At 67.6% G+C, this 47,611-nt stretch carries 47 protein-coding genes; 26 read left to right on the top strand and 21 right to left on the bottom strand.

Annotated elements, in window-relative coordinates; genetic code table 11:
- Window positions 1-62 precede the first annotated feature (62 nt).
- Entirely contained in the window at window positions 63-806 is a 744-nt protein-coding gene (locus tag AC5P8F_RS19635) for an SDR family oxidoreductase (protein WP_262225072.1), read from the bottom strand.
- A gap of 106 nt (window positions 807-912) precedes the next feature.
- Here AC5P8F_RS19635 and AC5P8F_RS19640 point away from each other — a divergent pair, with 106 nt between their 5' ends.
- On the top strand, window positions 913-1,866 hold the full coding sequence (locus AC5P8F_RS19640; RefSeq protein WP_111206316.1) for a LysR family transcriptional regulator: 954 nt from the start codon (window positions 913-915) through the stop codon (window positions 1,864-1,866).
- Between the two features lie 19 nt (window positions 1,867-1,885).
- Here AC5P8F_RS19640 and AC5P8F_RS19645 read toward each other — a convergent pair whose 3' ends face one another.
- From AC5P8F_RS19645 to dkgB, 4 genes are read right to left on the bottom strand one after another with little or no spacing between them, the layout of a single operon-like run.
- Entirely contained in the window at window positions 1,886-2,209 is a 324-nt protein-coding gene (locus AC5P8F_RS19645) for a MoaF-related domain-containing protein (protein WP_142234818.1), read from the bottom strand.
- Window positions 2,206-3,144 (bottom strand): cyclase family protein, encoded by a 939-nt coding sequence (locus AC5P8F_RS19650; protein WP_126412369.1) that lies wholly within the window; start codon window positions 3,142-3,144, stop codon window positions 2,206-2,208. The genes AC5P8F_RS19645 and AC5P8F_RS19650 overlap by 4 nt, the downstream gene beginning before the upstream one ends.
- Window positions 3,145-3,163: 19 nt before the next feature.
- On the bottom strand, window positions 3,164-4,138 hold the full coding sequence (locus AC5P8F_RS19655; RefSeq protein ID WP_495228829.1) for a TIGR03571 family LLM class oxidoreductase: 975 nt from the start codon (window positions 4,136-4,138) through the stop codon (window positions 3,164-3,166).
- An 11-nt stretch (window positions 4,139-4,149) separates the two neighbouring features.
- A complete protein-coding gene (gene dkgB / locus AC5P8F_RS19660) occupies window positions 4,150-4,953 on the bottom strand; it encodes a 2,5-didehydrogluconate reductase DkgB (RefSeq protein ID WP_241886902.1) in 804 nt (267 codons plus the stop codon).
- Between the two features lie 118 nt (window positions 4,954-5,071).
- Here dkgB and AC5P8F_RS19665 point away from each other — a divergent pair, with 118 nt between their 5' ends.
- Window positions 5,072-5,974 carry a LysR family transcriptional regulator gene (locus tag AC5P8F_RS19665; protein WP_111206306.1) on the top strand — a complete coding sequence of 301 codons (903 nt, stop codon included), beginning with the start codon at window positions 5,072-5,074 and terminating at the stop codon, window positions 5,972-5,974.
- 269 nt (window positions 5,975-6,243) lie between these two features.
- On the opposite strand, the gene AC5P8F_RS19670 is transcribed toward AC5P8F_RS19665, so the two are convergent.
- On the bottom strand, window positions 6,244-6,720 hold the full coding sequence (locus AC5P8F_RS19670; RefSeq protein ID WP_134808932.1) for a MerC domain-containing protein: 477 nt from the start codon (window positions 6,718-6,720) through the stop codon (window positions 6,244-6,246).
- Between the two features lie 32 nt (window positions 6,721-6,752).
- Here AC5P8F_RS19670 and AC5P8F_RS19675 point away from each other — a divergent pair, with 32 nt between their 5' ends.
- From AC5P8F_RS19675 to AC5P8F_RS19710, 8 genes are all read left to right on the top strand, one after another.
- Window positions 6,753-7,286 carry a ZrgA family zinc uptake protein gene (locus AC5P8F_RS19675; RefSeq protein ID WP_046430878.1) on the top strand — a complete coding sequence of 178 codons (534 nt, stop codon included), beginning with the start codon at window positions 6,753-6,755 and terminating at the stop codon, window positions 7,284-7,286.
- The gene (locus tag AC5P8F_RS19680; protein ID WP_032962640.1) at window positions 7,283-7,978 is read left to right on the top strand and encodes an ABC transporter ATP-binding protein; all 696 of its coding nucleotides are present in this window, start codon (window positions 7,283-7,285) and stop codon (window positions 7,976-7,978) included. Before AC5P8F_RS19675 ends, AC5P8F_RS19680 begins: the two co-directional genes overlap by 4 nt.
- The gene (locus AC5P8F_RS19685) at window positions 7,971-9,224 is read left to right on the top strand and encodes an ABC transporter permease (RefSeq protein WP_495228831.1); all 1,254 of its coding nucleotides are present in this window, start codon (window positions 7,971-7,973) and stop codon (window positions 9,222-9,224) included. The genes AC5P8F_RS19680 and AC5P8F_RS19685 overlap by 8 nt, the downstream gene beginning before the upstream one ends.
- A 2-nt stretch (window positions 9,225-9,226) precedes the next feature.
- Window positions 9,227-9,778, top strand: a complete 552-nt coding sequence (locus AC5P8F_RS19690; RefSeq protein ID WP_495228833.1) for a DUF3299 domain-containing protein — start codon at window positions 9,227-9,229, stop codon at window positions 9,776-9,778.
- Window positions 9,768-10,385, top strand: a complete 618-nt coding sequence (locus AC5P8F_RS19695; RefSeq protein WP_046430871.1) for a DUF3299 domain-containing protein — start codon at window positions 9,768-9,770, stop codon at window positions 10,383-10,385. Before AC5P8F_RS19690 ends, AC5P8F_RS19695 begins: the two co-directional genes overlap by 11 nt.
- Complete coding sequence (locus tag AC5P8F_RS19700; RefSeq protein WP_495228835.1) at window positions 10,385-11,131, top strand: hypothetical protein; 747 nt, start codon at window positions 10,385-10,387, stop codon at window positions 11,129-11,131. Before AC5P8F_RS19695 ends, AC5P8F_RS19700 begins: the two co-directional genes overlap by 1 nt.
- Window positions 11,132-11,281: 150 nt before the next feature.
- Window positions 11,282-12,814, top strand: a complete 1,533-nt coding sequence (locus AC5P8F_RS19705) for an MFS transporter (protein WP_495228837.1) — start codon at window positions 11,282-11,284, stop codon at window positions 12,812-12,814.
- Between the two features lie 4 nt (window positions 12,815-12,818).
- On the top strand, window positions 12,819-13,376 hold the full coding sequence (locus tag AC5P8F_RS19710) for a TetR/AcrR family transcriptional regulator (RefSeq protein WP_111206296.1): 558 nt from the start codon (window positions 12,819-12,821) through the stop codon (window positions 13,374-13,376).
- Between the two features lie 316 nt (window positions 13,377-13,692).
- On the opposite strand, the gene AC5P8F_RS19715 is transcribed toward AC5P8F_RS19710, so the two are convergent.
- Window positions 13,693-14,574 (bottom strand): AraC family transcriptional regulator, encoded by an 882-nt coding sequence (locus AC5P8F_RS19715; RefSeq protein WP_481443048.1) that lies wholly within the window; start codon window positions 14,572-14,574, stop codon window positions 13,693-13,695.
- A gap of 106 nt (window positions 14,575-14,680) precedes the next feature.
- Between AC5P8F_RS19715 and AC5P8F_RS19720 the strand changes: the two genes are divergently transcribed.
- The gene (locus AC5P8F_RS19720; RefSeq protein ID WP_049439559.1) at window positions 14,681-15,217 is read left to right on the top strand and encodes a carboxymuconolactone decarboxylase family protein; all 537 of its coding nucleotides are present in this window, start codon (window positions 14,681-14,683) and stop codon (window positions 15,215-15,217) included.
- 39 nt (window positions 15,218-15,256) lie between these two features.
- On the opposite strand, the gene fdhD is transcribed toward AC5P8F_RS19720, so the two are convergent.
- Entirely contained in the window at window positions 15,257-16,105 is an 849-nt protein-coding gene (fdhD, locus tag AC5P8F_RS19725) for a formate dehydrogenase accessory sulfurtransferase FdhD (protein WP_014647308.1), read from the bottom strand.
- A 244-nt stretch (window positions 16,106-16,349) separates the two neighbouring features.
- On the opposite strand from fdhD, the gene AC5P8F_RS19730 reads away from it, so the two are divergent.
- On the top strand, window positions 16,350-18,635 hold the full coding sequence (locus AC5P8F_RS19730; RefSeq protein WP_495228841.1) for an FdhF/YdeP family oxidoreductase: 2,286 nt from the start codon (window positions 16,350-16,352) through the stop codon (window positions 18,633-18,635).
- A gap of 481 nt (window positions 18,636-19,116) precedes the next feature.
- A complete protein-coding gene (locus tag AC5P8F_RS19735) occupies window positions 19,117-19,656 on the top strand; it encodes a DUF411 domain-containing protein (RefSeq protein ID WP_014647305.1) in 540 nt (179 codons plus the stop codon).
- Between the two features lie 116 nt (window positions 19,657-19,772).
- On the opposite strand, the gene blaL1 is transcribed toward AC5P8F_RS19735, so the two are convergent.
- The gene (gene blaL1 / locus AC5P8F_RS19740) at window positions 19,773-20,642 is read right to left on the bottom strand and encodes a L1 family subclass B3 metallo-beta-lactamase (RefSeq protein WP_100450128.1); all 870 of its coding nucleotides are present in this window, start codon (window positions 20,640-20,642) and stop codon (window positions 19,773-19,775) included.
- 203 nt (window positions 20,643-20,845) lie between these two features.
- Here blaL1 and AC5P8F_RS19745 point away from each other — a divergent pair, with 203 nt between their 5' ends.
- Both AC5P8F_RS19745 and AC5P8F_RS19750 read left to right on the top strand, forming a co-directional pair.
- A complete protein-coding gene (locus AC5P8F_RS19745) occupies window positions 20,846-21,112 on the top strand; it encodes a hypothetical protein (protein ID WP_126412345.1) in 267 nt (88 codons plus the stop codon).
- A gap of 9 nt (window positions 21,113-21,121) precedes the next feature.
- On the top strand, window positions 21,122-22,300 hold the full coding sequence (locus AC5P8F_RS19750; RefSeq protein WP_046430856.1) for a low temperature requirement protein A: 1,179 nt from the start codon (window positions 21,122-21,124) through the stop codon (window positions 22,298-22,300).
- On the opposite strand, the gene AC5P8F_RS19755 is transcribed toward AC5P8F_RS19750, so the two are convergent.
- Genes AC5P8F_RS19755 through AC5P8F_RS19765 form a run of 3 tightly spaced genes read right to left on the bottom strand, consistent with a single transcriptional unit; the run spans window position 22,297 to window position 26,426 of the window.
- Window positions 22,297-23,712 (bottom strand): coiled-coil domain-containing protein, encoded by a 1,416-nt coding sequence (locus AC5P8F_RS19755; RefSeq protein WP_495228844.1) that lies wholly within the window; start codon window positions 23,710-23,712, stop codon window positions 22,297-22,299. The genes AC5P8F_RS19750 and AC5P8F_RS19755 overlap by 4 nt on opposite strands.
- A gap of 16 nt (window positions 23,713-23,728) precedes the next feature.
- Complete coding sequence (locus tag AC5P8F_RS19760) at window positions 23,729-25,216, bottom strand: DUF6384 family protein (RefSeq protein ID WP_495228847.1); 1,488 nt, start codon at window positions 25,214-25,216, stop codon at window positions 23,729-23,731.
- A gap of 13 nt (window positions 25,217-25,229) precedes the next feature.
- Window positions 25,230-26,426, bottom strand: coding sequence for a cell surface protein (locus AC5P8F_RS19765; RefSeq protein WP_495228849.1), 1,197 nt, complete (start codon window positions 26,424-26,426; stop codon window positions 25,230-25,232).
- Between the two features lie 302 nt (window positions 26,427-26,728).
- On the opposite strand from AC5P8F_RS19765, the gene AC5P8F_RS19770 reads away from it, so the two are divergent.
- On the top strand, window positions 26,729-27,163 hold the full coding sequence (locus AC5P8F_RS19770; RefSeq protein ID WP_495228850.1) for an EamA family transporter: 435 nt from the start codon (window positions 26,729-26,731) through the stop codon (window positions 27,161-27,163).
- A gap of 31 nt (window positions 27,164-27,194) precedes the next feature.
- The gene (locus tag AC5P8F_RS19775; protein WP_049439574.1) at window positions 27,195-27,587 is read left to right on the top strand and encodes a DUF3224 domain-containing protein; all 393 of its coding nucleotides are present in this window, start codon (window positions 27,195-27,197) and stop codon (window positions 27,585-27,587) included.
- On the opposite strand, the gene AC5P8F_RS19780 is transcribed toward AC5P8F_RS19775, so the two are convergent.
- From AC5P8F_RS19780 to AC5P8F_RS19810, 7 genes are all read right to left on the bottom strand, one after another.
- Window positions 27,584-28,099: a DUF1697 domain-containing protein gene (locus tag AC5P8F_RS19780; protein WP_049439575.1), complete on the bottom strand. Its 516-nt coding sequence runs from the start codon at window positions 28,097-28,099 to the stop codon at window positions 27,584-27,586. The two genes, AC5P8F_RS19775 and AC5P8F_RS19780, sit on opposite strands and share 4 nt — an antisense overlap.
- Complete coding sequence (locus AC5P8F_RS19785) at window positions 28,096-28,737, bottom strand: response regulator transcription factor (RefSeq protein ID WP_014647295.1); 642 nt, start codon at window positions 28,735-28,737, stop codon at window positions 28,096-28,098. The genes AC5P8F_RS19780 and AC5P8F_RS19785 overlap by 4 nt, the downstream gene beginning before the upstream one ends.
- The gene (locus tag AC5P8F_RS19790; protein WP_049439907.1) at window positions 28,730-29,785 is read right to left on the bottom strand and encodes a sensor histidine kinase; all 1,056 of its coding nucleotides are present in this window, start codon (window positions 29,783-29,785) and stop codon (window positions 28,730-28,732) included. Before AC5P8F_RS19790 ends, AC5P8F_RS19785 begins: the two co-directional genes overlap by 8 nt.
- A gap of 294 nt (window positions 29,786-30,079) precedes the next feature.
- Entirely contained in the window at window positions 30,080-30,817 is a 738-nt protein-coding gene (locus tag AC5P8F_RS19795; protein WP_495228854.1) for an MgtC/SapB family protein, read from the bottom strand.
- 30 nt (window positions 30,818-30,847) lie between these two features.
- Entirely contained in the window at window positions 30,848-33,607 is a 2,760-nt protein-coding gene (mgtA, locus tag AC5P8F_RS19800) for a magnesium-translocating P-type ATPase (protein WP_111206284.1), read from the bottom strand.
- 63 nt (window positions 33,608-33,670) lie between these two features.
- The gene (locus AC5P8F_RS19805) at window positions 33,671-33,970 is read right to left on the bottom strand and encodes a hypothetical protein (protein WP_111206282.1); all 300 of its coding nucleotides are present in this window, start codon (window positions 33,968-33,970) and stop codon (window positions 33,671-33,673) included.
- A gap of 293 nt (window positions 33,971-34,263) precedes the next feature.
- Complete coding sequence (locus tag AC5P8F_RS19810) at window positions 34,264-34,563, bottom strand: EF-hand domain-containing protein (RefSeq protein ID WP_049439579.1); 300 nt, start codon at window positions 34,561-34,563, stop codon at window positions 34,264-34,266.
- Window positions 34,564-34,918: 355 nt separating this feature from the next.
- On the opposite strand from AC5P8F_RS19810, the gene AC5P8F_RS19815 reads away from it, so the two are divergent.
- The 5 genes from AC5P8F_RS19815 to AC5P8F_RS19835 all read left to right on the top strand — a co-directional run bounded on the left by AC5P8F_RS19815 (window position 34,919) and on the right by AC5P8F_RS19835 (window position 40,057).
- Window positions 34,919-35,653: a CS1 fimbrial subunit B flags: Precursor gene (locus tag AC5P8F_RS19815; RefSeq protein WP_495228856.1), complete on the top strand. Its 735-nt coding sequence runs from the start codon at window positions 34,919-34,921 to the stop codon at window positions 35,651-35,653.
- Window positions 35,654-35,778: 125 nt separating this feature from the next.
- Complete coding sequence (locus AC5P8F_RS19820; protein WP_014647290.1) at window positions 35,779-36,279, top strand: CS1 type fimbrial major subunit; 501 nt, start codon at window positions 35,779-35,781, stop codon at window positions 36,277-36,279.
- Between the two features lie 58 nt (window positions 36,280-36,337).
- On the top strand, window positions 36,338-38,695 hold the full coding sequence (locus AC5P8F_RS19825) for a TcfC E-set like domain-containing protein (protein WP_495228858.1): 2,358 nt from the start codon (window positions 36,338-36,340) through the stop codon (window positions 38,693-38,695).
- Window positions 38,592-38,858, top strand: coding sequence for a CS1-pili formation C-terminal domain-containing protein (locus AC5P8F_RS19830; protein WP_495228860.1), 267 nt, complete (start codon window positions 38,592-38,594; stop codon window positions 38,856-38,858). Before AC5P8F_RS19825 ends, AC5P8F_RS19830 begins: the two co-directional genes overlap by 104 nt.
- A complete protein-coding gene (locus tag AC5P8F_RS19835) occupies window positions 38,855-40,057 on the top strand; it encodes a hypothetical protein (RefSeq protein ID WP_136191788.1) in 1,203 nt (400 codons plus the stop codon). Before AC5P8F_RS19830 ends, AC5P8F_RS19835 begins: the two co-directional genes overlap by 4 nt.
- 57 nt (window positions 40,058-40,114) lie before the next feature.
- Here the strand turns inward: AC5P8F_RS19835 and pip are convergent, their stop codons facing one another.
- Window positions 40,115-41,062, bottom strand: a complete 948-nt coding sequence (gene pip, locus AC5P8F_RS19840) for a prolyl aminopeptidase (protein WP_495228862.1) — start codon at window positions 41,060-41,062, stop codon at window positions 40,115-40,117.
- A gap of 114 nt (window positions 41,063-41,176) precedes the next feature.
- On the opposite strand from pip, the gene AC5P8F_RS19845 reads away from it, so the two are divergent.
- Both AC5P8F_RS19845 and AC5P8F_RS19850 read left to right on the top strand, forming a co-directional pair.
- Complete coding sequence (locus AC5P8F_RS19845) at window positions 41,177-41,842, top strand: TraX family protein (protein WP_227863723.1); 666 nt, start codon at window positions 41,177-41,179, stop codon at window positions 41,840-41,842.
- 463 nt (window positions 41,843-42,305) lie between these two features.
- On the top strand, window positions 42,306-42,662 hold the full coding sequence (locus tag AC5P8F_RS19850; protein WP_014647285.1) for a hypothetical protein: 357 nt from the start codon (window positions 42,306-42,308) through the stop codon (window positions 42,660-42,662).
- A 131-nt stretch (window positions 42,663-42,793) separates the two neighbouring features.
- On the opposite strand, the gene AC5P8F_RS19855 is transcribed toward AC5P8F_RS19850, so the two are convergent.
- On the bottom strand, window positions 42,794-44,989 hold the full coding sequence (locus AC5P8F_RS19855) for a TonB-dependent receptor (protein WP_495228864.1): 2,196 nt from the start codon (window positions 44,987-44,989) through the stop codon (window positions 42,794-42,796).
- A 259-nt stretch (window positions 44,990-45,248) separates the two neighbouring features.
- Between AC5P8F_RS19855 and AC5P8F_RS19860 the strand changes: the two genes are divergently transcribed.
- Both AC5P8F_RS19860 and AC5P8F_RS19865 read left to right on the top strand, forming a co-directional pair.
- Entirely contained in the window at window positions 45,249-45,833 is a 585-nt protein-coding gene (locus tag AC5P8F_RS19860) for a TetR/AcrR family transcriptional regulator (protein WP_014647283.1), read from the top strand.
- A 104-nt stretch (window positions 45,834-45,937) separates the two neighbouring features.
- On the top strand, window positions 45,938-47,026 hold the full coding sequence (locus AC5P8F_RS19865; RefSeq protein WP_049406620.1) for a DNA glycosylase AlkZ-like family protein: 1,089 nt from the start codon (window positions 45,938-45,940) through the stop codon (window positions 47,024-47,026).
- The last annotated feature ends 585 nt before the right edge of the window (window positions 47,027-47,611 follow it).

Raw genomic sequence — 47,611 nt, forward strand, 5'->3', positions numbered from 1 at the left:
AGCCGAGCATGGGCTCGGCTCTACAAGGGCGTCGCGCCATGCGTGGATGCCACCTGTGCGATCTACACCATTCCGCCGTTGGCGCGCAGCACCTGGCCGTTGATCCATCCGCCATCGGCACCTGCCAGGAACCCCACCGCGACGGCGATGTCCTCCGGCGTACCCAGCCGCTCCAGGGGGTTCATCTTCGCCAGCCGCTCGATCAGCTCGGGCGATTTTCCATCCAGGAACAGATCGGTGGCGGTCGGTCCGGGCGCCACGGCGTTCACGGTGATGTTGCGCCCGCGCAGCTCCTTGCTGAGGATTGCGCCCATCGTCTCCACCGCCGCCTTGCTGGCCGCATACACGCTGTAGTTCTCCAGCCGGATGCCGACCACGCTGGTGGACAGGGTGATCAGCCGGCCACCGTCGCGCACCCGTCGCGCGCTTTCGCGCAGCACGTTGAAGGCGCCCCTGAGGTTGATGCCGATCACCCGCTCGAACAGGGCGTCGTCGGTATCGGCCAGTGGTGCCAGCTGCAGCACCCCGGCGCTGTTGACCACCACGTCGATGCCGCCGAAACGGGCTTCGATGGCGTCGAAGAGCTGGCGCACCGCCTGCGGATCGGACACATCGGCCTGCAGCGCGATGGCCTGCGCGCCGGCGGCGTTCAGTTCGGCCGCCAAGGCTTCGGCGTCGTCGCGGCGGCCCGCATAGTTGATCGCGACCGCGTGGCCATCGGCGGCGAGCCGACGCGAGATGGCGGCACCGATGCCACGGGATCCGCCGGTGACCAGGGCGACAGAGCGGGCGGGGGAGAGGGTCATGGTGACTTCCACGGGGACACGCCGAAGTGGCGCAGCGCCATCTTCGCGAAATCGCGCTTTCGGATAATCCTGCATAATCCGCCAACATCATCCGGATAGCCGAACAATGGACCGCTTCACGGCCATGCGCGCCTTCGTCCGTATCGTCGAGCGCCGCAGCTTCACCCGGGCCTCCGAGGACCTGGGCCTGCCGCGGGCCACGGTGACCGACGCGATCAAGGCGCTGGAACAGCGGCTGGGCGTGCGCCTGCTGCATCGGACCACGCGGCTGGTGGTGCCGACGCTGGAAGGCGAGGCCTTCTATGGCCGTTGTCTGCGCCTGATCGCCGACATGGACGACGCCGAGGCCGCCTTCCGTGACGCGCCGCCGCGCGGCCCCTTGCGCATTGAGGTGCATGGCACGCTGGGCCGGCACCTGCTGTTTCCCCACCTGCCGGAGTTCCTGCAGCGCTACCCGGAGATCGAACTGGAGGTCAGCGAAGGCGACCGCTATGTCGATCTGCTGCGCGAAGGCGTGGATGCGGCGCTGCGGGTGGGCACGCTGGCCGACAGCGATCTGGCGGCGCGCCGGTTGGCGATGCTGCGCGAAGTCACGGTGGCCGCGCCGGGCTACCTGCAGGCCAAGGGCGTGCCAGGCAGCATCGAGTCCCTGCTGGGCGGCCATGAAATGGTGGGCTATCGCTCCAGCGCCACCGGCCAGCTGATTCCGCTGGAGTTCCAGCAGGGCGGGCAGGTGCGCTACGTGCCGCTGCCGGTGCGGGTGCGTGTGTCCGGTGCGGATGCGTTCCTCGGCGCCGCGCTGGCGGGCCTGGGCATCATCCAGGCTCCGCGCTACCGGATGGACCCGTATATCGCGCGCGGGCAGCTGGTGGAGCTGTTGCCGGACGCGCCGCCGACCCCAAGCCCGTTGAGCCTGGTCTACCCGCGCAACCGCACGCCGTCCCCACGCTTGCGGGTGTTCATCGACTGGGTGGCCGGGGTGTTCGAGCAGGCCGGGGGTGCCGGCCAGCGGCCGGCACTACCGGAGCGGCACGCGAAGCTGTCCGACCGCAGGGGGTAGTGCCGGCCGCTGGCCCGCATCACAGCGCGTGCAGCGGCCCCTGCATGCGATGGAAACTGCCATCGGTGGCGGTGAACCAGGCCAGCGAATGCCCGCCCGCGAAGTCATCGACATGCACGACCGTGGCGCCATCGGCTTCCTGCCACGAAATGGCATAGACCCCGTCGCTGATCCGCTGCCATTCACAGGCGGCTTCGCCCCGCGCACCGGCATAGGCGCCGGAGACGATGGCGTACTGCACGTGGCGGCCATCGGCGCTGTAGACATTGTCGGCGGCCAGGCCGTCATAGCTGACGCGGAAGCGGCGGCCGGCGAACAACGGCAAGGCGGGGGCAGTGTTCATCGGATCGCCACCGGGTTGATGTTGACCTGGGTCGAACCGACGTACAGCGGCTGGCCGAGTACGAACAGGAATTCCCAGGCCTTGTCGCGCACCAGGGCACGGCTGTCGATCAGCTCCAGGTTGTAGATGCCACGCTTGGCCAGCATGTACTGGTTGATCGGGAACTCCTCGGCACCGTTCGGGTTCGGGTAGACCTCCGAGGCCCAGGTGTCGCCACCGAAGGCGACGATGCCCTGGTCGGCCAGCCACTTCGCCGCCTCCATGCCGATACCCGGTTCCACTTCCAGGAACTGTTTGTCGTCCTTGCCGATCAGTTCCAGCCAGCCGGTGTTGAACAGCACCACGTCGCCCTTGCGCAGGCGCAGCCCCTGCTTCTTCAGCACGGCCTGGATGTCGGCCACGGTGAACTCGGTGCCGCCGGGCACGATCGCCTTGCCGTAGTACGTGGTCATGTCCAGCACGACGCCACGGGTGACCATCGGCGGCACCTTCTCGACGCCGAGCTTGCGCACCCCGTCCACGGTGACGAAGTCGGCGGCCTTGTTGCCGTTGTAGTAGACGTTGTCGATGCCGATATGGCCGATGCCGTTGAGCTGGGTACCAACGCCGGTCCAGGCGTTCACCAGTTCATCGTTGAAGGTGAACTTGTTGGGGCCCAGCGACTTGCCAGCCTGCTGGCCGACCTGCACGTTGTACAGGCGGAAGCTGCGGTGGCGGAACGCGGGCAGGTTCTTGTCCACCGGCACCGCCAGCGGATAGGTCTTGCCGGTCCTGACCAGCGAGACCGCGTGCTTGACCACGTCGGCGGTCAGCAGGTTGGCCGCGCCGATCTCGTCGTTGGCGCCGTAGGCAGAGGGGTACCAGTCCTCGGCAGTGGCCTGGAAGGACAGCGGCAGGGTAGCCAGCGCTAGCGCGGCCAGGGTCTTCATCTTCATGGCAAAGCTCCGGTAACTGTCAGGCCGTCGCGGGGGCGGCAAGCGGGGCATGCGGCGCAGCGGCGCCGGCGTGGGCCGGGAAGTGCGGCAGCACGTACTCGGCGATTTCGTGGAAGGTTTCGGCCAACGGCCGTTCGTTGCGGCGGAACTGCAGGCCGATGTGGTCGACACCGGCCGCCCGCATGGCGTGCAGCTCGGCCAGCAGGGCGTTGCGGCCGCCGCGCAGGCCGAAGCGCCAGCGCTGCAGAGGAGCATCGGCATCGGCCACCAGGTCCAGGTGGATGAAGCTGGCATAGGGCTTGTTACCGGCCACGGCGCGCCAGGCCGCCACGCGTTGTACATGGTCCTGCGGCGTGCCCGGGTAGGCCAGGCAGCCATCCATGTGCTGGCCGATCCACGCCGGTTGCTGCTGGGCCAGGCCTGCCACGAACAGCGGCGGGGCCGGGCCATCCGCGGGCAGCACGTCCAGGCCCTGCGGCAGGTGCGCGGCGGCGCCTTCGCGCAGCAGTGCGATCTGCTCGCGGAAGCGGCTGCCACGCCTGTCGAAGTCGCGGCCGAACAGCGGGTACTCCACCGGGCGGTCGCCACTGGCCACGCCCAGCAGCAGGCGGTCACCGCTCAGCCGCTGCACGCTGCGTGCCGACTTCAGGGTCAGCAACGGCTCGCGGATCGGCAGCACCACCGCGCCGGTACCCAGCAGGATGTGCTCGGTGATGCCGGCCAGGTAGCCGAGGTAACTGAACACCTCGAACACCTGTGCGGCATCGCCGAAGGCCGGGTCGTACACGGGCACGTCGCGTACCCACAGCGCACGGAAGCCAAGGCGGTCGGCCAGCCGTGCCAGCTCCGCATGGCGCTGCAGGTCCGGTTCGCCGGGCAGGCGTCGCGCGGCGCGTCGTGCCTGTTCGCCCAGCGGCGTCCAGTCATTGTCCAGCGGTGCTTCGATGCCGATGCTGAAACCACCGGCCTGCAGCCGCGTCAACGCACTGCCCATGGCGAGGCTCCTCAGTCCCAGGCCGGGGCCAGGCCGGGCGGATCGACTTCGCGGCCGTTGCGGTCAAGCGCGGCGATCGCGGCCATGTCATCGGCATCCAGGTGCAGGTCCTGGGCAAGCAGGTTGCTGGCCAGGTTCTCGCGCTTGGTCGAGGACGGGATGACCGAGTAACCCCGCTGCAGCGCCCACGCCAGCGCGACCTGGGCGACGGTGGCCTGGTGCTTGTCGGCGATGGCGGCCAGCACCGGGTCCTTCAGCACCTTGCCGTAGGCCAGGGTCATGTAGGAGGTGACGATGATGCCTTGTTCCTGCAGGAAGGCAGTCAATGCAGGGTTCTGCAGGTAGGGGCTCAGTTCGATCTGGTTGGTGGCGATCTCGCCGGCGCCGACCACCTCGATGGCCTGCCGGGTCAGTTCGATGTTGAAGTTGGACACACCGATCTGACGGGTCAGGCCCAGCGATTTGGCTTCGGCCAGCGCGGTCATGTACTCGCGCAGTTCAACGCCATTGCCCGGCGCCGGCCAGTGGATCAGCAGCAGGTCGACGTACCCGGTGCGCAGCTTGGCCAGGCTGTCGCGCAGGCTCGGGATCAGCTTGTCTGCGGCGTAGTTGTCCACCCAGATCTTGGTGGTCAGGAACAGCTCGTCGCGCGGGACGCCGGATTCGGCGATGGCCTGGCCGACGTCGGCTTCGTTGCCGTAGATCTGCGCGGTATCGACCGCACGGTAGCCGACGTCGAGGGCGTTGCGCACCGAATCGATGACGGTCTGGCCGGTCAGGCGGAAGGTGCCGACGCCAAAGGAAGGAACGCTCATGATGGACTCCAGGGACTTCGTTGAGAGCCGGTGGGCTCGGGACAGGGCGAAGTGTGGGCGCTTTACATTTGTTTATTAAGCTGTGTATATGGGAAATGCTTTTGCGCCGAGGTAAAAAATGAAAACCACCCTGGATGAGCTGAAGGCCTTCGTGGCCGTGGTCGACAGCGGTTCGATCACTGCCGCGGCCGAAGAGCTGGAGCTGACCATCTCCGCCACCAGCCGCACCCTGGCGCGGCTGGAGGACAAGCTGCAGACCACGCTGCTGCGGCGGACCACGCGGCGGCTGGAGCTGACCGAGGAGGGAGCCGCATTCCTGGAGTACGCGCGCACGATCCTGGCCACGGTGGACGAGGCCGAGGAACAGATGGCCGCGCGGCGGCTGCAGCCGGTCGGGCGCCTGCGCGTAGACGCCGCCACGCCGTTCATGCTGCACGTCATCGTGCCGTTGCTGGAGGGCTTCCGCGAGCGCTACCCGCAGGTGGAGCTGGAGCTGAATTCCAATGAAGGCATCACCGACCTGATCGAGAAGCGCACCGACGTAGCGTTCCGCATTGGCGTGCTGCGCGATTCCACCCTGCATGCGCGGCCCATCGGCCACAGCCGCATCCGCGTGGTGGCCAGCCCCGAGTACCTGCGCCGGCGTGGCACGCCCACGCGGGTGGAGCAGCTGCGCGAGCACGACCTGCTTGGCTTCACCCAGCCCAGTTCGTTGAACGAATGGCCGCTGCAGGATGCCGATGGCGGCCCTTTCGTGATCGAGCCGGCGATTGCTTCGTCCAGTGGCGAGACACTGCGGCAGATGGCGGTGACCGGGCTGGGCATCGCCTGCCTGTCCGACTTCCTGACCCGCCAGGACCGGCGTGACGGCCGCCTGGTGCAGTTGTTCGCCAAGCAGACGCAGGAGGTGCGCCAGCCGATCAACGCGGTGTACTACCGCAACACCGCGCTGGCCGCGCGCATCACCTGTTTCGTCGACCACGTGACGCAGACGCTCGGCCAGCGTCCGTTTGACGAATAAGGCGGCGTAGCGCCGGCCGCTGGCCGGCTGCCGGGTCTCTGGGGCTGCCGGCCAGCGGCCGGCACTACCGACTGAGCGTCACCTGTTGCGTGGCCCATGTACGGATGGGTAGAGCCGGCCGCTGGCCGGCTGACGGGTCCCTGAGGCTGCCGGCCAGCGGCCGGCACTACCAGCTGCGTATCCCCTGATGCATGGCCCATGCATGCAGGGGGTAGAGCCGGCCGTTGGCCGGCTGCCGGGATCCCGCAGCTGCCGGCCAGCGGCCGGCACTACCGGCGGTTGTGCAGCGCGCGCCGGTTGCCGATGTGCGCGCATGCCAGCAGCACGCCACCACCAGCTGTCGCCACGCCATGCCAGAGCAGTGATTCCTTCAGCGGCAGGTATAGCGAGGCCGGCAACAGCAGGAGGGCGCCGACGCAGGCCAGCCTTGCAGGTCGCCAGCGCCCATGCCGGTGAACCCCGGCCAAGGTGCTCGCCAAGGCCAGCGACGAGGCCAGCAGCGCAAACACCCATTCCCAGCGCGACATCATCAGCAGCACCGTCATCGCGCCATGGCCGGGGTGCTGGAACGAGCGCAGCGCCATCATCGCTGCCGGCACGAAGGCCAACAGCAGGGGCAGGGCGATGCAATGGGCGGCGCAGGCCAGGGACAGCCAGGCCCCGGCTAGATCGAAGCGGGGGTGCCAGCGTGCCGAAGCTGGCGGCTGGGCCAGGGCCCTTGCAGGCGTCGTGGGGATGTGGTCCATAATGTTACATAGTAACAATTGGAGCCTCTCCCATGAAGCGTTCTGCTGCTCTTTTCCTGCTGCTGGCTGCCAGCGCTGCACAGGCCCATGATGTCCGCCAGCTCGGTGCGCACGTACACGGCCAGGCCACCGTTGATCTTGCGCTTGACCAGCAGACGCTGGAATTCGCCCTGCAGGCGCCCGGCATCGGCATCCTTGATTTCGAGCGGCCGTCGGCCAATGCAACCGAGCAGGCCGCGCTGGCGCGTGCGATTGCGCTGCTGCAAAGCGGCAGCTGGGTCACCTTGCCCACCGCCGCGGGCTGCCGCCTTATCGCGAACGATGCCAGGGCCGAGGGCTTCGATGCGATGGCTGCCGCGCCGCCGCCCGGTCAGCATCGCCACGCAGGGTTCAGCGCAACGCTGCGGTACCAGTGCACCAAGCCTGCCGGGTTGCGGGCCATCGTCGTGCGCCTGCCCGCAGTATTCCCGGGCCTGCACGAAGTGATCGTCAACAGCACCACCGCCCATGGCCAGAACCGCAGCGTGTTGACTGCGGACAATCTGCGCGTGGTGCTGGCACCGTGAGCATGCGACCGGTGATCGTGCTGGATGGCGTGCAGTTCGGCTATGGCCGGCGGCTGGTGCTGGACGTGCCGCGGCTATGGATCGAGCAGGGCAGCAGCGTGCTGCTGCGCGGAATCAGTGGCGGTGGCAAGAGCACGCTGCTCGGCCTGCTGGCGGGCGTGCTGCTGCCCGGCAACGGCCGCATCGAGGTCGCCGGCCACGCGCTGCAGGCGATGCGTGGTGCCGCGCGGGATCGCTTCCGCGCCGACCACCTGGGCGTGATCTTCCAGCAGTTCAACCTGCTGCCGTTTCTCAGCGTGCGCGACAACATCGCACTGGGCCTGCGCTTCTCGCGCCTTCGCAGTGCGCGCATCAGCGGGCCGTTGAATGCCGAGATCGCGCGACTGCTGCAGGCCCTGCAGCTGGACCCCGGGCTGATGCAGCGCCGCGCCGGCACGCTCAGCGTCGGCCAGCAACAACGCGTGGCGGCGGCACGCGCGCTGATCGGCCGCCCGGCGTTGCTGCTGGCTGATGAGCCGACCTCGGCGCTCGACCGCGACGCGGCGACCGCGTTCCTGAAGCTGATGTCGGCGCAATGCGAGGCGGCCGGCACCACGGTGCTGGTGGTCAGCCATGACGACAGCCTGCAGCCGTTGTTCGACCGCACGATTGCCCTGTCTCAGATCAACCAGGCAGGTGCCGACCATGCTTGAGCTTGCCTGGGCCAGCCTGCGCAGCCGCGCGTTGAGCGTGGGCCTGACCGTGCTGGTCATCACCCTCAGCGTGGTGCTGTTGCTGGGTGTCGAGCGTGTGCGCACGCAGGCGCACGAAGGCTTCGCCAGCACGGTGTCGGGCACGGACCTGATTGTCGGTGCGCGTTCGGGGCCGGTGAACCTGCTGCTGTACGCGGTGTTCCATATCGGTGACCCCACCAACAACGTGTCCTGGCAGTCCTACCAGGCGCTGTCCGCAATGCCGCAGGTGAAGTGGGCGGTGCCGCTGTCGCTGGGCGATTCCTGGCGCGGCTACCGGGTAGTGGGTACCACTGGCGGCTACTTTGAACACTATCGTTATGGTTCCGGTCACGCGCTTGCTTTTGCACAGGGGCGGCCCTTTGATGATCTGTATGACGCGGTGATCGGTGCGGAGGTGGCACGCGCGCAGAAGGTCGGCCTCGGCGACGAGATCGTGCTGGCGCACGGCACCGGCGCGGTCACGCTGGCCACGCATGCCGACAAGCCGTTCCGGGTCTCCGGCATCCTGCAGCGCACCGGCACGCCAGTGGATTCGTCGCTGCTGGTCTCGCTGCCGGCGATCGAGGCCATCCACGTCGACTGGCGCTCGGGTGTGCAGCTGCGCAGCCAGAGCGTCAGTGCTGAGCAGGCGCGCCACCTCGATCTGACCCCGACCAGCATCACCGCTTTCATGCTCGGCCTTAACTCGCGCATCGCCACCTTTTCGGTGCAGCGCAGGATCAACGAGTATCCCGAAGAGGCGATGCTGGCGATCCTGCCCGGGGTGACGCTGCAGCAGCTGTGGCAGTCGCTGGGCACGGCCGAGCGCGCCCTGCAGCTGATCAGCGCGTTGGTGGTGTTGCTGGGCATGGTCTCGCTGGTGGCGTTGCTGGTCTCGACGCTGCAGCAGCGGCGGCGCGAGATGGCGATCCTGCGTGCGACCGGCGCGCGGCCGGGTTACATCGCCGGCCTGCTGGTAGTGGAAGCGGTGGCGACCAGTGCCGTGGCCTGCGTGCTGGCGTTGGCGCTGCTGGTGGCCGCCAGCATGGCCGGACGCGGCTGGGCCCTGGCCACCTTCGGCCTGTCCATCACCCATGTCTGGCCGGATGGCCGCGAGCTGGCCTGGGTGGCGGGTGTGTTGGCGATCAGCGCGGTGGCCGGGCTGGTGCCGGCGTTGCTGGCCTACCGGCGCACCTTGGCCGATGGCCTGTCGCCGGGAGGCTGAGCATGCGCTGGATGCTGTCATTGCCGATGGTACTGGCGCTGGCAGCCTGCGAGCGGCCGGTGGATACCGGTGTGCAGGCGTTGCTACATCCGCCGGTTGTCGACCACGCTGGCGCTGCGGATGCGGCGGAGCAGGAACTGGACTGGTTGCAGATGATGCCCAAGGACGAGCTGGCCGCGCTGGAGCGCGGAGAGGGCCCGGAGGTGGAGCACAACGGCAACCGGCGCATGCCGCAATTCGGCACGTTCCGTACCGTGGATACGGTGCTGCAGCGTCCGGTGCGCCTGCCCGGCTACGTGGTGCCGCTGGCCACTGCGCAGGACGGGCGCCTGACCGAATTCCTGTTCGTGCCGTACTACGGCGCCTGCATCCACGTACCACCGCCGCCACCGAACCAGATCGTGCACGTGGTGCTGCCGCGCCCGATCGCCATGCCGGACATGTACTCGCCGTTCTTCCTGGCCGGCACCCTGCGTGCCGAGCGGCTGGATGATGATCTGGCCGGTTCCGCCTACACCATGCGCGATGCCCAGCTGAGGCCCTATGAACCGTAGCGCTGTGTTGCTGCTTGGATGCGTCTGGTTGGCAGGCTGCACGTCACCGGGCGGTGATGCCGTGGTGGCCACGCCGCGCGACAAGCCGTTGCCCTCCGCCGCGCCCGAAACGCCTATCGACCGCTGGGACGCGCTGCGGCCGGACGAAGTGACCTATCAGCGCCCGCCCCCGCAGATCGGCTTGTCACGCAATGGCATGGACGGGGTGGGCGGCCTGATCGACGACACCGGCTCGGGCACGCCACCGGGGCAGGAAATCGACCATTCCAGCCCGGATCGCGCCAAGCAGTTCGGCTCTTCGCGCGTGGTCGACGCTGTCGACGGTCGCGCGGTGGATCTGGATGGCTACGTGGTACCGCTGGGCACCAATGATGCCGGCCTGGTCGATGAGCTGCTGTTCGTGCCGTTCTACGGTGCGTGCATCCACGTGCCGCCGCCGCCACCGAACCAGATCATCCATGTGACCCTGGCCACGCCGATCGCGCTGGGCGATCTTTGGGACCCGTACCGGTTGGCCGGCCGCCTGCAGGTGAAGCGCTTCGATGCGGACATTGCCAGCGCGTCCTACGATGCCGCAGCGGCCACGCTGACGGCGATCCACGACTGATGCGCATGCGCTGGATCCCGGCTGCCGGGGTGCTGGTGAGCGCAGTCGTGCTGCTGGTGTGGTGGCAGCGGCAGCGCGCACCCACCGCGCCGCCGTTGGTCGCGTTTCCAGCGCCGGCGTCCGACGCCAGCCAGCGCATCGAACAGCGTTTGGGTGACGACCACGCGTTCCGCAACGACGTGCTGTTCCTGCTTGCGGCAACAGTGCGCGACCGCTGCCAGCCAGCGCAGGCGGGGCTGCTGGCGCGCATGGCCAATCGTGCGTCGCTGCCGGTGCTGGCGGCGGTGAGTGCGGTGACCCAGCAGGATCCATCGCTGGACCGGCCGATCTACCAGTACATTCAGCACCGCGCCGACGCGACGCAGTGCGGCCAGCCGCTGCAGATGCCGTTGGCCGGTGGGCGCAGCATGGCGTTGGACATCGAACAGTACGCGCGCACCTTCCCGGACAGCTACTTCGACCCGCAGCGCAGCAGTGAACCCCGGGACTTTGGTGGACGGTCGTTGCAGCAGCGCGCTGGCAACGCCTGCAACAGCGTGGTGTATTCGGTGCTGCCGCTGGGTGGCACCGACTGGCGGTGCAGCAGCCTGCGCGCGAATGCCCGCGCGCGGGTGCGCGGCCTGTGCGAGGACGAGCTGCGGCGCCAGCACGGGGCAACGGGCGGGGAGCTGGACATGGCCGTGGGGCAGGGCATGCAGGCGGCGGTGGTAGCGGCGATTGCTGCGCTGCCGGAAGACTGCCGGTGATGATCCCGGACACCAGCCAAGACCGGGCATGAGGGGCACGGCAACATGAACATTGCCCGGGCCCCAATCTGAACCGCTGTCGCCGCCTTCATAACTATACAGGACATCCTGTATAGTTATCGCCGTAATCCACCCCCACCAGGTTCTCCCATGGCTTTGTCCCAGCCCTTGGCCGGTGCTCCGGCCCTGTCGCGTGCCCGTCGCTGGGCACTGCTGTTCACCGTCGCCGCCGGCCTGCTGCTGGTCACGCTCGACAACTCCGTGCTCTACACCGCCCTGCCCACGCTGACCGAGGAACTCTCGGCCAGTGCCGGCCAGGCGCTGTGGATCATCAACGCCTATCCGCTGGTGATGGCCGGCCTGCTGCTGGGTGCGGGCACGCTGGGCGACCGCATCGGCCACCGCCGCATGTTCCTGATCGGCCTGGTGGTGTTCGGCGTGGCATCGTTGGCAGCGGCGTTCGCCGACACCGCAGGGCTGCTGATTGCCGCGCGCGCCTTCCTGGCGGTCGGCGCGGCCGCGATGATGCCGGCCACGCTGGCGCTGATCGGCCTGAGCTTCCACGAAGCGCGCGAACGCAACATCGCCATCGCGATCTGGGGTTCGGTGGCGATCGTCGGTGCAGCGCTTGGCCCGATCATCGGTGGCTGGCTGCTGCAGCCTTTCTGGTGGGGCTCGGTGTTCCTGATCAACGTGCCGGTGGTCGTGGTCGCGTTCGTGGCCACGCTGCTGCTGGCACCGGAAGGCCAGCGCGACACCTCGCGACCGTGGGACCTGGTTTCGTCGCTGCTGGCTCTGGCTGCACTGTCCGGCCTGGTGCTGGCGATCAAGTCGCTGATCGCTACGCCGCCGTCGTATGCGCTGGGTGCAGGCGCGCTGCTGCTGGCCGCCATCAGTGGTGCGGCGTTCGCGCGCCGCCAGCAGCAGCTGCCGTACCCGCTGCTGGACTTCGCAATCCTCCGCAATCCGGCGTTCCTGGCCGGCACGTTGTCGGCGGTGTTCACCCTGTTTGCGATGGCCGGCCTGCAGCTGGTCACCACCCAGCGCTTCCAGCTGGTGGCGGGCTTTTCGCCGCTGCAGGCGGGCCTGCTGGTGTCGGTGGCCGCGCTGGGCAGCCTGCCCAGTGCGCTGCTGGGCGGCAGCATCCTGCACCGGGTGGGCCTGCGCCCGCTGATCTGTGGCGGCCTGGCCGCAGGTGCGCTGGGTGTCGGCGTGGTGGCATTCGGCTTCCCGCACGGCCTCGGCTGGGTGGTCGCCGGCATGGCGATCACCGGCTTCGGCATGGGTTCGGCCATCTCGGTGGCGTCCACCGCCATCCTCAACAACGTACCGGCGCACCGTGCGGGCATGGCCTCGTCGGTGGAAGAGGTGTCCTACGAGTTCGGTGGCCTGCTGGCGGTGGCGATGCTGGGCAGCTTGAGCGCGGCGGTGTATGGCGCATTCCTGCCGGTCTCGGCCGACATGCCCGCGCTTGCACGGGAAGGCTTCACCCAGGCGCTGCACGTGGCACGTGAAAGCGGGCAGGGCGAGTGGTTCGCACTGGCCATGGCCGCGTATGACCGCGGCTACCAGATCGTGCTGCTGGTGATCACGGTGGTGCTGGCGCTGGGCGCTTCGATCATCGCGCGCCTGCTGCGCGGGCGCGTCGGCAGCCGCGTGGGTGCGGCCGATCGCGTAAAATGACGCGATGAGAACCAGCAAGCGCGACCGCATCCTCGACGCCGCCGTCAACGTGATCAATCGTGATGGCGTGCGCGCAGTGACCTTCGAGTCGGTGGCGGCCGAGGCCAAGCTGACCCGCGGCGGCCTGCTGTACCACTTCCCGTCGCGCGAGGCGCTGCTGCGCGGCATCGACGAGCACCTGGTGCGGGCCTGGGAGACGTCGATGGAAACGCTGCTGGGCAAGCGTGCAGACGAAGCCTCGGCGCTGGAGCGTTACCAGACCTTCGTGCGCGTCTCGGCGCAGAGCGCTACCCGTGCCGAGCTGATGTTCATGCTCGAATCGGCCGACCCGGACGCCGATGAGCGCCCGTGGGGGCCGGCGGTACGGCGTTGGGCGCCGTTGCCGCCGTCGACCGGGCAGAGCGACCCGGCCGCGCTCGACAATTTCGTGGCACGGCTGGCCGCCGACGGCCTGTGGATCTACGAGGCGATGTACGAGGGGCAGCTGGATGAAAGCGTGCGCGCCCAGGTGGCCGAACGGATCGCCGGGCTGCTGGCGAAGCCCGATGGAACGTCCAGTTGAGCGGGCAGCCGGCGCGCCGACATCGCCCGTGGTAGAGCCGACCGCCGGTCGGCTGTCCTTCGGTCAGGCCACGGAAATGCCGCTTCGATCGCCCGTGGTAGAGCCGACCGCTGGTCGGCTGCCCTTCGGTCAGATCACGAAAATGCCGCTTCGATCGCCCGTGGTAGAGCCGACCGCTGGTCGGCTGCTCTTCGGTCAGATCACGAAAATGCCGCATCGGTAGAGTCGATCGTTAGTCGACTGCCCTTCGGTCGGACAACGAACCTCCCGCGCGTCGCGCGATGGTCGACCAGCGGTCGACTCTACTCCCTCACCTTTACCCAGCCTGCGCGGCGCCCGCGGCCAGCCACGCCCTCGGCGAAGCCCCCAACCGCTTGCGGAACGCCTTCGACAACGATGCGGTATCGGCAAACCCCACCTCGATCGCCACCTGCTTGACCGCCACGCCGGCCCGCAGCTGCGCGCAGGCCAGGCTCAGCCGCCAGTCCAGCAGGTAGCTGGCTGGCGTTGCCTGCATCACGTCCTTGAACACGGCCGCGAACGCGCTGCGCGACATGCCGGCAGTCGCAGCCATGCGCGGCAGCGTCCAATCGTCCTGCGGCGCCTGGTGCATCGCCACCAGCGTGCGTGCCAGCCGCGCATCGGACAGCCCCCGCATCAACCCGTGGCTGACGCCGGCTGCATCCGGGTGGTCGACCACCCAGCGCAGGATCTGGATCAGCGCCACCTCGAACAGTCGGTTGGTCAGCAGCCGTGACCCGCAGCGCTGGCGATCGGCTTCGGCGAACAGCAGCTGCAGGGTGTCATCCAGTTCGGTGATCGCGGCCAGCGGCACCACCATCACCGGTGGCAGCGACTGCACGATCGGATTGCGCGCGCCACCATCGAAATCCAGCGTGGCACAGGTGAAATCCGGGCCGTCCAGCGGAGCGTTGAAGAACACATGGTGCAGCGGCTGCGGATACAGCAGGAGGCTGGGTGTATCGATCTTCAACCGGGGCAGCGCGCTATCGCCCCCAGGATGACGGACTTCCATCTCACCCTGGCGCAGGATGTGCAGGAACGCACGACCGGGCTGCGGCTCGAAGACATGCTGCCCGCACAGCGGGCCACTGTGGAACAGCGCCGCCTGCACCCGGAAGCGTTCCAGCAGCGAGGAGAGTCGATCTGGCGCAGGGGTGGCCGTGCGCATGCTCATGGACGTATGGACAACATATGTGGCGAATTGAGGATGTTGCGTCCAGGGAGTCTACCTAGGATGAGCGGGTCGTCCAATCCCGGGCGCTTTCCCAAGGAGATCCACCATGTCCCGTGTCCCCCTGATCGATGCCGCCAACACCACCGCCGACCGCCAGGCCCTGCTGGGCCAGGTCCACGCTGCCTTCGGCGCCACCCCGGCCATGTTCCGCGCCGTGGCCAACTCGCCGGCTGCCCTGCAGAGCATGTGGGGTTCGTTCGGCGCGCTGGGCGGCGGTCGCCTGTCGCCGCTGCTGGGCGAGCAGATCGCCGTGGCCATCGCCAACCGCAACGCCTGCGAGTACTGCCTGGCCGCGCACACGGCATTGGGCCGCAAGGCCGGCGCCAGCGGTGAGCAGATGGCTGCCGCGCGGATCGGCCAGTCCAGCGACCCGGCCACTGCGGCGGCGCTCGACTTCGCGTTGAAGGTGGTCGAGCAGCGTGCGCAGATCGCCGACGGCGACGTGCAGGCGCTGCGCGCGGCCGGCTTCGATGATGAGCAGGTCGTCGAGATCCTCGCGCATGTGGCGCTCAACCTGTTCACCAACTACGTCAACGTGGCGTTCGACGTGCCGGTGGACTTTCCGAAGGTCGCGCTGCGCTGAGGTGTACCGGGCCGGGGGACGCAGTGCTCCCGGCCATCCTCAGCGGGCGTGGCCGTCGTGCGCCTGCAGCCGCTCCGGATGGGTATACACATTGAACCCGCTTTCCCGCGCGAACCCGACCAGGCACAGGCCGGCGCTGCGGGCCAGATCGATCGCCAGCGCGGTCGGCGCGGACACTGCCGCCAGCACGCTGGCGCCGGCGCGCACTGCCTTGCTCACCATCTCGTAGCTGGCCCGGCTGGAAATCACCAGCAGGCCGCCTTCGATGGCGTGTTCGTTGTGGTGCAGGGCGCCGATCAGCTTGTCCAGTGCATTGTGGCGGCCGACGTCCTCGCGTACCCAGCCGATGCGCCCACTGGCGTCGGCCCAGGCCGCGGCATGGATCGAGCCGCTTGCCGCATTCATCGGCTGGTGCTGCGCCAAGCTGGCCAACGCCCGCTGCAGGGCGGTGGCGGAATAGCTGCGGCGCTCGCGGATCTGCGGCAGTGGGCGCAGCACTTCTTCCAGCTGGCGCGTGCCGCACAGGCCACAGCCACCACGGCCGGGCAGCAGGCGTCCCTTGTCGGGGTCGAGGTTTGCGCCGGGCGCAGCCTCGTCCACGGTCATCTGCAGCTCGATGCCTTCGAGCTGTGGGTGGATATCGATCGACAGCAGCTGCGAGGGCGCGCTGATCAGGCCTTCGCTGAGCGAAAATCCGAGTGCGAAGTCCTCCAGATCACAGGGTGTGGCCATCATCACGGCAAAGGCGGCATCGTTGTAGCGCAGCGCCATCGGCACTTCCTCGGCCACCACGTCGACCTGCTGCTGTTGCGTGCCGCCGCGCCAGCGCTGCAACGGGCGTTGGGCGGTGCCGGCAGGCGGGGTGTGCGGCGGGATCGAATCAGGCATGCAGCGCGTCCGGACAAGGGAGAAACGCGGGCGGGCCACCGCCTGCGGTTTCGAGGATAGCGCAGTGGTCGCGCGCAGACGCGGCTGTAACCGTTGCCATGGCAGGTTGTGCTGAAATCAGCCTGTGCCCTCTGGCGAAGCGCCGTGGGCCGTGCTTGACTGTGCGGCTGGTCGTGCCACTGAATGCACCGCCGGACCGCGTTGTGCCGTTCGTTGTTGTGTTCCTACTGCCAGGTTCCCGAACATGTCCGAGCAGAAACCGCCGCGTTACAAGCCCTACAACCAGCCCGCCGGAGGCTGGGGTGCCGCCGGCGCCACGGCCAAGGTGCTGCTGCAGCAGAGTGTGATCGGCAAGGGATCGAAGGCATTGCTGGCGATGAACCAGCCCGGTGGCTTCAAGTGCCCCAGCTGCGCGTTCCCCGATGCCGACGAACGCAAGAAGCTGGAGTTCTGCGAGAACGGCGCGAAGGCACTGGCCTGGGAAGCCACCCAGTTCCGCGCCGGCCGCGAACTGTTCGCCCGGTACACCGTGACCGAACTGATGGCGCAGACCGACTACTGGCTGGAGATGCAGGGCCGGCTGACCGAGCCGATGCGCTACGACGCAGCCACCGACCACTACGTGCCGTGCAGCTGGGACGATGCCTTCGCGCTGATCGGCCGCCACCTGCAGGCGCTGGACAGCCCGCACCAGGCTGAGTTCTACACCTCCGGCCGCACGCCCAATGAAGCCGCGTTCCTGTATTCGATCTTCGTGCGCGAGTTCGGCACCAATAATTTCCCGGACTGCTCGAACATGTGCCACGAGCCGACCAGCCGTGGCCTGCCGCCGGCCATCGGGGTGGGCAAGGGCACCATCGTGCTGCAGGACTTCGAGCATGCCGAGGCGATCTTCGTGATCGGCCAGAATACCGGCACCAATTCACCGCGGATGATGAGCAACCTGGTCGAGGCGCGTAAACGCGGCATCCCGATCGTGGCGGTCAATCCGATGCCCGAGCGTGCGCTGATCCGCTTCGCCGAGCCGCAGGACGTGGTGCAGATGGTCACGTTCGGTTCGACCGAGATCACCAGCGAGTTCGTGCATATCCGCATCGGCGGCGACCTGGCCCTGATCAAGGGCATGATGAAGGTGATGTTCGAGCGTGAGGCACAGGGCGAGCGCGTGCTCGACCATGATTTCCTGTCGGAACACACGGTGGGCCTGGAGGCGCTGCGCGAAGACGTGATGGCGCAGGACTGGGACCAGATCGTGCAGGTGTCCGGCATTTCGCAGGCGCAGATCCGCCGCTGTGCGGAGATCTACATCCGTTCCAAGGCCACCGTGATCTGCTACGGCATGGGGCTGACCCAGCACCAGTACGGCTCGCGCCTGCTGCAGCAGGTCGCCAACCTGCTGTTGCTGCGTGGCAACTTCGGCAAGCCCGGCGCCGGCATCGGACCGATCCGTGGGCATTCCAATGTGCAGGGCGACCGCACCGTCGGCATCGACGAGAAGCCCAAGCCGGCCTATCTGGACCGCGTGCAGCAGGTGTTCGGCTTCGACCCGCCGCGCGAGCATGGCCACCATGTGGTCGAATCCATCGAGGCGATGCTGGACGGCAGCGCCAAGGTGTTCATCGGCCTGGGTGGCAACTTCATCCATGCCGTGCCCGATACCCCGCGTGCGTATGAGGCAATGCGTGGCCTGGAGCTCACCGTGGGCATTGCCACCAAGCTCAACCGCGGGCACCTGGTCCATGGCCGCGATGCACTGATCCTGCCGGTGGTGGCGCGCTCGGAGCGCATCGTTACGCCCGCCGGCGAGCAGTTCGTCACCATCGAAGACGCGATGTCGAATGTCACCGCGTCGCGCGGGGTACTGGAGCCGGTCAGTGCCGAGGTGTTGCCCGAGGTCGAGATCGTCTGCCGGATGGCACTGGCCACGCTGCCCGACAGCAGGGTTGACTGGGCCGGCTGCATGCACGACTACGCGCCCATCCGCGAGCTGATTGCCGCGGTGTATCCGGAGATCTACACCGGCTTCAACGAGCGCATCCAGCAGCCACACGGTTTCCATCTGGACATTCCGCCGCGCCGCCGGGTGTGGCCCACGCCCAATGGCAAGGCCAACATCCTGGTGATGCCCGGCCTGGACGTGGACGATCCGGTGCACGATCCGGACATGTTGCGGTTGGCCACCGTGCGCTCGCATGATCAGTACAACACCACCATCTACAGCTACAACGATCGCTATCGCGGCGTGTACAACGATCGCATGGTGCTGTTCATGAATATCGAGGACCGGCTGGCGCGCGGGCTGGAGAAGGAAGCGCTGGTCAGCCTGGAGACGATCAGCGGCGATGGCGTGCAGCGCCGCATCGAGGGCCTGACGGTGCTGGACTACCCGATGCCGCGCGGCGCGCTGGCCGGTTACTACCCGGAACTGAACCCGTTGCTGCCGCTGGACTACTACGACCGGATCAGCGGCACACCCGCAGCGAAGTCGATCCCGGTGCGGATGCGGGCGATGGCGGCGGCGATTGCGTGACGCGCATCGGCTATCATCGGCGGGTGAACCTGCCTGGCTTGCTGCTGCGATGGATGCTGCTCGTTGCCCTGGTGCTGAATGCACCGGCGCTGGCGCTTGGCTCGTCTTCGTACGGCGGGTCGGCCAACCAGGATCACTGCGCTGCACCGCACGCGGCTGCGCTGGCGGCAGCCGGCTGCTGCGATGATGCGGCCCGGGCGGCCTGCCAGAGCGGTGAGTGCGAATGCCCGCCAGCCTGCCTTGGCATGCTGGCCACGTTGAGTGGAACGCCCGCCTCGCCGTGGCGTGAGGCGCCTGTAGCTGCTCGCTCCCAGCAACGCGCATCGCCGCCGATGCCGGACCCGTTGCGTCCCCCCATCGTGTGATGTCCTGCAGGCGCTCAAGCGCCTGCCATGACTGTTCGGCTCTTTCTCGCCTCTGCCTGCGCCTTCGATGCGCGGGCGGCGGGCCGCGTTGCCCGCCTCAGCAAAGGAATCACTCAATGAACCGTTCTCTCTCCCTCGGCCTGCTGCTGGGCACCGTGCTGGCCACCACCGCCTGTGCACGTGCCGCCGAAGAATCCGCCGCCGCACCGGTCGCCAGCAAGGCTCCGGTGGCACCGATCCAGGCCAGCCCGGCCAAGGTCGATCCGGCCCTGCCGGTGGCCATCGTGCACAAGACCGCCAGCTGTGGCTGTTGCGGTATCTGGGTCGACCATCTGAAGGCCGCGGGCTTCCAGGTGGACGTGCGCGATACCGATGACATGAATCCGATCAAGGTCCGCCTGGGCGTGCCGGTCGGCAAGGCCTCCTGCCATACCGCCGAGATCGGCGGTTATGTGGTCGAAGGCCACATCCCGGCCGAGGACATCAAGCGCCTGCTGGCCGAACGCCCGGCCGCACGCGGGCTGGTGCTGCCCGGCATGCCGGCCGGTTCGCCGGGCATGGAAATGCCGGATGGTTACGTGCAGTCGTACACCGTCGAGCTGGTGCGGACCGACGGCAGCACCGAGCCGTTTGCCCAGCACGGGCAGGGTGGCTGATGGAAGGCGGGTGCCGGTCGTCCTGACCGGCACCCTTCGACGCGTCTTGTGTAGGGCTGAGCCTATGCTCGGCTGTGTTTGGCCGGCAAGCCGAGCATGGGCTCGGCTCTACAGGATCAGCGTGCCGTGGCTGTTTCCTTGGCCAGCTGTGCGTCGAACTTCTTCTCGGCCGCATCCGCGTAGGCCTTGCAGGTCAGGGCGTTGGCTCCGGCCTCTGCACCCGCGGCATAGTTCCAGTTGCTGGCGCCCGGATGCGGCGTCAGCAGCAGGTCGCAGGGCAGGGCGCGCACCGTAGCGAAGCTGCGCCGGTAGTCCTCGACCAGGCGTGGATAACGAGCGTTGCCCTGCAGCTGGTAGCCCGGCGCACTCAGGCTGTCGGCGTAGGCGATGCGCACCGGCTGGCCATCGCGGGTATCGGTCCAGGTCCAGGCGGTGCTGCCTGGGGTGTGCCCCGGCATGAAGTGCGCGGTGAACGCGATGCCGCCTACGGTGACCCCTTCGCCATCCATGATGATGCGGTCGGCGCTGGCCGGCGGAAAGGTGATGCTGTCGCCAAAGTGCAGGTCGTTGCTGCCGCCGCGCGCCAGCAGCACGGCCGATTCGGCGTTGGCCGCTACGCTGGCGCCGGTACGGCGCTTCAGCTCCGCCACCGGGCCGGCATGGTCGGCGTGTGCGTGGCTGAGCAGGATCAGCCGTAGATCCTGTGCTGCCACCCCGCGTGCCTTCATGTTGTCCAGCAGGTGACCGGCCATCTGCGGCATGCCGCCGTCGAGCAGTACCGCACCGTCGGCGGTCTGCACCAGCAGCGCGGTCAGGTCCTCGGTGCCGATCTGCCAGGTGTGGTCGGCAATCTGCAGCGGTGCCATCGGCTGCAGCCACGAGGCGTCCACGGTGTAGGCCTGCAGCTGCGGCAGCGGTGCGTCGGCGGCAGTCACATCAAAGGCAAGTGTGGCAGTCAGGGCAAGGGTCGTCAGGCAAAGGCGCATGGCGGAGAGGTGTCTGGGCAGGGTCGGATGAAACTACCACGCGGGCCGCGCGGACCGTTTCGCGAATAATTCATGGCTGCGATAAGGTGCGCCGCAGACTGCCCAGGGATTGTTCGCTGGCCATGGATTGTGAATCCACCTCCACGGGCTGGAGCGCAGAATCGGCCGGGGCTAGCCTGCTACCAGGCTCAAGGAGGTGGACCATGCACGTGCTCATGGTGATGCTGGGTGGCGTACTGCTGCTGGGGGTATTCGTGCTGTTTGGCCATCTCTGGAGCACGGGCACCTCGCAGCTGCCCACGGCACTGATCGCCTTCATCGCCACCTGGCTGCTGGTGGCCGTGGCCAACATGTGGGTAGGGGTCAGCAAGGCCGGCTACGCGGTACGCGAGGAGCTGCCGATCCTGTTGCTGGTATTCGCCATGCCGGCGCTACTTGCCGGTTTCCTGTACTGGCGCCTGGCGCGCTGAAGGAGTTCCATGAGTACCCGACTGCGCCTGCCCGCGCTGCGCCACCGCGATGGCCATCATGCCCGCGTGACTTACGAAGAACTGTTCTTCGACCTGGTCTACGTGTTTGCGGTCACCCAGCTCAGCCACCATCTGCTGCACCACCTGGACCTGGCCGGCGTGCTGCAGACCCTGGTGCTGTGGTTCGCGGTCTGGCTCGGCTGGCAGTACGCGTGCTGGGTCAGCAACTGGTTCGACCCGGAGGCGCCGCGCATCCGGGGCCTGATGTTCGCCACCATGCTGCTGGCGTTGTTGATGTCCTCGTCCATTCCCGAGGCGTTCGCCGATCGTGCGTGGATCTTCGCCGGGGCGTACGCCACGATGCAGGTCGGACGCACCGCGTTCGTGCTGCTGGAAGTCGGCCGCAACCATACGTTGGCGCCGAACTTCCGCCGCATGCTGGCCTGGGTCAGCGTGTCGGCCTGCTTCTGGCTGGCCGGCGCGGCGGCCGAGGGCCACCTGCGGCTGGCACTGTGGGCGATGGCGGCGGCCTGCGAATACATCTCGCCGATGTTCGGCTTCGCGTTCCCGGGCATGGGCCGGTCGCACACCCGCGACTGGACCATCGAGGGCGGTCACCTGGCCGAACGCTGCCAGCTGTTCGTCATCGTCGCACTGGGCGAGACGTTGCTGGCCACCGGGGGCGTGCTAAGCGATGTCGAGCACTGGAGCCTGCAGGTGATCTCGGCGGTGCTGGCCACCTTCGCTGGCACGATTGCCATGTGGTGGCTGTACTTCGGCATCTCCAGCCGCGATGCCACAGAGGCCATCACCCACGCCGAAGACCCGGGCCGGATGGGCGCCAATTTCCATTACGTGCATGCCCTGCTGATCGCCGGCATCATCGCCACCGCGGTGGGCAACGATCTGGTCATGGACCATCCGGCGGCGGCCGTCACCACGGTGTACGCCACGGTGATGGTGGCGGGCCCGCTGATCTATCTGCTGGGCAGTGCCCTGTACAAGCACGTGGTCTATGGGCGCGCGCCGCGCTCGCACCTGCTGGGCGCCGCCGCACTACTGATGCTGGGCCTGGTGTTGCCCTGGATGCACCTGCTGGCCGCCGGATGGCTGACCAGCCTGGTGCTGCTGGGCGTGGGGTTGCTGGATGCGCGGCTGAAGCGGCGCACCCGGCCGTTGCCGGGCTAGAACCCGCCGCCGGTCTTGAAGTCACCGCCGCCGCTGATACCACCGCCGCTGTGGAAGCTGCTGCCGCTGGAACTGGAGCTGGAGCTGGAACTGGAGCTCGAACCCGAGCCGGAACTGCTGGAACCGCCCGAAAGCAGGTCGAACAGGCCGCCAGAGGAGCGGGTGGTGCTTCGGCTGCTGGTGGTGCTGAAGAAGGATGCGGCGACGGTGGCCGGCGCGGCGGCCCGGTAGCTCGGCGCCTCGTAGGCCTGGCGCTCGATGTCTGCTGCCGCCTGGTAGCTCCTCCGCGCCGCCTGCAGGCTGTCCAGGCGCTTTTTCAGCACGGCCATTTCGCGGGTGTGCTCGCCTACCATCCCATCGATCTCGCCCAGGCGCAGGCGACTGCGATGGATGCGCTCGAGCACGGCATCGTCCTCGCCGGAGGCGGTGGCGGCCACGCGCCGGTACAGGTCGTCCATGCTCTTGGCCGACAGCGTGCGCGCCAGCGCGGTGAGCAGGGCGCTGCCTTCGGCATCGGTCCAACTGCGGAAGCCGTCGATCTGTGCCTGCTTGGCATCCACGGTCTGACGATGCAGCTGCTCGGCCAGCAGCGCCTGCGCTACTGCGCCCTGTGCCGTCTGCAGCTGCTGGCGCAGCGGGTCGCCACCGGCGCGGGCGAGGGCGGCATCGCGGGCCTGCTGTACCGGTTGGCGGGCCGCCTCCACGTCGTCGCGGGCGCGTCGGGCATGTTCCTGCAGATAGGGCGGAAGCTCGACCAGCGTGGCGTACTCGCGACGGGCACGGTCAAAGCCGCACAGTTCGGCCAGCCAGCCGTCGACGGTGCGCACCAGTGGCCAGCCGCGGTAGGCCGTGCTGCCGTAGCTGCGCCGGTGCAGGTACATGAAGATCGGGTCGGCCTGATAGGCGCCGGCCTTGGCGTCATGCTCCGATTGGGCAGAGGAAGCCATGCGCTCGACCGTGTCGGCACGCGCCACGGCCAGCTGCAGGTCGTCCTGCAGCGCCCTGTAGGTAGGTTCCGCTTCCAGCGTGGTGTCCACCTGGTCCTGCAGGGCCTGCCAGCGTCCGCCGGCGGCGTCGCGTGCGGCAACGGCCTCCTGCGACCGCTGCTGCAAGGACTGCTCGATGTCCAGCAGCGCCTGCAGTTCGCCGTCCAGTACCGCCGCTTTGCGGTCACGGCGCTGCAGATCGGCGCTGGACTGCTGCAGCAGGTCCCGGGCCAGCATCGGCGGCGCATCGGTGGCGGCCTCGGCCTGCAGGCGCGCCAGGGCGTTGAAGTCGTCGCGGACCCGCCCGTGCAGCGCTTCCTGTTCCTTGATCAGCTCCCGGCACTGGTCGCCACGCGCGGCCAGTTGTGCCTGCACCTGGCCGATATCGGTTTCGACATCGGCAATCGCGTCGTTCAGGTCTCTCATGTCAGTTCCTTACCCATCACCATTGGGTGATGTAGCCACCGGTGGCGGGCATGCGGAACCGCGGCGACAGGCTGCCGCGCGGCTTGCTGCCGATCTGGTCGTCTTCGATGATGCCGTTGTCCTGCTTGTCGGCGGCAACCCGGTTGTAGGTGGCCTCGGGCACGCGTACGGCAAACACCGAGACCCGTTCCTCCTTGCCGGTTTCCTCGTTGCGGATCGGCAGTTCGGCAGCATTGCCGGCCTCGTCCAGCGCTTCGGTCACCAGATAGTAGTTGCGGCCACCATTGGCCTTCTCGTTGTAGCGCCAGACGCCGGTGCGTTCATCGTCACGGTTGACGATGCGGTAGACCAGGGTCTGCGACAGCAGCCCCACCAGCTGGCTGACCTCGTCCAGGGCCGGCCCGGCTTCGGCCAGCGTCTCGACCCGGATCAGGCGGGCGGCCTGCTCCAGCGCACGTTCGAAGCGCTTGCGGTCTTCGCCGGCGACACCGGTGGCGAGGCCGTCGGCCTTGAGCTGGGCCAACCGCTCGTTGAGCGCGGCCAGCGTGTCGGCGCTGCCGATCAGCTCCTTCAGGGTCGCTACCGCCTGGCCGGCCGCGGCGATGTCGCCCGCGCGCAGTGCCACGTCGCCGCCGGTGTAGGCGCGTGCGCGCGCCTGCTCTGCATCCGGCGCGAGGCGTGCCGCCTTTGCAGCGGCGTTGGTGGTATCCAGCAGCTCGCTGGCCTCGATCGCCTGGCCGAGAATGTTCACCCGCTCGGTCAGCGGCGGCAGGGTTTCCCTGGCATTCGCCAGCAGCTGCGCGGCGGCCTGCCGATGCTGCTCAACCTGCGCGGCCGCCTGCTCGCCGGTGGCACTGCCACCACTGCTGAGCCGGGTGAGCTTGTCCTTGCGCACAAGGGTCGGCTGTGCGGCCAGTGCGGCGGGAACCCCGGCGAAGCGCCGCTGTGCTTCGGCCAGCGCGGCCTGTGCGCCTTCGGCCAGTGGCTGCAGGCGCCCACCGCTGGCGGTGGCACGTGGCAGCAGCCCCTGCAGGGCCTCTTCCTGTGCGGCCAGCAGGGCGCGCGCTGCAGCAGCCTCCTGTTGCTGCGCGGCCACCTTGTCGTTCAGCACCTGCACGTTCTTCTGCACGTTGCTCTCGTGCACGAACGCTCCGAAGCTGCGCGCCATGACCAGCAGCATGCCGAGCACCAGCAGCAGGAAGGCTGCCAGCAGCGCCCACTTCAACAGGCGGGCCCGATCGATCCAGCGCCGCGCCAGCCACGCCTTCCAGCCACGCGGCGCGGTGTAGAGGTAGCGCTGCTCGCGCTGGGCCTGGATGCCGGCCTCGAGGATCTCGTCGGAGACCTCGATACCCTGCGAGCGGTACAGCTCAAGCAGGCGCTGCTTCAGCGTCGCCTTGTCGTGGCCGCTGTCGGCCAGCGCCTTCATTTCGGCGTTGCGGTAGCGCAGCTGGTCGACCACATCCATGGTCAGCAGCGCATCCTGCAGCTCGGCAGGGGCCATCGTCGCACTCACCTCAGCGCGGCTCCGGGCTCGGCGGCGCCTGCAGCAGGGCGGCGAAGCGCTGCTTGCCCTGTTCGACATACTCGGCGATCTCGGCCGAGTCGCGGGTCGCCTGGCCGCGCAGCTGCTCGATCTCCTGCAGCGAGGTCTCCTGGAAGCGCACCACCGCATCGACCAGCTTGCGCACCGAATCGACGCCGATGGTGGCGCCGTAGCCGGCCTTCAGGCCCTCGTGCAGCACGTCATCGCCAATGTTGGCCACCGCTTCCAGGCCCTTGGAGGTGCCCTCGGTCATCGCATTGAGCGCCTGCGTGGACTCATGCAGGCCCATCTGCGTGGTGAAGGCCAGGTTCAAGGCGGTGAAGCTGGTTTCATTGGTGGAGAAGAACACCACCGAGCGCTCGTTGACGCGGCGCTTGATCTCGTGCGACTGGTGCACGCGCAGCATGATCGCCTCGGAGGTGGCGTAGTTCACCTGCAGGTTCTCGGCCAGGTCCTTGGCCAGCTGGTAGCGCGACTCCTCGGCCTGGTTGTTGCGCAGGGCCTCGTCGCGGGCCATGACCAGGCGGCCGGTGTCGGCGGCATCGGCGGCCGGATCGGCCGACTCCACGCGCTGCTGCGCCTGCTTCAGCGCCTCGCGGGCATCGGCCAGCGCCTGCTCCTGCAGCTTCAACAGCTCATGGGCCTGGATCTCGGCATCCTTGATCGACAGGCGGAAGTCGCCGTACATCTCCAGCACGCGTGACTCGCGCTGCAGCTGCTCGGCCGAATCGCGGCTGACTTCCAGGAATGTGAGGCGGATCTTCTCGAACCGGCTCGGGATGTCGCCGCGGGTGACCTTCATCCACAGGTTCTGCAGGCGCTCGCCCATGTCGATCCTGCCGTCGCGCACCTGCTCGACCATGGTGCTGGCATCGTCACGGATGCTGTCGAAGGCGCGGATGATCTCGGTATAGCGGTCGGACACCTTGGCCGAGCTGATTTCATCACGCATCACGGCATTGAAATGCCCGGACTGCTGCAGCACGCGGGCAATGGCCACCACGCGACCCTGGTCAAGGGTGGACAGCTGCGAGACCAGCGCGATGGCCGGAGCGTTGTTGTCCTGGGGAGCGGCCAGGCCCAGGCTGCGCAGCGTGGCCATGGCGCGGTCGAGGTACTTGATCGGCGCGGTAGCGGCCGGCGTGGCAAGGAGGGTGTTCTCGGACATTTCGACGGCTCCGGTCAGGGCAGGCAATGAGGAACCTGCCGCGCGGAACGGGCAGGTTGCTGCGAAACGAAGGGGAAGGGGAGCGGCAGCCGTGCGGCGCACGACAGGCGGGCCCGGTCAAGGGCCGACGGCCCGGTATGGGCGAGGGTGGTGTCCTGTTCAAGCATGGCGCATTCCCTGCAGATCGCCCCCCTGGCGATTCCGTCCCATTGTAGCGGCGGTGATGGGCAGGTGAAGCCCCACCGATGGCAGGGTGGAGTAGCGTTGGCGCACGCTCATCGGTTGCGGCAAGCGAGGGCTTCGTGCAGAACGTACCGCAATGGTTGCTCTGGGCGGAACTGTCCGCCGTGTTCGCAGCGCTGACCGCGCTGTTCGCCAAGGTCGGCGTCAAGGGTGTCGACCCGGACCTGGCCATGGCCATCCGTACCCTGGTGGTGGCGGCGGTGATCCTGCCGCTGGTGGTGGTCACCGGCAAATGGTCCAACCCGTTGCTGCTGCCGGGGCGCACCCAGCTGTTCCTGGTGCTGTCGGCGCTGGCCACCGGTGCGTCGTGGCTGTTCTACTTCCGTGCACTACAGAGCGGTGAGCTGGCCAAGGTGGCCGTGGTAGACAAGTTCAGCGTGGCGCTGGTGATCGTGCTGGCCTATCTTCTGCTGGGCGAGCGGCCCAGCCTGCGGGAGTGGAGCGGCATCGGCCTGGTGCTGGCCGGGGTGATCGTGCTGGCCACGAAGAAGTAGCAGCGTTGAACCGACCAGAGGGGAGAGCAGGATGCAGGGCGAAGCACACGGTACGTTTGAAGTGGATCTGCGGCCGATCGGTGGCAATGACGGCCCGATTGCGGTGATGTCGATCAACAAGACCTTCGCCGGCGACCTGCACGGCAGCAGCGTCGGCCAGATGCTGGCCTTCCGCACGCCGGTGCAGGGCTCGGCCGGCTACGTGGCGATGGAGCGGGTAACGGCCACGCTGGCCGGGCGCCAGGGTGGGTTCACCCTGCAGCACAACGGACTGATGACCCGGGGCAGGCCGGAGCTGAGCGTTGTGGTGGTGCCCGATTCGGGCAGTGAAGGACTGCTCGGCCTGATCGGCACGCTGGAGATCACCATCAGCGAGGGCCGCCATGACTACCGGCTGGTCTACAGCCTGCCGGACGAGATCTAGCGGAGTTCCGCTGCCATCGCCGCGAGCCGGGCGACGGTATTGAGATTGCGCGCCGTGCCCTGTGCCGAGCCGGGAATGCGCAGGCGCGAGTCGGCCATGCCGGCGCCGTAGTGGATGAAGATCTCGCGCGTGCCGAGTGCAAGCTGTTCGTCGCGCCGGCCGGTCACGCCATCAAGCGGGTCGGCAGGCAGGCTGCCGTCGAGGAACAGGGCGACCACACGGTTGCCGGCGGCCTGCGGAAACGGATTGCGTGCCACCACGCCTGCGATCTCGCTGGCCGAACGCACCAGTACGCCTACCGGCTTGCCGGCATATTCCTGGAGCCGCTGGCCGAGGGCCTGGCGCACGCCTGCCTCGTCGAGCGAGCTGCGCAACACCACGTTGCCGCTGGCGATGTACGTGCGGACATCGGCGAAGCCTGCGTCCTCGCACATCGCCACCAGTTCGCGCATCGGCAACTTGCCGGTGCCGCCGACGTTGACTGCGCGCAGCAAGGCGACGTGGACGTTCATGGCGTCCCCGCCTGCAGGCGGTCGTACATGCGCACCAGGTCGACCAGGGTGCGCGCGCCCATCTTGCGCATCACCTGCGCGCGGCGCACCTTCACCGTGATCTCGCTGACGCCGAGGTCGCCGGCGATCTGCTTGTTGAGGCGGCCACGCACCACGCCATCGACCACCTCGCGCTCACCCGCGTTGAGCGTGTTCCAGCGCTGCTGCAGGGCATCGAGCGCCTCGCCCTCGCGGCGGCGCTGGCGGTCGATCTCGATGCCCTTGTGGATCGCATCCAGCAGTTCCTGGTCGCGAAAGGGCTTGGTCAGGAATTCGATGGCACCGTCCTTGATCGCGTTGACACCCATCGCGATGTCGCCGTGGCCGGTGATGAACACCACGGGGAGCTGCAGGCCATGGCTGCCCATCGTGCGATGGAATTCAAGACCGCTCTGGCCGGGCATGCGCACGTCCAGCACCAGGCAGGCCGGCGCGTCTTCCAGGTCGTGTTCGAGGAAGGCCTGGGTGGAGGCGAAGGCCCGCACCTGCAGGCCCATCGAGGCCAGCAGGTCTTCCAGCGCCGCGCGCACCGACGGATCGTCGTCGACCACATAGACAATGGGCGCCGGATCGGCGATGGGTGCAGTGGGCTTACGCATGGTGGACATCCGTGGCGACGGGCAGGTCGAAGACGAAGCAGGCACCCCCGCCTGCCGGTCGTTCGGCGCGGATCTGGCCGTCGTTGGCCTCGATCATCGAGCGGCTCAGGCTGAGGCCCAGCCCCAACCCGTGTGACTTGGTGGTCCAGAACGCGTCGAACACGCGCTCGGGATGCTCGGCGGGCAGGCCGACGCCACGATCGCGTACGCTGAGGCTGACCCGTTGGCCCTCACGCCGGGTCAGCAGCGACAGACGCCGGTCGCCTGCGGGTTCGGCTTCCATTGCATCCACCGCATTGAGGATCAGGTTGCCGATCACCTGCTGCACCTGTACGCGATCGGCCTGCACCGGCGGCAGGTCGGCGTCCAGCAGCAGGGCCACGGCCACGCCATGCTGGTCCAGTTCGCTGCGCGACAACGCCAGCATTTCCTCCACCGCCTGGTTCAGGTCGAAGGCGCGCCGTTCCGGTGCCGCGCCCTGGGTCAGGCCGCGGATGCGGGCGATCACGTCACCGGCGCGGTGCGCGTCTGCCAGGATGCGGGCTACGGTCTGCCGGGCCTTGTCCACGTTCGGCGGGTCCTGCGCCAGCCAGCGTTGGCAGGCTTCGGCGCTGCTGGCGATGGCCGCCAGCGGCTGGTTCACTTCGTGGGCGATGGAGGTGGTCAGCTCGCCCACGGTGGAGGCGCGCGCTACCCTCAGCAGGCGACCCTGTGCTTCCTGCACGGCGGCCTTGGCCGCTTCCATGTTCAGGGCGAGGTAGGTGGTGATGCCGATCACCAGCATGCCGATCACCGAATTGACCAGGCCGATGCGGTAGGTGCCGAAGCGGGTCAGGAAGAAACTCAGCCCGGTCAGTCCGATGCAGGCGATGGCAAGGGTGATCAGCCCGCGCGCGCCCAGCACGCGCGACGCCGCGAGGATGACCGCTGCGTAGAAGCAGGCAGCAGCAACCGCGTAATCGGTGACGGTGTCGATCAGGAAGATCGCGGCCATCACGACGATCAGGGCCAGCAGCACCAGCGGGCGGCGGGGCGACAGCGATGGCATCGGGACGGCTCCCTGGCGTGGGGTGAAAGGATAGCAAAACCGCCATCGGCAGATGCCGATCTTGGTCGGCAGGCTCTTTTGCTGTGGGTGCCGACCGTTGGTCGGCACAAGCCAGAACGATGCCCGGTAGTGCCGGCCGCTGGCCGGCAACTGCACGGTGTTGCCGGAGCTCATGAGGTTGCCGGCCAGCGGCCGGCACTACCGCAGGGATGGACACGGTCTCTGAAGGTTCTCTGCCGACCAAGGTCGGCACCTACCAAAGCGGTGCACGGTGTTGCCGGCCAGCGGCCGGCACTACTCCTCCAGGCTGGCGTTCCAGAATCCCTGCAGCACACCGGGCGTGGTCGCCAGCGTCGCAAGTACGGCGTCCAGTTCGCCGGCATCCACCGTGGTGGCATACAGCACCGCTTCGATCTCCACATCGCGCTCACCGAACGGGCGCTGGTCCACCGCGCGCACCGGGTAATGCGCCTGCTCAAGCAGCAGCAACAGCTGGTCCAGCACCTCGGCCTGCTGCTCGCGCTGGCAGACCACGTTGATCGCATAGGTCGCCTCGCTGAACGCTTCCGGCAGCGGCTGCCGCTGGATGCGGTTCACCACCGGCCGCAGCAGGGTATTGGCGGCCAGCACGAAGACGGCGGCCAGCACCGCTTCCGGCAGCAGCTTGATACCTGCACATGCTCCCACCGCCGCCGATCCCCACAGGGTGGCGGCGGTGTTCAGGCCGGACACCTGCGCGCCGTCCTTCATGATCGCGCCGGCGCCGAGGAAGCCGACGCCGGAGATCACATAGGCCACCACATGCAGCGGCGAGGGTGGTCCGCCGTACAGGTCATGGAAGCGCACCGCCAGATCGACGAACACTGCCGCACCCACCGCCACCAGCGTATTGGTACGCAGGCCGGCGGTGCGTTGCCGCAGCTGCCGCTCCAGGCCGATGACCGTGCCCAGCACGAACGCCACCGACAGGCTGATCAGCGAGCTGAGCGTGGCGCCGGCGTTGAACGCCGGCAGGTTCGGAGTGATGTCCATTGTGTTTCTCCCTGGACAAGCGGCAGGCGCTTACTGCCAGCCGTAACGACGGATGTAGAACTTCTTCAGCGCGGTGGTCAGCACCGCATAGCCGAACAGGATCGCCACCAGGAACGGCCAGTAGCCGGCCGGCAGGGCCTGAAGCTTGAAGTAGCCGGCCAGCGGGCTCATCGGCAGGGCCACGCCGATGGCCATGATCAGGCCGGTCATCAGCAGCAGTGGCGGCGCGGCGATGCTCTGCAGGAACGGCACCTTCGGCGTGCGGATCATGTGCACGATCAGGGTCTGGGTCAGCAGGCCGACCACGAACCAGCCGGACTGGAACAGGCCCTGGTCGGCCGGCGTGCGTGCATCGAACACGTACCACATCAGCGCGAAACAGCTCAGGTCGAAGAGCGAGCTGATCGGCCCGAAGAACACCATGAAGCGGCCGATGTCCGCCGGGTTCCACTTCAGCGGCTTGCGTACCAGTTCCTCATCCACGTTGTCGAACGGAATGGCGATCTGCGAGATGTCATACAGCAGGTTCTGCACCAGCAGCTGCAGCGGCAGCATCGGCAGGAACGGCAGGAAGGCCGAGGCCACCAGCACCGAGAACACATTGCCGAAGTTGGAGCTGGCGGTCATGCGGATGTACTTCAGCATGTTGTTGAACGTGCGCCGGCCCTGGATGACGCCTTCCTCCAGCACCATCAGGTTCTTTTCCAGCAGGATGATGTCGGCCGCCTCCTTGGCGATGTCCACCGCGCTGTCCACGCTGATGCCGATATCGGCTGCGCGCAGCGCCGGCGCATCGTTGATGCCGTCACCGAGGAAGCCGACCACCTTGCCCTGCGCCCGCAGCTCGCGTACCAGCCGCTCCTTGTGCAGCGGCGTCAGCCGGGCAAACACGCGATGGTGGTGCAGCGCCCGCGACAGCGCGCCGTCGTCCATGCGCTCGATCTGCGGGCCGGTCAGGATGGTGTCCGCGTCCAGCCCCACCTGTGCGCAGACACGGGCGGTCACCAGTTCGTTGTCGCCAGTGAAGACCTTGACCTCGACACCGTGTGCGGCCAGCGCCTGCAGCGCCTGCGCAGCCGACTCCTTCGGCGGGTCCAGGAAGGCCACGTAGCCGACCAGCGTCAAACCGCACTCGTCCGCTTGCGAGTAGGCGCTCTGACTGGCCGCGGTCTCCTTCATCGCCACCGCCACCACGCGCAGGCCCTGTTCGTTCAGTTCCTCGGTGGTCTGCCGCACCCGCGCCAGGCGGCGCTCGTCCAGTGGCATGTCCTGGCCGTTCTCGCGCACGGTGCTGCACACCGCCAGCATCTCTTCCACCGCGCCCTTGCAGATCAGCTCATGGTGGTCCTCGCGCTCGGACACCACCACCGACATGCGGCGGCGCTCGAAGTCGAACGGAATCTCGTCCACCTTGTGGTAGTCCTGCGACAGCCGCAGCGAACTCTGCAGCTCCACGTGCTCCAGCACCGCGCGGTCCAGCAGGTTGATCAGCCCGGTCTGGAAGTGGCTGTTGAGGTAAGCGAACTTCAGCACGTCTTCCGAATCGTGACCGAACACATCGGTGTGGCGCTCCAGCGCGATCCTGTCCTGGGTGAGCGTGCCGGTCTTGTCGGTGCACAGCACTTCCATCGCGCCGAAGTTCTGGATCGCATCCAGGCGCTTGACGATCACCTTGCGCCGCGACAGCAGCACCGCGCCCTTGGCCAGGGTGGAGGTGACGATCATCGGCAGCATTTCCGGCGTCAAGCCCACCGCCACCGACAGCGCGAACAGGAACGCCTCGGTCCAGTCGCCCTTGGTCCAGCCGTTGATCAGCAGGACGAACGGCACCATCACCAGCGCGAAGCGGATCAGCAGCCAGCTGACACTGTTGACGCCGGCCTGGAACGCGGTGGGCGCACGGTCGGTGGCTGTGCTGCGCTGGGCCAGCGTGCCGAAGTAGGTGCGGTTGCCGGTGGCCAGCACCACGGCGGTGGCGGTGCCTGACACCACGTTGGTGCCCATGAACAGCAGGTTGTGCTGCTCCAGCAGGCCAGCCAGGCCGTCGCCGGGGTGCGCGAACTTTTCCACCGGCAGCGACTCGCCGGTCATTGCGGCCTGTGCCACGAACAGGTCCTTGGCGGTCAGTATGCGGCAATCGGCCGGAATCATGTCGCCGGCCGACAGCACGATGTGGTCACCGGGCACCAGCTCACGGATCGGCAGGTCCAGCAGGCGAGCCGGACGACGGCTGTGCAGGTGCGCGCCGAAGTACTGGTCGGCCACATCGGCGGCCTCGGTGCCCGGATTGCGGCGCAGCACGCGCGCGGTGTTGCCGACCAGCGCCTTCAGCCGCTCGGCGGCACGGTTGGAGCGGCCTTCCTGCACGAAGCGGATCAGCGTGGACAGCAGTACCATCGCACCAATCACGATCGTGGCCTTGATGTCCTCGGTCAGCCAGGACACCGCCGCCAGTACGGTCAGCAGCAGGTTGAACGGATTGCGGTAGCACTGCCACAGGTGCCGCCACCACGGCAGCGGCTTTTCGTGATCCACCTCGTTGGGGCCGAGCGTGGCCAGCCGCTCCTCGGCTTCATGCGGGCTCAGGCCATCGGCATGCGACTCCAGCGTGGCCAGCAGCTCGGCTTCTTCCTGCTGGGCAAGGGTGACCAGGCCGGTGGTAAGCGCGAACGGCGCCGCTTCGGCGCTGCCCGGGCCAAAGCCGGCTTCGGGCATCGCACGACGGCGGAACAGGTTGCCTGCGCGACGGCTGCGCAGGAAGGCGTTGAACCAGGCGTTGAGCAGGCTCATGGGACGCTCCTCGAATGTCAGAGCCGGCCGCAGCCGGAACACGAACGGAATGGGTGAGACAGATCAGGCGTGGCGCATGGCCAGCACCGCCGGCGACCACGGCTGCATGTGCAGGCGCTGGCTGCCGCCGATGCATAGCGGCTTCATCGCATCGCGCAGCGGGTAGGGCAGATGGCGCAGCACGGTGATGCGTTCGCTGATCGGCAGCAGCGACAGCGCGTCAGCCACCACGCGCGGCGAACCGAGCGACAGCGAACGGCCGAACATGACCGGGCCGTGCTGCAGCAGCTGGCTGCGCAGGGCGGCAGCATCGCGCTCGCCAATCAGGCGGCGCAGGGTGATGTAGAGGATCTTGTAGGACATGGGGGTGATCTCCAGGCAGGCGGCGCCTGGCGATCCCCCGTCACTCAGGCAGGCAGGGACCGGCGGGCAGGCGCCAGGAACAGGCAACAAGCGGTCATCCGGGGCGCGGTGCGCCCGGCAGGGTCGGGGTCCATCTGCGTCTCCATGAGGGGAGGGTGCCAGCCAGGGTTGCCCTGGCCAGTGGCGCTATTGTCCGCCCCTGAATGGGGCAGGCCTAGAGGCCCGTGGGTTAGCCCGGCTATACCTTGGTATAGCCGGGCGTATGCGGTGCCGATCGAGGGTTCAGTGATGGGTCAATGCGCGCCGCTGGTCTGCTTGCAGACGTCGTACTCGCCACGGGTCAACGTCTTGTCACGGTCGGTATCGCAGGCATGCAGGCGCTCGGCCCAGTCGGGTGCCACGGCATCCACTTCGGCCAGCGTGACGATGCCGTCCTTGTTCTTGTCCAGCGACTCATACGGCGGTATCAGCTTCACTTCGGTGACGTCCTCGGCGGCGGTGGCCTTGCTCGCCTCCTGGGTTCTGGAACAGGCGCCCAACAGCAGGCCGATGGTGATGACGAGGACAGCAGGAACGTAGCGAATACCGGTCATGACAGGCTCCAGAAGTGGGGACGCGGGCCATGGGTCTGGATGGCCACGGCCGGATATTCGGCCCGGATCTGTAAGCGAGCTGCGAAGAACCGACCGGGTCGCCAGATGGCGGTGGGCGCCCGTTCACCCGCACGCCCCATGCGTGTACCAGCCGCCGATGCTGTTCCAGGGCGTGCCGTCGCGATGTGCAACGGGCCAGACCGCCGCGGCCGAGTGCGCGGACAGGATTTCCGGGTTGACCTGGGCGGAGCCACTTTGCGAGGTCGGAAATATCTGACCTTTTTGCAAGTTGTTGCATGGCCTGATTGTAAATCTGCCGTGAAACTAACCGCTCGCCTCTCCCCGCGGGTTCGTCATGCAACGCGCACTCCTTCTCCTCCTGCTGGCCCTGTTCGCCAGCAGCGCTCATGCCACGACACCACAGATCAACGTGGGTCTCCTGTTCGATCATCTTGCGCCCGCGCACAGCAACCTGCTCAAGCGCATACGCAATACCGGTGATGTGACCGCATACGTGCGCGTTGAGGTCACCCAGATGCACTTCGATGCAGACGGCAAGGTTGTCGAAACGCCAGTGGACACCGTGGCGCTGGTACGCAATGCACCTGGCGCGCACGGGGTGATCGCCAGCCCCAGCCGCCTGATCATTGCCGCCAACGGCCAACAGGCGACGCGCCTGGTCTATCGCGGTGACCGTGATGAGGAGCGCTACTACCGGCTCCGCTTCATTCCGGTGGTGCCCAGCGCCGAGGAATTCTCACTCAGCGATGCGCAGGTGCAGGACATCACCGGGCTGACTTCGGCAGTTCGCGTGTTCACCGGCTACGGCACCATCCTGTTCGTGGCACCGCGGAACACGCGCTATGACACCCGTGTGCAGGACGGTCACGTGCACAACGGTGGCAACGCCACGGTGGTGCTGGACAACCTGCGGTACTGCGAGCGAAGCAGTCCGGATGCCTGCACGCCCGGCATCATCGTCCATGTCCGGCCCGGGCGAACCTATGCGCTGCAGGCCGACGACAGCCGGTTCGCCCGCTACGACCTGAGGGAGGGCGACGACCGGCGCAGCATCGACTCGCGCCGCTGATCGTCTGCCCATCTCCCCTTTCTGCAACGTCTCCACCGGGTTCGCCAGGCGCCCGGCGGGGAGGCTGTGTCTTCGTCCTGGCGTCGTATCCCATCGTATCCATCCACCGATCCCGGAGCATTTCCATGTCCCTGAAGAAGTACGCCCTGGCTGCAGCCGCTGCAGCCCTCATCGCACCGGCTGTCAGCCTGGCAGCCACCGAATCCAAGTCGATCACCGTCAACGTGACCGCCGACGTCCCGAACACCGCTGGCCTGCAGGTGTCCACGCCTGACGGCTGGGAAGGCCTGCCGCAGAACCTGCCGTGGGACACCGCGCGCGAAACGCTGGGCGAACTGACCGGGCGCGTCATCAACATCAAGTCGCCGGCTGCCATCACCGCCTACCTGACGTCGCCGGCACAGATGGCGTCGGCCGCAGACGTCGTGGACCTGGTGGTGAAGCTGGACAACGTGGAGGTTCCGGCAACGGCCGCGGCCAAGATCACTGTTGCCAACGCGTCCCAGGCCGCCGCGGGCAAGTCGCTGGCCTTCGCCATCGCGCCGACCGCGCCGTCGGGTGGCTACAAGCAGGGCAGCTACGGTGGCCAGTTCCACATGATCTTCGAAAGCGACATCACTCCCTGAGTCCTTTCAGGCGCCCCGTCGCATCCAATGACGCGGCGGGGACGCCGGAACAGCGCCCATGCTCTCGTCCTCCAACCAACGTCGATTCCGCCTGGCCCAGCTCGCGACCGCGATCGGTGCCGTGGTCCTTGCCACGTCAACGCAGGCGGCCGGCCTCGCGCCGGGCGAGCTGCCCAGCCTGCTGCAGCAGCGCGAACGCATGCCGGCCGAATTCCGCGAGCACCTGTTTGGCAACCCGCTCACCGTGCGCGTGGAGCTGGATGGGCAGTATCTGGGTGACGCCGAGGTTCTGCTGCACGAAGACAACCGGGTGCAGGTGATCGGCTTTGGCGACAGCCACGAAAGCCGGTTGGCACAGACCGAGCGTGCCCGTTGGGGCGAGCAACTCGCTGAACCGATGGCGCTGGGCGTATGCAGGCATCAGTGCCGGGGCATGGCAGCGCTGCACTACAGTCTGTCCAACTCGCTGCTGAGTGTACTGACGCCTGCCGGCGCGCAGAAGGAGGGGCGCCACATCGCCTTGCCGGACGCGGGCAGCCGGGGGCTGATCGTGCGCAACAGTCTTGCCGTGCACGGCGGCCAGGAACAGCAGGCCACCGTACGCTACAGCGCCGAACTGCGCGGCAGTGCCGGCCACTGGAGCACGGTTGGCAGCTACCAGTACTACGCCCAGCCCGGCAGCAGCGAGCACTACCTCAGTGCCCTGTATGCCCAGCGCGAACTGGGCGATCATTTCGTTCGCGCCGGCTACTTCCTGCCCACCTTCGAGGGCATTGTGCGCCAGCCCCGGGCACCGGGTACGCAGAACGATACGGCGCTGGGCCTGATGTTCGGATCCTCGGACGTACTGCTGGCCGATACGCGAAGCCCCAGTGTCTATCCCGTCTATGTCACCGCCAGTGGCGAAGGCGTGGTGGAGATCTATCGTGACGGGAACCTGCTGTCCACGCAGGCCGTCAAGCCCGGCATCCAGGAAATCGATACGCGCCGGCTACCCGGCGGGATCTACGATGTGGAACTGCGGGTGGTCCAGGACGGCCGCGAAGCGTCCCGCGAAAGCGCCTCCATCCACAAGCCCAGCCGCTGGCAGGATCCCAGCCGGCGGTGGCGCTACAGCGCGTTCGCAGGGCAGCAGCGCGGGTTGCTGGCCAGCGCCGGAAGCGCCCGCGAGGGCGGCGCCGCGGCCGGTGCCGTGGTCAATTACCTGTTGCACTCCCGTGCGGTGGCCGGGGCCACCGTGCAGCGGATCGGCGCGCGGCATTCGGCGGGTGTGTCGATGGACTGGCAGGCCAGTGACCGCTTCAGCACGTACACCAATGTCTATACCTCCAGCGACGCCGGGCGCGGCGTGGACCTGCAGGGCCTGTACCGCTATCGTGCCGGCTCGGTGGTGGCCAACCATGCGCGCGGTTGGGTGGAGCAGCGCGAGCGCGTCGTGGCAGACGACAGCGGCGCCCCACGCTGGGAGACCCGCGGCGGCTGGCAGGACACGACGGCCGTCTCGATCACGCATCGTTTCGGGCACCGTGATACTGCCAGCCTGCGCGTGGCCCGCAGTTCGGGCTTCACCCGCGGGACCGGCATCGATGTCTCTTACGGGCGCCGGGAGACGGTGTTCGGCAAGCACGATGTCAACTGGCGCGTTTCCGCCTATGACCGCCCCGGCGCCCGCTACACGGGCTATCGGCGGCAACGCGGGATCGACCTGACGGTGAGCGTCTCGCTGGGCAGCGATCAACGCAGCTACAGCGGCAGTCTGGGCAGCCGCACCGGCGATGCCGGTCGCCGCGATACCTATGTGACCGCCTCCTCCACACAGCGCGTGGACGGCGCCGTACTGCAGAGCGTGAATGGCACGGTCACCGCCGAACGGGGCGGGCTGGGCGCAGGCGCGGGTGCCTCGCTGCAGAGCGCGTTTGTGGAGGGTGACATGCAGGTCTACCGCGGCGCGGCGTCGGGCCGCATCAGCGGCACCGCCAACCTCGACAGCACCGTGGTCATTGGCGGTGGGCGCGCCGCCGTGCTGGGGCAGGGGCGCGGCAGAAGCGCCGACACCGGGCTGATTGTCGATGTCCGCAGCGATTATCCCGATCTTGCCCTGCGTGCGGACGACAGCCACGGCGGCGGCGTTGCGCTGCGCCCGGGCCGCAACTTCGTCCCGGTGGCCGCGTATCGCGCAGGCCACGTGCAGTTCGACTTCCAGGGGCGGCATGCGCCGTCGGCAACGCTGCAGCCCTCGGTCGTCAGCTATCACCTCAACAAGGGGGGGCGTGATGCATGCCACGCTGGACGTGCTGCGCACCTTCACCGTCATGGGCCAGGTACTGGATGCAGACGGCAACGGTGTGCGCGGCGTGCAGGTGATCAACCACGCCGGCCGCAGCGTCAGCCAGGAGGATGGATTCTTTACCCTTGAACTGAGCGCCCGTGCGCCGGTGGTGGAGTTGCGCTACCCCAACCTGGTCAGCTGCACGCTGACGATGGAGGAGGGGCGCTACCCCAGGGAAGGAGATGTGTTGATGGTGGGGGCGACGGGATGCCCGCCGTCGATCGCGAGAACCGAGGAGCATACGAAATGAGAATCCGCTCGCTGATGGCGGCGCTGCGAGGCGCAGGGCTGGTCGTGATTGGGCTTGGCGCGGCCGCAAGTGCATGTGCGGCAGAAGTGCTGGTCACGGCAGAGTTTGCCCCGTCAGCCCTGGACCCGGGCCGGATGGTCTTCCGGAACACGACGCCGCCTGGCATCTACTGTTCGTGGCGTCCAGAATTCTGCACGGAGGATGGTGCCTACTCTGTCGATGTCCCGATGTCGTGGAACAAGACCTACGAGTATAACGGCGACGTCCGCAAGCGCTTCTATCTTGGCTTGCCTGCCCCTCGCAACGTCATGTTGCAAAACACCACCACGGGTGGCGAAGCGGAGGTCCGCATCACGATTGCTACCGTCAGTGGTCAAATGACACCGGGAGGCGTTACCAATCCAGTGTTCACTCGAACGGTGCGTGGAGGATGCAGCTACGTTCAGACGGTCAGCTACGGGTCATATATCAGGTTCGGCTGGACAGTGAAGAATCCTGAGATGCCGCAGCCGTGCAACTCTCAGGGAGATAAGCCGCTATCACAGCCGGCCAACTATGCGATGCCGTGGATTGGTCTGGGCCTTCTCATAACCGCGCCGTCGCCATTGTCGCTGAACGACGGTGTGTATGAAGGAGAATTGACCTACAGTGCGGGAGGCGCGGGCAGCGATATCGACTTTGGTGATGACGTCACGACCGAGCCGATCACGTTGAAGTTCCGCTTCACGGTGTCGCACCAGTTCCAGGTACGGTTCCCCAGCGACAATCCGCAGGTGCACCTGGCGCCGGAGGCAGGTTGGGCGCAGTGGACCGATCAGGGCCGTGCCCCGATACGCCTCTATCAGGAGCTGCCATTCCATCTGACCAGCTCGATGGACTTCAGCATGAAGCTGCGCTGTGAGCACGACGCAGGCAATCGCTGCGGCATTCGCAATCAGACGCTTGGGGAGGTTGTACCGGTGGATGTGGACGTCACCCTGCCCGGCATGCGCAATCTGCGCGATGGGCGCCCGGCGCAGGACACACCGCTGTCGCCCGACGACGAACAGGCGCCGCGCTTCACACCGGATGGCTATCTGATGCAGCGGCGGTCGACCTTGCGGTTCACCGCAGGACGGGACGCCGTAACAGAGATGCTGAAGGCGCCAGGCTCACATTGGGAGGGCAACATGACCGTGGTGTTTGACGCCAACCCATAGTCGCACGCGGGAGTGTGTTGCGGGGTGCCGGCCAGCGGCCGGCACTACCCCAGGCGTTCAGAACCGGTCGGCAAAGGCATCCGTCGCCCGCACCAGCGCATCGACCGTGGCCGGCTCGTTGGCGCTGTGGCCGGAGGTCACCATCTCCAGGCGCGCTTCCGGCCAAGCCTTGGCCAGGTCCCACGCGCTGCGCGGCGGGCAGATGATGTCGTAGCGCCCCTGCACGATCACGCCGGGCAGGTGGCGGATGCGATCGATGTTGCGCAGCAGCTGGTCCGGCTCCAGGAAGATACCGTTGCGGAAGTAGTGCGCTTCGATGCGGGCCTTCGCCAGGGTATCCAGCGGATCATCGGTGGATTCGGCATCCACGTCGTGCTGCAGGGTGGCCGCATTGTCTTCCCAGCCCAACCAGGCCTGCGCGGCTTCGATGCGGGTTGATTGATCCGGGCCATCCATGCGCGCCCAGTAGGCCGCGATCATGTCGCCACGCTCGGCTTCCGGGATATAAGCCTCGTAGCGGTCCCAGCGCTCCGGGAAGATCCAGCGCGCACCGCCATCGGCCTCGGCGAACCAGCGGTTCTCGATCTCACGACCGAGGAACACGCCACGCACGATCAGGCCGGTGGCGCGTTCCGGATGCGCCTGCGCGTAGGCCAGCGACAGCGTGGAGCCCCAGGAGCCGCCATAGACCAGCCAGCGCTCGATGCCCAGGTGCTCACGCACCTTTTCGATGTCCGCCACCAGGTCCTGCGTGGTGTTGTCGCGCAGCTCGCCGAACGGCGTGGAACGGCCGCTGCCGCGCTGGTCGATCAGCACGATGCGGTAGCGCGCCGGGTCGAAGAAGCGCCGATGGGTCGACGAGATACCGGCGCCCGGGCCACCGTGCAGGTAGACCACCGGAATGCCCTCCGGCGTGCCGCACTCTTCGATATGCAGCGTGTGCAGATCGCTCACCGGCAGGGCGAATTCGCGGTAGGGCTCGATGGCCGGGTACAGGGTGCGCATGGCGGGTGTCTCACAAGCAGGGGCGGCCAGCATAGCGCCGCCATCTACGGCTTGCAGTGGCGGGCTCCTGCGCGGCGCTGGAAATGCGCTGGCCGATGCGCATAAGCTTCCGCGATGCAAGCGACCACGACCGGGACGTCCACGTTCAACCTCAGCCTCGGCAGCGGCGCGCGCGAGCTGTTGAAGTGGATCGCGCTGCTGGCCATGACCGGCGACCACGTGGCCAAGGTGGTCTTCGGGGGCTACGTGCCGGTGGTCAGCGAACTGGGGCGTATCGCCTTCCCGCTGTTCGCGCTGGTGATGGCCTGCAACCTGGCCCAGCCGGGCGCCGACCTGCGCAAATCGATGCGCCGGCTCGCGCTATGGGGGCTGATCGCGCAGCCGTTGCACGCACTTGCGTTCGGTTCCTGGCTGCCGCTCAACATCCTGCTCACCTTCACCCTGGCGGTGGTGGCCGTGCATGCGCTTGCGAACAATCGGCCTGTGCTGCTGTTGCTGGCTGCCGGCGTGCTGCCGATGTTCGTGGACTACCAGTGGGCCGGCGTTGGCGCCGTGCTGCTGGCTTGGATCGCGTTCCGGCATCGGGCGTGGTGGCCGCTGCTGGTCGCGCTTGCGGCGGTGTGCTGGGCCAACCACAACGGCTGGGCGGTGCTGGCCGTTCCGGTGGTGCTGCTGGCCGCGCGGGTGCCGTGGCAGCTGCCGCGCTGGCGCTGGCTGTTCTACGGCTACTACGTGGGGCATCTGGCGGTGCTGGCGTTGATTGCCCATCTGCTTGTGTAATGTCGGAACTGGCGTGTCGCGCGTCTTGAAAGCCGGATGCGGTCAAGGAACGCGTGGTGCCGATGCGGGTGGGGAACGCCGCCGTTGGCGTGGCGCAAGTTGTTGAATCTTCGGCTCGATTGTCGATATGCGACAATGCTGCCACTGCGTGAACGTTGCTGTCTTGGCACTTGGGTTGTTGGCGCCTGCCACCCCGTTGTGCACATGATGGGGTGCCACCGAAAAAGGGTGGCCGGGGCCTGGAAACCCCGTTGAGTAAGTGCTGTTTACGCTTGCCAGCCGGCGTCGCCTTGCGCGGCGTCGGCTGGCATTCCGTTCGCGTTCCATGGCGGGCGGTGCGTGGAGGTGGGCGCAAGCCCACCGCCCGGGTATAGCACTGACTCACGGGATTTCCAGCCACGCACCGTCCGCCGCCTTGATTGTTAAGGTTGGTGGTCCCGCATGCCTTGCACGGAGACCTGCCATGAACGCATCGGAGTTCCCCCATCAGCACGCCCCGGCCAATGCCGATGAAGGCCACGACATCCCGCCCGATCCCAACAACCTGACGGCCCTGCTGCATCGCATCGGGTTGGGCGCGGCTGCCGACGGCCAGCCCTGGCCCGAGCGCCATCAGCTGCCGGGCCGGTGCCTGGCGTTGGCCGACGCCGACGGTGCACTGGCCGGGCTGCGTATCGTGCAGGAGATCCTGCTGGCGGCCGAACGCGCCCGCCAGAATGGCGGCCCGGAACAGTACGTGGGCGATCGCGTAATGGAAGGGCTGAAGCTGGCGGCATTGGCGTTGACCAGCCACGCCATCTATCGCCTGCATCCGGAATGACACGTAGATCCACGCCATGCGTGGATGCCGTTCGCGGATTGCCCGACGTCCTGTAGAGCCGAGCCTATGCTCGGCTCAGCGGACGAAACGGAGCCGAGCATGGCTCGGCTCTACAGGGGTTCCACGCCAGCTTAGAAATCCATCGTTGCCGACACCAGCACCGTCCTCGGTGCACCCAGCGCCAGGCTCGACAACAACGGCATGCCCCAATACGACTTGTTGGTCACGTTGTTCACGCTGGCCCGCAGCGCAAGCGATCGACCCGCCACGGTGGTGCTGTAGCGCGCCCCCACGTCGAACAACGTACGCCCCGGCACCGACAGGCTATTGTCGGCACTGATGTACTGCCTCGACATCGCCGTGGCATTGCCGGTCAGGGTCAGGCCCTGCAAGGTCGGCACATCCCATTCCACGCCCAGCTTGGCCTGCCGCTGCGCCACGGCGGTGGCGATGCGTCCTTCATTCACGCCACCGGCCGTGCGGGTCAGCTTCGGCTGCACATAGGCCGCCCCACCGAGCAGGCGCACGCCGTCCATTGGTGCGCCGAAGAAGCCCCATTCCACGCCCCGGTTACGTTGCTCGCCGCCAAACGAGAAGATATTCGTGACCGGGTCGGTGTAGCTGTTCGGTCGCTTGATCTCGTACACGCTGAAGGTGTGCGCGAAGCTGCCCAGGTCCAGCTTCAGGCCCAGCTCCTTCTGCCTGGTGCGGAACGGTGCGAACACATCGCCGGCATTGGCGGCGGTCATCGGCGCGGTGGCGCCCTGGCTGAGGCCTTCGATGTAGTTGGTGTAGAGGGAGATCGCGTCGGTGGCTTTCACCAGCAGGGCCGCTGCCGGCGTGGTGGCGCTCTCGTCGTAGCGCGAGGTGCGTGCACCCGTGGACACGTTGAAGGTCTCGCTGACCACCTGCTGGCGGCGCACGCCCAGCGTCAGCTGCACGCGGTCATCGGCGAAGGCGAGGGTGTCGGCGAAGCCGAGGCTGTCCAGCGTCAGCTCGGTATGCGAGATGTGCGGTGCCACGAACGGCGCCGCCGGGCCCCACACTGGGTTGTACAGATTGGTGGTCCAGTCCCAGCCGGGTACGCTGCGCCGGCCGTAGTCGTTCTGGGTGTGCTGGTAGTGGGTCACGTTGGCGGCCCACTGGTGGCCGACGTTGCCGGTGTGGAAGGAACCGCGCAGGCCGGCATCTGCGGACTGCTTCCTGATGTCGAAGGCGAGCTGGCCGATCACCGTGGTGAAGTTGCCGGCTGGATTGAGGATCTGCGCGCTGATCGAACCGTTGTAGCGGTAGTCGGTCCTGCTGGTGCCGTACGCGAGGTAGGCCATCAGGCTATCGTTGACATCCAGTTCTCCGCGCACCATCGCGCCCTTGTCCTGGCTGTCCACGTAGGCCCAATCCGGGTTGATCAGCGTATCGCCGCGTGGCGGGCGCGGAATGGCCACGCCCGGTGCCAGGCCGACGCCACGCGCCGGGCCGTCAACGCGGTCGTCGGCGCTGTACAGATCGGCCGACAGCCGCATACGTTCGCCGCGCCAGTCCAGTGCCAGCGAACCGAGCTGTACCTTCTTGCGCTGCTTGCCGACGGCGCCGTCACCATCACGGTAGGCACCGTTGAAGCGGATGCCGAACTGCTTGTCGGCGCCGAGGCGACGGCCCATATCCACGTGGGTGCCGAACTGCGCATCGGAGGCGAAGTTGGCACTGACCCGCAGCAGCGGTTGCTCGCTTGCGCGCTTGGGCACCAGGTTGACGCTGCCACCGACCGAGCCGCCCGGCGGCATGCCGTTGAGCAGCGCAGACGGTCCCTTCAGCACCTCGATGCGCTCGAACATTTCCGGCGAGGTGCGGTAGTAGGGCGCCATGCCGCTGAGGCCATTGAACGTGGTGTCGCTGGTGTTGGAGGCAAAGCCGCGGATCGCGTAGTTCTCGCTCCATGCACCGGTGACGCCGTTGCTGAACACCGTGGGGTCGGTGGCGGCAATGACGTCGGTCAGGTCCTTGGCCTGGCGATCGCGGATGAAGGACTCGGTGTAGCTGATCGTATTGAACGGCGTGTCCATGAAATCCTTGTCGCCGAGCAGGCCGACGCGGCTGCCGGCAGCCACTTGCCCGCCCGCATAGTCTGCAGTGACCCGGCGTTGTTCCTGCACCTGTACCGACGGAAGGGTGGACGGCGCGGCGTCGGCCAGCGCGGCGAACGAGGCCAGCAGCCCCAGCGCGAGGGCGGACACCCGGTAGCGCCGGACCATGCCCGGCGAATACATCAGGCCGGAGGATGCGGCGGCAGCGCGATGCTGTGCAGAAGTGAAGTTGAAAACGGTCATGCCAGAGTCCTGTGAATCGCAGGCGCGAGCGCGCCTGGCGCGCTGCCGACGGCAAGCACGGGGAAAGGGCGCAGCGCAGGGTTGTTGGCTGGGTGGGGACCTGGCGGGAGGTGAGCCATGGGCTCGATCACGGGCAGCGTGCTGGACGCCTTCCGAATTAGTTGAGTAAATTAAACTAAATCAATCGAAGCGGACAAGAGGGTCCCTTTGCTGGCACCCTCAGCAGGGTATGGACGCGCACCGTAAGAGCAGGCACCGTATGAGCACGCACCCCGATCCAACGGCGCCGACCCGTGGCCGCCCGCCCACCATCACCCCGGAGCGTCTGGCCGACATCGGCATCCGCCTGGGCCTGCCCAACCTGACCATGGCCAACGTGGCCGCCGAACTGGCGGTGACCCAGGCAGCGCTGTACAAGCGCGTGGCCAACCTGGAGGCGTTGAAGCGCCTGGTGGCGGAGGCGGTGTTCCAGCGCTGGCAGATTCCGCGCGCGTCGGTCGACGCACCGGGTGGGCTGGAGGCCTATCTGATGGGGTTCGTGGAGTCGCTGTGCGAAGTGGTGAAGGCGCATCCCGGGCTACCGCCCTACCTGCTGCGGCGCACGGTGGCGACCGCGCCGATGCTGGAAAAGATCGCCTCGCACCAGGCGCACGTGGCCGAGGTGTTCGGCCTGCCGGTGGACAAGGCGCGCTGGCTGCTGGCCACGATCGCGTTCTACTGCATCGCCGGCGCCGACACCATCTACGCGATTGCGGATGACGAAGAAGGGCAGGTGATCACCGAGTTCAAGCAGGGCATGCGGGCACTGGTGATCGGTTCGCTGGAGGTATCGCGGCTTCGGTAGATGCACGCCATGCGCGGATGATCGCGGCCGTTCACCATGACGCCAGCCAGGCATGGCCTGGCTCTACTGGACGGATCGCGTAGTGTCGAGAATACAATGCGGCCATGCCTGCCACGCCCACTCTTGATGACCTTCGCCGCTACGCGGTGGCGCGCACCTTGTTCAAGCCGACCACGCTGCTGACCGCGATCCGGCGGTTGGGCTTCGTGCAGGCCGACCCGATCCGCGCACCCGCTCGCGCGCAGGACCTGACCCTGCGCCACCGGGTGAAGGACTACCGCGCGGGCGATCTTGAGCGCCGCTACACGCGTCTGCCGGTGGAAGAGGATTGCCTGGTGAACTACGGCTTCCTGCCGCGCGAGCATCTGGCGCTGATGCACCCACGGGTTTCCAAGCGCGAGTGGGATGCCGAGACCCATCGCCGTGCGGCCGACGTGCTGGCCTTTGTGCGCGAGCGTGGCAGCGTGCACCCGCGCGAGGTCGACCAGGCCTTTGCGCATGGGCGGGTGACCAACTACTGGGGCGGCACCAGCAACGCCAGCACGCATCTGCTGGATGGCATGCACTACCGCGGCCTGCTGCGGGTGCAACGGCGCGACAGCGGTACGCGCATCTATGCGGTGGCCGATCATGCCGAGCCCGACTCCAGCGAACAGGCGCAGATCGAACGTGCCGCCGCCCTGATCGACCTGGTGGTGCGCAAGTACGCGCCGCTGCCCTCGGCCAGCCTGACCTATCTGGTGCGCCTGCTGGGCTATGGCGCGCCGCACCTGGCCGAGCAGACCCGCAAGGCATTGGCGTTGGCCAAGCAGCAGTTGGCCAGCTGCACGCTGGAAGGCACCACCTGGTACTGGCCGGCGGACGAGAATCCGCGCTCGCGCCGCCATGCACCGGATGAGCAGGTGCGCCTGCTGGCGCCGTTCGACCCGGTGGTGTGGGACCGCCGCCGCTTCGAGCTGTTGTGGGATTGGGTGTACAAGTTCGAGGCCTACACGCCTGCACCGAAACGCCAGTACGGCTACTACGCACTGCCGGTGTTGTGGCATGAGCAGGTGGTGGGCTGGGCCAACTTGAGCGTGCGCGAGGGTGAGTTGGTGTCGAGCGTGGGCTATGCCGGCAAGTCGCTGGCCCGCGACAAGGTATTTCGTGGCGCGCTGGACGACGAGCTGCAGCGCATGGCGGAGTTCCTGTAGCGCCAAGCGGCGCATGGGTATCTATCGATCCCGGTAGCCGCCAACCTCGGTTGGCGCTGGCTTCCATCGGTGCCCACCAAGGTGGGCAGCTACCAGAGCAAGACCGCTCAGGCCCGGTAGCCGCCAACCTTGGTTGGCGCTGGCTTCCGTCGGTGCCCACCAGGGTGGGCAGCTACCAGAGCAACACCGCTCAGGCCCGGTAGCCGCCAACCTTGGTTGGCGCTGGCTTCCGTCGGTGCCCACCAAGGTGGGCAGCTACCAGAGCAGCACCGCTCAGGTTTGGTAGCCGCCAACCGTGGTTGGCGCTGGCTCCCATCGGTGCCCACCAAGGTGGGCAGCTACCAGAGCAACACCGCTCAGGCCTGGTAGCCACCAACCTGGGTTGGCGCTGGCTTCCATCGGTGCCCACCAAGGTGGGCAGCTACCAGAGCAACACCGCTCAGCCCTGGTAGCCGCCAACCTTGGTTGGCGCTGGCTCCCGTCGGTGCGCGCCAAGGTGGGCAGCTACCAGGGCAACACCGCTCAGCCCTGGTAGCCGCCAACCTTGGTTGGCGCTGGCTTCCATCGGTGCCCACCAGGGTGGGC

This window comes from Stenotrophomonas sp. YJH_SMC_69, from assembly GCF_059370495.1.

Coding starts and splice junctions, on each gene's coding strand:
- AC5P8F_RS19820 (WP_014647290.1), top strand. CDS start 35,779: ATGTCCCTGAAGAAGTACGCCCTGGCTGCAGCCGCTGCAGCCCTCATC.
- AC5P8F_RS19810 (WP_049439579.1), bottom strand. CDS start 34,563: ATGACCGGTATTCGCTACGTTCCTGCTGTCCTCGTCATCACCATCGGC.
- AC5P8F_RS19705 (WP_495228837.1), top strand. CDS start 11,282: ATGGCTTTGTCCCAGCCCTTGGCCGGTGCTCCGGCCCTGTCGCGTGCC.
- AC5P8F_RS19655 (WP_495228829.1), bottom strand. CDS start 4,138: ATGGGCAGTGCGTTGACGCGGCTGCAGGCCGGTGGTTTCAGCATCGGC.
- AC5P8F_RS19765 (WP_495228849.1), bottom strand. CDS start 26,426: ATGTCCGAGAACACCCTCCTTGCCACGCCGGCCGCTACCGCGCCGATC.
- blaL1 (WP_100450128.1), bottom strand. CDS start 20,642: ATGCGCCTTTGCCTGACGACCCTTGCCCTGACTGCCACACTTGCCTTT.
- mgtA (WP_111206284.1), bottom strand. CDS start 33,607: ATGAGCCTGCTCAACGCCTGGTTCAACGCCTTCCTGCGCAGCCGTCGC.
- AC5P8F_RS19640 (WP_111206316.1), top strand. CDS start 913: ATGGACCGCTTCACGGCCATGCGCGCCTTCGTCCGTATCGTCGAGCGC.
- AC5P8F_RS19845 (WP_227863723.1), top strand. CDS start 41,177: ATGCAAGCGACCACGACCGGGACGTCCACGTTCAACCTCAGCCTCGGC.
- AC5P8F_RS19645 (WP_142234818.1), bottom strand. CDS start 2,209: ATGAACACTGCCCCCGCCTTGCCGTTGTTCGCCGGCCGCCGCTTCCGC.
- AC5P8F_RS19775 (WP_049439574.1), top strand. CDS start 27,195: ATGCAGGGCGAAGCACACGGTACGTTTGAAGTGGATCTGCGGCCGATC.
- dkgB (WP_241886902.1), bottom strand. CDS start 4,953: ATGAGCGTTCCTTCCTTTGGCGTCGGCACCTTCCGCCTGACCGGCCAG.
- AC5P8F_RS19815 (WP_495228856.1), top strand. CDS start 34,919: ATGCAACGCGCACTCCTTCTCCTCCTGCTGGCCCTGTTCGCCAGCAGC.
- AC5P8F_RS19865 (WP_049406620.1), top strand. CDS start 45,938: ATGCCTGCCACGCCCACTCTTGATGACCTTCGCCGCTACGCGGTGGCG.
- AC5P8F_RS19835 (WP_136191788.1), top strand. CDS start 38,855: ATGAGAATCCGCTCGCTGATGGCGGCGCTGCGAGGCGCAGGGCTGGTC.
- AC5P8F_RS19695 (WP_046430871.1), top strand. CDS start 9,768: ATGAACCGTAGCGCTGTGTTGCTGCTTGGATGCGTCTGGTTGGCAGGC.
- AC5P8F_RS19755 (WP_495228844.1), bottom strand. CDS start 23,712: ATGAGAGACCTGAACGACGCGATTGCCGATGTCGAAACCGATATCGGC.
- AC5P8F_RS19745 (WP_126412345.1), top strand. CDS start 20,846: ATGCACGTGCTCATGGTGATGCTGGGTGGCGTACTGCTGCTGGGGGTA.
- AC5P8F_RS19730 (WP_495228841.1), top strand. CDS start 16,350: ATGTCCGAGCAGAAACCGCCGCGTTACAAGCCCTACAACCAGCCCGCC.
- AC5P8F_RS19715 (WP_481443048.1), bottom strand. CDS start 14,574: ATGAGCATGCGCACGGCCACCCCTGCGCCAGATCGACTCTCCTCGCTG.
- AC5P8F_RS19825 (WP_495228858.1), top strand. CDS start 36,338: ATGCTCTCGTCCTCCAACCAACGTCGATTCCGCCTGGCCCAGCTCGCG.
- AC5P8F_RS19855 (WP_495228864.1), bottom strand. CDS start 44,989: ATGACCGTTTTCAACTTCACTTCTGCACAGCATCGCGCTGCCGCCGCA.
- AC5P8F_RS19760 (WP_495228847.1), bottom strand. CDS start 25,216: ATGGCCCCTGCCGAGCTGCAGGATGCGCTGCTGACCATGGATGTGGTC.
- AC5P8F_RS19735 (WP_014647305.1), top strand. CDS start 19,117: ATGAACCGTTCTCTCTCCCTCGGCCTGCTGCTGGGCACCGTGCTGGCC.
- AC5P8F_RS19785 (WP_014647295.1), bottom strand. CDS start 28,737: ATGCGTAAGCCCACTGCACCCATCGCCGATCCGGCGCCCATTGTCTAT.
- AC5P8F_RS19675 (WP_046430878.1), top strand. CDS start 6,753: ATGAAGCGTTCTGCTGCTCTTTTCCTGCTGCTGGCTGCCAGCGCTGCA.
- AC5P8F_RS19790 (WP_049439907.1), bottom strand. CDS start 29,785: ATGCCATCGCTGTCGCCCCGCCGCCCGCTGGTGCTGCTGGCCCTGATC.
- AC5P8F_RS19720 (WP_049439559.1), top strand. CDS start 14,681: ATGTCCCGTGTCCCCCTGATCGATGCCGCCAACACCACCGCCGACCGC.
- AC5P8F_RS19635 (WP_262225072.1), bottom strand. CDS start 806: ATGACCCTCTCCCCCGCCCGCTCTGTCGCCCTGGTCACCGGCGGATCC.
- AC5P8F_RS19805 (WP_111206282.1), bottom strand. CDS start 33,970: ATGTCCTACAAGATCCTCTACATCACCCTGCGCCGCCTGATTGGCGAG.
- AC5P8F_RS19700 (WP_495228835.1), top strand. CDS start 10,385: ATGCGCATGCGCTGGATCCCGGCTGCCGGGGTGCTGGTGAGCGCAGTC.
- AC5P8F_RS19850 (WP_014647285.1), top strand. CDS start 42,306: ATGAACGCATCGGAGTTCCCCCATCAGCACGCCCCGGCCAATGCCGAT.
- AC5P8F_RS19670 (WP_134808932.1), bottom strand. CDS start 6,720: ATGGACCACATCCCCACGACGCCTGCAAGGGCCCTGGCCCAGCCGCCA.
- AC5P8F_RS19690 (WP_495228833.1), top strand. CDS start 9,227: ATGCGCTGGATGCTGTCATTGCCGATGGTACTGGCGCTGGCAGCCTGC.
- AC5P8F_RS19860 (WP_014647283.1), top strand. CDS start 45,249: ATGAGCACGCACCCCGATCCAACGGCGCCGACCCGTGGCCGCCCGCCC.
- AC5P8F_RS19795 (WP_495228854.1), bottom strand. CDS start 30,817: ATGGACATCACTCCGAACCTGCCGGCGTTCAACGCCGGCGCCACGCTC.
- AC5P8F_RS19685 (WP_495228831.1), top strand. CDS start 7,971: ATGCTTGAGCTTGCCTGGGCCAGCCTGCGCAGCCGCGCGTTGAGCGTG.
- AC5P8F_RS19830 (WP_495228860.1), top strand. CDS start 38,592: ATGGGCCAGGTACTGGATGCAGACGGCAACGGTGTGCGCGGCGTGCAG.
- fdhD (WP_014647308.1), bottom strand. CDS start 16,105: ATGCCTGATTCGATCCCGCCGCACACCCCGCCTGCCGGCACCGCCCAA.
- AC5P8F_RS19750 (WP_046430856.1), top strand. CDS start 21,122: ATGAGTACCCGACTGCGCCTGCCCGCGCTGCGCCACCGCGATGGCCAT.
- AC5P8F_RS19780 (WP_049439575.1), bottom strand. CDS start 28,099: ATGAACGTCCACGTCGCCTTGCTGCGCGCAGTCAACGTCGGCGGCACC.
- AC5P8F_RS19710 (WP_111206296.1), top strand. CDS start 12,819: ATGAGAACCAGCAAGCGCGACCGCATCCTCGACGCCGCCGTCAACGTG.
- pip (WP_495228862.1), bottom strand. CDS start 41,062: ATGCGCACCCTGTACCCGGCCATCGAGCCCTACCGCGAATTCGCCCTG.
- AC5P8F_RS19650 (WP_126412369.1), bottom strand. CDS start 3,144: ATGAAGATGAAGACCCTGGCCGCGCTAGCGCTGGCTACCCTGCCGCTG.
- AC5P8F_RS19665 (WP_111206306.1), top strand. CDS start 5,072: ATGAAAACCACCCTGGATGAGCTGAAGGCCTTCGTGGCCGTGGTCGAC.